At 72.4% G+C, this 43,956-nt stretch carries 38 protein-coding genes; 34 read left to right on the top strand and 4 right to left on the bottom strand.

Annotated features, from left to right (window positions below; translation table 11 throughout):
* From AC1DQC_RS16355 to AC1DQC_RS16285, 15 genes are all read left to right on the top strand, one after another.
* On the top strand, positions 1-1,231 hold a 1,231-nt coding region (locus AC1DQC_RS16355), incomplete at its 5' end, for a type IV pilus twitching motility protein PilT (RefSeq protein WP_477052293.1).
* Positions 1,231-2,463 carry a type II secretion system F family protein gene (locus AC1DQC_RS16350; protein ID WP_477052292.1) on the top strand — a complete coding sequence of 411 codons (1,233 nt, stop codon included), beginning with the start codon at positions 1,231-1,233 and terminating at the stop codon, positions 2,461-2,463. The genes AC1DQC_RS16355 and AC1DQC_RS16350, both read left to right, overlap by 1 nt.
* A gap of 215 nt (positions 2,464-2,678) precedes the next feature.
* On the top strand, positions 2,679-3,146 hold the full coding sequence (locus AC1DQC_RS16345) for a type II secretion system protein (RefSeq protein WP_477052291.1): 468 nt from the start codon (positions 2,679-2,681) through the stop codon (positions 3,144-3,146).
* 114 nt (positions 3,147-3,260) lie between these two features.
* Positions 3,261-5,162, top strand: a complete 1,902-nt coding sequence (locus tag AC1DQC_RS16340; RefSeq protein ID WP_477052290.1) for a prepilin-type N-terminal cleavage/methylation domain-containing protein — start codon at positions 3,261-3,263, stop codon at positions 5,160-5,162.
* A complete protein-coding gene (locus tag AC1DQC_RS16335) occupies positions 5,159-5,899 on the top strand; it encodes a PilW family protein (protein ID WP_477052289.1) in 741 nt (246 codons plus the stop codon). The genes AC1DQC_RS16340 and AC1DQC_RS16335 overlap by 4 nt, the downstream gene beginning before the upstream one ends.
* Positions 5,896-7,812 carry a hypothetical protein gene (locus AC1DQC_RS16330; RefSeq protein ID WP_477052288.1) on the top strand — a complete coding sequence of 639 codons (1,917 nt, stop codon included), beginning with the start codon at positions 5,896-5,898 and terminating at the stop codon, positions 7,810-7,812. The genes AC1DQC_RS16335 and AC1DQC_RS16330 overlap by 4 nt, the downstream gene beginning before the upstream one ends.
* Positions 7,813-8,101: 289 nt before the next feature.
* Complete coding sequence (locus AC1DQC_RS16325) at positions 8,102-8,887, top strand: prepilin peptidase (RefSeq protein WP_477052287.1); 786 nt, start codon at positions 8,102-8,104, stop codon at positions 8,885-8,887.
* Between the two features lie 105 nt (positions 8,888-8,992).
* A complete protein-coding gene (pilM, locus tag AC1DQC_RS16320) occupies positions 8,993-10,057 on the top strand; it encodes a type IV pilus assembly protein PilM (RefSeq protein ID WP_477052286.1) in 1,065 nt (354 codons plus the stop codon).
* Positions 10,054-10,752 (top strand): PilN domain-containing protein, encoded by a 699-nt coding sequence (locus AC1DQC_RS16315; RefSeq protein WP_477052285.1) that lies wholly within the window; start codon positions 10,054-10,056, stop codon positions 10,750-10,752. Before pilM ends, AC1DQC_RS16315 begins: the two co-directional genes overlap by 4 nt.
* A 1-nt stretch (position 10,753) precedes the next feature.
* Positions 10,754-11,548 carry a hypothetical protein gene (locus tag AC1DQC_RS16310; protein WP_477052284.1) on the top strand — a complete coding sequence of 265 codons (795 nt, stop codon included), beginning with the start codon at positions 10,754-10,756 and terminating at the stop codon, positions 11,546-11,548.
* 71 nt (positions 11,549-11,619) lie between these two features.
* A complete protein-coding gene (gene aroC, locus AC1DQC_RS16305) occupies positions 11,620-12,810 on the top strand; it encodes a chorismate synthase (RefSeq protein ID WP_477052283.1) in 1,191 nt (396 codons plus the stop codon).
* 298 nt (positions 12,811-13,108) lie between these two features.
* The gene (locus AC1DQC_RS16300) at positions 13,109-14,182 is read left to right on the top strand and encodes a glycosyltransferase 87 family protein (RefSeq protein WP_477052282.1); all 1,074 of its coding nucleotides are present in this window, start codon (positions 13,109-13,111) and stop codon (positions 14,180-14,182) included.
* Complete coding sequence (locus AC1DQC_RS16295; RefSeq protein ID WP_477052281.1) at positions 14,137-14,712, top strand: shikimate kinase; 576 nt, start codon at positions 14,137-14,139, stop codon at positions 14,710-14,712. The genes AC1DQC_RS16300 and AC1DQC_RS16295 overlap by 46 nt, the downstream gene beginning before the upstream one ends.
* Positions 14,709-15,836, top strand: a complete 1,128-nt coding sequence (aroB, locus tag AC1DQC_RS16290) for a 3-dehydroquinate synthase (RefSeq protein ID WP_477052280.1) — start codon at positions 14,709-14,711, stop codon at positions 15,834-15,836. The genes AC1DQC_RS16295 and aroB overlap by 4 nt, the downstream gene beginning before the upstream one ends.
* 29 nt (positions 15,837-15,865) lie before the next feature.
* Positions 15,866-16,318, top strand: coding sequence for a type II 3-dehydroquinate dehydratase (locus tag AC1DQC_RS16285; RefSeq protein WP_477052279.1), 453 nt, complete (start codon positions 15,866-15,868; stop codon positions 16,316-16,318).
* Here the strand turns inward: AC1DQC_RS16285 and AC1DQC_RS16280 are convergent.
* Positions 16,302-18,146 (bottom strand): DUF6541 family protein, encoded by a 1,845-nt coding sequence (locus AC1DQC_RS16280; RefSeq protein ID WP_477052296.1) that lies wholly within the window; start codon positions 18,144-18,146, stop codon positions 16,302-16,304. The genes AC1DQC_RS16285 and AC1DQC_RS16280 overlap by 17 nt on opposite strands.
* A 237-nt stretch (positions 18,147-18,383) precedes the next feature.
* Here AC1DQC_RS16280 and efp point away from each other — a divergent pair, with 237 nt between their 5' ends.
* Together efp and nusB are read left to right on the top strand one after the other, a co-directional pair.
* Complete coding sequence (efp, locus tag AC1DQC_RS16275; RefSeq protein WP_456824659.1) at positions 18,384-18,947, top strand: elongation factor P; 564 nt, start codon at positions 18,384-18,386, stop codon at positions 18,945-18,947.
* A 1-nt stretch (position 18,948) separates the two neighbouring features.
* On the top strand, positions 18,949-19,365 hold the full coding sequence (gene nusB, locus AC1DQC_RS16270; protein ID WP_477052278.1) for a transcription antitermination factor NusB: 417 nt from the start codon (positions 18,949-18,951) through the stop codon (positions 19,363-19,365).
* A gap of 23 nt (positions 19,366-19,388) precedes the next feature.
* Here the strand turns inward: nusB and AC1DQC_RS16265 are convergent, their stop codons facing one another.
* Positions 19,389-21,650, bottom strand: coding sequence for a putative bifunctional diguanylate cyclase/phosphodiesterase (locus tag AC1DQC_RS16265; RefSeq protein WP_477052277.1), 2,262 nt, complete (start codon positions 21,648-21,650; stop codon positions 19,389-19,391).
* A 121-nt stretch (positions 21,651-21,771) separates the two neighbouring features.
* Here AC1DQC_RS16265 and AC1DQC_RS16260 point away from each other — a divergent pair, with 121 nt between their 5' ends.
* From AC1DQC_RS16260 to pyrF, 9 genes are all read left to right on the top strand, one after another.
* Positions 21,772-23,154, top strand: a complete 1,383-nt coding sequence (locus AC1DQC_RS16260; RefSeq protein ID WP_477052295.1) for an MFS transporter — start codon at positions 21,772-21,774, stop codon at positions 23,152-23,154.
* Positions 23,151-24,566 (top strand): pyridoxal phosphate-dependent decarboxylase family protein, encoded by a 1,416-nt coding sequence (locus AC1DQC_RS16255; RefSeq protein WP_477052276.1) that lies wholly within the window; start codon positions 23,151-23,153, stop codon positions 24,564-24,566. The genes AC1DQC_RS16260 and AC1DQC_RS16255 overlap by 4 nt, the downstream gene beginning before the upstream one ends.
* Positions 24,567-24,663: 97 nt before the next feature.
* Positions 24,664-25,254 carry a bifunctional pyr operon transcriptional regulator/uracil phosphoribosyltransferase PyrR gene (gene pyrR, locus AC1DQC_RS16250; RefSeq protein WP_477052275.1) on the top strand — a complete coding sequence of 197 codons (591 nt, stop codon included), beginning with the start codon at positions 24,664-24,666 and terminating at the stop codon, positions 25,252-25,254.
* Positions 25,251-26,270, top strand: a complete 1,020-nt coding sequence (locus AC1DQC_RS16245; RefSeq protein ID WP_477052274.1) for an aspartate carbamoyltransferase catalytic subunit — start codon at positions 25,251-25,253, stop codon at positions 26,268-26,270. The genes pyrR and AC1DQC_RS16245 overlap by 4 nt, the downstream gene beginning before the upstream one ends.
* Positions 26,267-27,586 (top strand): dihydroorotase, encoded by a 1,320-nt coding sequence (locus AC1DQC_RS16240; protein WP_477052273.1) that lies wholly within the window; start codon positions 26,267-26,269, stop codon positions 27,584-27,586. The genes AC1DQC_RS16245 and AC1DQC_RS16240 overlap by 4 nt, the downstream gene beginning before the upstream one ends.
* Complete coding sequence (locus tag AC1DQC_RS16235; protein WP_477052272.1) at positions 27,583-28,116, top strand: PH-like domain-containing protein; 534 nt, start codon at positions 27,583-27,585, stop codon at positions 28,114-28,116. The genes AC1DQC_RS16240 and AC1DQC_RS16235 overlap by 4 nt, the downstream gene beginning before the upstream one ends.
* Positions 28,113-29,270 (top strand): glutamine-hydrolyzing carbamoyl-phosphate synthase small subunit, encoded by a 1,158-nt coding sequence (carA, locus tag AC1DQC_RS16230; RefSeq protein ID WP_477052271.1) that lies wholly within the window; start codon positions 28,113-28,115, stop codon positions 29,268-29,270. Before AC1DQC_RS16235 ends, carA begins: the two co-directional genes overlap by 4 nt.
* On the top strand, positions 29,270-32,608 hold the full coding sequence (gene carB, locus AC1DQC_RS16225) for a carbamoyl-phosphate synthase large subunit (protein WP_477052270.1): 3,339 nt from the start codon (positions 29,270-29,272) through the stop codon (positions 32,606-32,608). The genes carA and carB overlap by 1 nt, the downstream gene beginning before the upstream one ends.
* A complete protein-coding gene (gene pyrF, locus AC1DQC_RS16220; protein WP_477052269.1) occupies positions 32,605-33,456 on the top strand; it encodes an orotidine-5'-phosphate decarboxylase in 852 nt (283 codons plus the stop codon). The genes carB and pyrF overlap by 4 nt, the downstream gene beginning before the upstream one ends.
* Before the next feature lie 10 nt (positions 33,457-33,466).
* Here pyrF and AC1DQC_RS16215 read toward each other — a convergent pair whose 3' ends face one another.
* Together AC1DQC_RS16215 and AC1DQC_RS16210 are read right to left on the bottom strand one after the other, a co-directional pair.
* Complete coding sequence (locus AC1DQC_RS16215; RefSeq protein WP_477052268.1) at positions 33,467-34,555, bottom strand: flavin-containing monooxygenase; 1,089 nt, start codon at positions 34,553-34,555, stop codon at positions 33,467-33,469.
* A 105-nt stretch (positions 34,556-34,660) separates the two neighbouring features.
* A complete protein-coding gene (locus tag AC1DQC_RS16210) occupies positions 34,661-36,289 on the bottom strand; it encodes a LuxR C-terminal-related transcriptional regulator (RefSeq protein WP_477052267.1) in 1,629 nt (542 codons plus the stop codon).
* 183 nt (positions 36,290-36,472) lie between these two features.
* On the opposite strand from AC1DQC_RS16210, the gene mihF reads away from it, so the two are divergent.
* The 8 genes from mihF to fmt all read left to right on the top strand — a co-directional run bounded on the left by mihF (position 36,473) and on the right by fmt (position 43,875).
* Entirely contained in the window at positions 36,473-36,784 is a 312-nt protein-coding gene (mihF, locus tag AC1DQC_RS16205; protein WP_370505526.1) for an integration host factor, actinobacterial type, read from the top strand.
* Between the two features lie 55 nt (positions 36,785-36,839).
* On the top strand, positions 36,840-37,409 hold the full coding sequence (gene gmk / locus AC1DQC_RS16200) for a guanylate kinase (protein ID WP_477052266.1): 570 nt from the start codon (positions 36,840-36,842) through the stop codon (positions 37,407-37,409).
* 41 nt (positions 37,410-37,450) lie between these two features.
* Complete coding sequence (gene rpoZ, locus AC1DQC_RS16195) at positions 37,451-37,714, top strand: DNA-directed RNA polymerase subunit omega (RefSeq protein WP_028046344.1); 264 nt, start codon at positions 37,451-37,453, stop codon at positions 37,712-37,714.
* A 10-nt stretch (positions 37,715-37,724) separates the two neighbouring features.
* On the top strand, positions 37,725-38,921 hold the full coding sequence (coaBC, locus tag AC1DQC_RS16190) for a bifunctional phosphopantothenoylcysteine decarboxylase/phosphopantothenate--cysteine ligase CoaBC (RefSeq protein WP_477052265.1): 1,197 nt from the start codon (positions 37,725-37,727) through the stop codon (positions 38,919-38,921).
* 43 nt (positions 38,922-38,964) lie between these two features.
* On the top strand, positions 38,965-40,167 hold the full coding sequence (gene metK / locus AC1DQC_RS16185; protein WP_477052264.1) for a methionine adenosyltransferase: 1,203 nt from the start codon (positions 38,965-38,967) through the stop codon (positions 40,165-40,167).
* Positions 40,168-40,252: 85 nt separating this feature from the next.
* Positions 40,253-42,307, top strand: coding sequence for a primosomal protein N' family DNA-binding protein (locus tag AC1DQC_RS16180; RefSeq protein WP_477052294.1), 2,055 nt, complete (start codon positions 40,253-40,255; stop codon positions 42,305-42,307).
* A 7-nt stretch (positions 42,308-42,314) separates the two neighbouring features.
* On the top strand, positions 42,315-42,926 hold the full coding sequence (locus AC1DQC_RS16175; RefSeq protein ID WP_477052263.1) for an HAD-IA family hydrolase: 612 nt from the start codon (positions 42,315-42,317) through the stop codon (positions 42,924-42,926).
* Between the two features lie 10 nt (positions 42,927-42,936).
* Positions 42,937-43,875: a methionyl-tRNA formyltransferase gene (fmt, locus tag AC1DQC_RS16170; RefSeq protein ID WP_477052262.1), complete on the top strand. Its 939-nt coding sequence runs from the start codon at positions 42,937-42,939 to the stop codon at positions 43,873-43,875.
* Positions 43,876-43,956: the final 81 nt, after the last annotated feature.

Raw genomic sequence — 43,956 nt, 5'->3', positions numbered from 1 at the left:
TCCCGAGCCGCCCACGCAGCGCGCCGCCGCGGCTCCCGGCCGTGACCGCGGCCCGCGCCGCGGGATGGGCCAGGAGCAGCAGGAGGGCGACCTCCCGATCGACGAGATCCTCACCGAGATGGTGCGCCTGGGCGCGTCCGACGTGCACCTCACCACCGGGACGACGCCGATGGTGCGCATCAACGGCTCGCTCAAGGCGCTCGAGGGCTTCGGCCAGGTGCTGCCCGACGGCCTGCGCCGCTCGCTCTACGCGTTCCTGACCCAGAAGCAGCGCGAGAAGTTCGAGGCGAACCTCGAGCTCGACCTGTCGTACGCCGTCCGCGGCTTGGCCCGGTTCCGTGTGAACATCTACCAGCAGCGCGAGTCCATCGGGGCGGCCTTCCGCGTCATCCCGTACGAAATCAAGCCGCTCGAGGCCCTGGGCGTCCCGGCGGTCGTCGGCACGTTCGCCGGCCTCCCGCGCGGCCTGGTCCTCGTCACGGGCCCGACCGGCTMCGGCAAGTCCACGACGCTGGCCTCGATCGTCGACCTCGCGAACCGGACGCGCGAGGACCACATCATGACCGTCGAGGACCCGATCGAGTTCCTGCACCGCCACAAGAAGTGCGTGGTGAACCAGCGCGAGGTGGGGCAGGACACCCACTCGTTCGCCAACGCGCTCAAGCACGTGCTGCGCCAGGACCCCGACATCATCCTCGTCGGCGAGATGCGCGACCTGGAGACCATCTCCGTCGCGCTCACCGCCGCCGAGACCGGTCACCTCGTCTTCGCCACCCTGCACACACAGGACGCTGCGCAGACCATCGACCGCGTCATCGACGTGTTCCCCGCCCACCAGCAGGCGCAGGTCCGCACGCAGCTGGCCGGCGCCATCCAGGGCGTCGTCTGCCAGACGCTGGCCAAGCGGTCCGACTCGCCCGGCCGCGCCGTCGCCACCGAGGTGCTCGTCGCGACGCCGGCCATCCGCAACCTGATCCGCGAGGGCAAGACCCACCAGATCTACTCGGCGATGCAGGCCGGCGCGAAGCAGGGCATGCACACGATGGACCAGCACCTGAGCGAGCTGGTGAAGACCGGCAAGATCAGCTACGAGACCGGACTGGAGAAGTGCCACCACGTGGAGGACTTCAACCGTCTGACCGGCCGGTTCTCCGGTGGGTCGCAGGGCGCCGCCGGCCTGGGTGACCAGGCGAGCATGGGTGGCTCCTCCTTCGGAAACCAGGCGCTCTGATGGCCGCGGGGACGAAGACCTACGAGTACGCGGTCCGGGACAAGGCCGGCAAGATCGTCAAGGGTCGCGTCGAGGCGACCAACCAGGCGGCCGTCGCCAACCGGCTCCGGGAGATGGGCCTCGCGGCTGTCTCGATCTCCGAGGTCAGCACGGGCGGGTTCAACGCCGAGATCAACATCCCCGGCTTCGGCGGGAACAAGATCACGCTCAAGGACCTGGCCATCATGTCGCGCCAGCTCGCGACGATGATCGACTCGGGCCTGTCGCTGCTGCGCGCGCTCACCATCCTCGCGGAGCAGACGGAGTCCAAGCCGCTCGCCAAGACCATCGCGCAGGTCCGCAACGACGTCGAGGTCGGCACCGCCTTCTCGACCGCCCTGACGAAGCACGCGGACGTCTTCCCGCCCCTCATGATCAACATGGTGAAGGCGGGCGAGGTCGGCGGCTTCCTCGACCAGGTGCTCGTGTCGATCGCGAACAACTTCGAGGCCGAGGTCAAGCTCCGGGGCAAGATCAAGTCGGCGATGACCTACCCCGTCGTCGTCTTCGTCGTCGCGATCCTGGCCACCACCGGAATGCTGCTGTTCATCGTGCCGGTGTTCGCCGGAATGTTCTCGACGCTCGGCGGAAAGCTTCCGCTGCCGACGCAGATCCTCATGTGGCTGTCGCAGGTCGTCAAGATCACCATCATCCCGGCAGTCGTCGGGCTCGGCATATTCTCCTTCTGGTGGGGCAAGCACAAGAACGACAAGGGAATTCGCGAGCGCGTCGATCCCTGGAAGCTGAAGGTGCCCGTCTTCGGGCAGCTCTTCCGCAAGATCGCGGTGTCGCGGTTCACCCGGAACTTCGGCACGATGCTGCATGCTGGCGTGCCGCTGCTCCAGGCGCTCGACATCGTCGGCGAGACCAGTGGCAACCTCGTGATCGAGAAGGCGGCGAAAGCGGTCCAGGAGTCCGTGCGACGCGGCGAGTCGCTCGCCGGCCCCCTCGCGCAGCACCCAGTCTTCCCGCCGATGGTCGTCCAGATGATGGCGGTCGGTGAGGACACCGGAGCGCTCGACACCATGCTTGCGAAGGTCGCCGACTTCTACGACCAGGAGGTCGAGTCGACCACCGAGCAGCTCACGAGCCTCATCGAGCCGCTCATGATCGTCGTGATCGGTGCCATCGTAGGGTCCATGGTCATCGCGATGTACATGCCGATCTTCGGCATCTTCAACCTCATCAACTGACCGCCACCCACGCCCGAAGGCCCGCGCCAGCACCGCTGCGCGGGCCTTCGTCGCTGCTGGCACTTTCGCTGCGCCGGTCGAGTGAATCTGACGCCGCGGGGAACTTCGACTCAAGGTCAGGGCGTCGCCAGTCGAAATACGGGACGCAGCACTGAACCGGCTTGTGCCGGGTTGAACGTGACATCGACCGCCGTACTGACCCAAGGGAGCTGACAATGATCGCTCGCATTCGCAAGTCCATGGACGAGAAGGACAAGGGCTTCACCCTTATCGAGCTCCTCGTCGTCATGATCATCATCGGGATCCTCGCGGCCATCGCGATCCCCGTGTTCCTGAACCAGCGCAAGAAGGCGAACGACACCGCCGCCAAGTCGGACGTCTCGGTCCTCGGCAAGGAGCTGGCGACGTACTACGTCGACAACACCACGGCCGCTACGGCGATCGCCATCACGGGCACCGCGCCGTCCAAGAAGTACACCTTCCTGGGCGCCGACCTGGGTCCGGCAAGCCGCAACATCACGGCCGTCCAGCAGGGCTTCGCCGCTGCCTCGGGTACCACGACCGCCAAGTGGTGCGTCGCGGTGACGTACGACTCCGGCACCAACACCACCATCGCGTTCGGCTCGGAGACGGGGCTCGGCGCGCTGGGCACCACCTGCTCGGCCGCCGGCGTGGTCAGCTGATCTGAGTAGCACCCCGGCCGGATCCAGTTGAGCGACTTGTCCTGCCGGGGCGTAGCACCGAGCGGCCGGTCCGGTCCGCATGCAGGCAGGTTTTCCGGCCGAAAGGGTCCACGGATGTTCAGGGTGTCCAGCCGGTCGACGACCGGTGACGAGCAGGGCTTCTCGCTCATCGAGCTCGTCGTGGCGATGATCATTCTCGGCGCGATGTCGGTGGCGATCATCGGTGTGATCCTCTCGGCGCAGACGCAGAGCGTCAGCAACCGCAACCGCGTCGCAGCGTCGAACCTGGCGGCCCGCGAGCTCGACCTCGTCCGTGAGCAGTTCGCCGCGACGAGCACCGGACCGGTCGACATCGCCAACGCCGGTGCCGTGACCAACCCGCACCCGCTCGCCGGGGGGACCGTCGGCCAGCCCCTCGTCATCGACGGCACGCCGTACACGGTGCAGCGCTTCGCTCAGTGGAACGCCGCCGGCAACGGGGTGTCCGCGTGCGACGGCGGATCGATCGTCTCGTACCCCACCCTCGGGGTCACGGTCCGGGTCACCTGGCCGAAGATGGGCTCCGTCAGCGCCGTGGTGACCACCGGCTCGCTTGCGCCGCCCAAAAAGGTCGGCATCGCCACCGACGACTCCTTCCTCGCCGTCAAGCTCGTCGACCAGGACGCCAAGCCCTTGACCGGCATCGAGGTCCGGGCGACCGGAGGGGCCGTGACCTCCGCCTTCTCCGACGCCACCGGTTGCGCCGTGATCCCTGTGTCCCCCGATCCCGGCGGGACCGCCTACAGCGTCAAGGTCGTCGACCCGACGTACGTCGACATCGCCAACACCGTGAACCCCACGAAGAGCACCGGCACGGTGATGCCGGGAACGATCTACTCCGGGGTCAGCTTCTCCGTCGCGAAGGCCGGCAGCGTCAGCGTGCGGCTCGTCCGCAGCGACGGTGTGCCGCTCACCGCCGCCCAGGTGGCCGGCTCGACCATCACCCTCGTCGCGTCCCAGTACTCCGGCGCCACGGGCAGCACCCCCAAGGTCGTCACCGGCGTGACCACCACCTTCGCCGGCATGTGGCCCACCACCTACGGTGCCTACTTCGGCACCGCGCTTCCCGCCGGCGGCTTCTCGGTCAAGGTGCTTCCCGCCGGCGGTGCGGTGACGGTTGACGCGACGTTCGCCATGGCCACCATCGATCTCTCGTCGCTGCCGAACGGCACCAGCGCCGTCTGGGCGTACCCGTCCGCCGCTCCGCAGAAGGACTGCATCCAGACGACGGGCACGAAGCTCGCGACGTCAGGGTCGGGGACGACGTTCACGCTGATGCCCGGCTCGTACGACTTCTTCGCTGTGGGAGCCACCTTCGGGTGCTCGCCCGGGCCTGCGTCGCAGCCGCTCGTCGGAGGCGACAACGACGACCTGGCGTGGGCCCCCTCCGCCGTGTGGCTCAACAGCGTCCCGGCCGGCAACAAGCTCTGGGCGGTGGAGCAGAAGATCTCCGGTCTCTCCTCGCCGACGAGCTGCCCGGCGACGTTCGGCGGGAGCCCCGTGTCCATCGACGGTGCCCGGGGAGCCTTCTTCCCGCTGCCGGCGGGGAACTGGTACGTCTGGCAGACGAGCGGAGCGGTGACGGACGCGTGCCTCAGCTGGCCCGACATGATCGAACCGCTCAACGTGCCGTACGGCGCGAACGTCACCAAGACGTGGGGCTCGACGCCGCTCTACGCGACGCTCCAGATGGACAACATCAAGGCCACCAAGTACCTGGTCGTGAGCACGGCGACGTCCATGACGTGCAACACGTCGACGGCGACACCGTCGCCGGCAGGGACCCCGATCCTGACGGCCGGTCCCACCGGTCTGTCCGGGGGATCGCTTCCGGTCAGTGCGCTTCGTCCCACCTCCGGCACGACGACGTACAACGCCTGGATCTGGACGAAGTCGGGAACCGGCAATACCTGCACGGCCGCGGGTTCCTTCACCGTCACCCCCACCACCACCTCCCAGACGAAGGCGGCACCGTGACGCACGAGGACCGACCTGCGGGCGACGAGGGCCTGTCGCTCACCGAGCTGCTCGTCTCGATGCTGATCCTCGGGATCCTCGTCGCCGCCACCGCCACCGTGTCGATCGGCTTCATGCGCTCGAACGCGCAGACCATCAGCCGCCAGGACCAGGTCGACGCAGCGCGGACGGCGGTGGAGTCGATCGGCCGATCCTTGCGGACGGCCGTGATGCCGAACCAGCTGGCCGAGGCGTGCACGCCCGCGTGCAACCAGGACGCGTTCATCGCGGGGCAGGACTTCTCCGTGCAGTTCTACGCGAACATCGACAACCCTGACAACTCGGTCGGTCCCAGCCAAGTGACGTACACCGTCTCCGCCACGGGGACCCTCGTTCAGAGGGTCCAGGTCCCGGACCCGCACGCCGGTTCGGACACCAACTACGTGTATTGCGACGCGACGCTGGCGACGGCGACAGTGGATTGCAAGTCCCGGGTCACGACCAGGACGCTGGCGCGAGGGGTCCAGGTCGTCACCGGCAAGCCGGTCTTCGCCTACTACGACGGCGGCGGCGTACAGCTCGTCCCGCCGGCGGCCGGGTCGCTCCCGCTGGCCGACCTCGCTCGAGTTCTCTCGGTCGATGTCGTGGTCAGCGTCCAGGCACCGAACGCGACGCGAGCCAAGCCCACGACGTACATCGCGCACATCACGCTGCCGAACGCCCAGTCCGTGCCGGAGAAGGTGGAGCCGACCCCATGACCCCACGTCGTGTGCGTGACCTGTCCAAAGACGGGGAGGAGGGCTTCGCGCTCGTGTTCGTGGTGGGCACCATGCTGGTCCTCGCCATGCTGGCGCTCACCGCCCTGGCCTACACCATGTCCAGCACGAAGTTCGCGCGGTTCGACCAGGACTACAGCGGCGCCATGGCTGCGGCGCAGTCCGGTGTCGAGGACTTCGTCTCCCACCTCAACCGGGACGACTCGTACTACGAGCTCATCGACTGCTCGAACGTCGCGCTGCGCGGACCTTCGGTCCCCGGCAACACATGCTCGTGGGGCGCGGGTACCCCTCTGGGCTGGCAGCCGGTGAAGCCGGGGAGCACCGGACCCAAGGACGCCTTCTTCCACTACTCGTTTGACGGGTCCGGGGCAGTCTCCGACGGCTTCATCACGCTCACCGTCACCGGGAAGGTCAACGGCAGATACCGCACCGTCGAGACCGCCCTCACCAAGGGCGGGTCCACGGACTACGTGTACTACACCGACTTCGAGTCGGCCGACCCGTCGAACGTGCAGGCGTACACGGCCGCGAAGATCGCGACCCTGGATGCGGGGGAGAAGGTCCGCTGCGGCTTCTCCGGGTACCTGGCGGCGAAGCACTGGTGGAGCGGGCGCGAGGGCGCCGGCTGCGTCGAGATCCAATTCGCCTCCGCCGACACGCTGTGGGGGTCCGTGTTCTCCAACGACTCCGTCCTGGCGAGCGGACCGACGTTCAAGGACCAGTTCACGTCGGCCAACCCGGAGTGCGCCACGGTCACCGCGAGCGCCGGGACGTGGAACAAGTGCCTCCGCAAGGACGGCGGTACCTATAGCAACGCGAACTTCAGCGGATACAAGCCGAAGTTGTCGGAGAACGGCAGCCTGCTGCGGCTCGATGACAACTCCGCGGCCTTCGCCTCGAACCCTGGCTGCCACTACTTCGGCTCCACCCGGATCGTGTTCGGCCCGAGCGCGGGGTGGATGACGGTCTGGAACAAGATCGTGAACAACGGCTCGCGGCAGCCCGTCTCCATCCCGGCAACTGGTGGACCGAGCCCCGACTGCGGCACGCTGACCGCCCTCAACTCGGCGGCCGGAGCCACCATCCGGGTGCCGAACAAGATGGTCATCTACGCGGCCGGCGAGCCGACGGGCATCGCTCGCTCCCAGTGCAGCGCGGGGCAGCTCGGCGGCGACGCGACGAACGGGAGCCTGCCGCTCGGCACGTTCACCACGGCGATCGCCTCGGCGAAGCCGGCCAGCTCGACTGCGAAGTACACCTTCGACACGACGATGGCCGAGTCCACGAAGTACTGCCAGGAGGGCAACCTGTACGTCGAGGGCACCGTGGGCGGGCGCGTGACGCTGGCGGCCGAGCAGTCCGTCGTACTGACGGGCGACCTGGTCCTCGCCTCCGGGCTGCACGGCTCCGACATGGTGGGGCTCGTCGCCACGAACTCCGTCGAGGTGTTCCACCCGTGGATGAAGCAGGTGTCCGCGACGGGCAGCGGCTGCCCGAGCAGCTCCTCGTGCAAGTGGGATGCCGCGAACCCTTCCACGCTCGGCGGCGACGCTGCGTGGCCCGCCGACCACCTGGACCCCACGGGTGCCGTGGTGGTCGACGGCATCGACATCATGGCGTCGATCCAGACGCTCCAGCACTCGTTCTACGTCCAGCAGTACAACGTGGGCGTCCCGCAGGGCAAGCTCCAGGTCGACGGGTCGATCGCTCAGCGCTGGCGCGGGATCGTGGGCGTCGGCGGCGGTGCGCCGACGCAGGGTTACGCGAAGAACTACGTCTATGACCAGCGGCTCAAGCATTCGTCGCCGCCGTACTTCCCCCGGTGGCTCGACGCGCAGTGGACCCAGCGCTACTTCGGAGAGACCACGACACCACCGGCGCTCAAGGGCTGAGCGCATCGCACGGGCACGCCGACCCTGACATCCCTCGCGGCGACGACGGTACGTCGTCGCCGCGAGGGATGTCTCGTCGTTCGTGGAGGGCCGGAGGGGAAGTGCGCCGGAACACGTCGTGGACGCTCATGTCACGTGGCGCGCCTGCCGTTAAGACTTCGAGCCGGACGTCCCGCACGGGCAGACGCCCCGGGCGGCTCGGCGGAACTCGGAGGCATTCGGTCATGGCGTGGTCTGGTAGCAGCATCCGGCGCTCGGACGTCGGCGGCCGAGGTGGGGTCGAAAAGTCGTGACCGTCGCCCTCATCCTGATCGCCGGCCTCTTCGGTCTCGCCATCGGCTCGTTCCTCAACGTCGTCGTCTGGAGGGTGCCGAGAGGGGAGTCGATCGTGCACCCGCCGAGCGCGTGCCCGCGGTGCGGCCACGCCATCCGGCCGCGTGACAACGTCCCTGTCCTCTCCTGGCTCCTGCTGCGGGGGAGGTGCCGCGACTGCGGAAACCCGATCTCAGCCCGGTATCCGCTCGTCGAGCTGGGCACGGGCGTGCTGTTCGCCCTGACCGCCTGGTTCACCGGCGCGTCCTGGGTCCTCCCCGCCCTGCTGTACCTGGCGGCCATCAGCGTCGCGCTGGCGCTCATCGACATCGACACGAAGCGTCTGCCGGACGCCATCGTGCTGCCGTCGTACCCGGTCGCCCTCGCACTCCTCGCGCTGGCCTCCTGGAACCCCGGGGGGGCGAGCGACTGGCCGGCGTTGCTCCGGGCGGTCATCGGCGGTGCCATCCTTTACGGCGTCTACCTGGTCACCATGCTGGCGTATCCGCCGGGCATGGGATTCGGGGACGTGAAGCTTGCCGGCGTGCTCGGGCTGTACCTCGGCTGGTTCGGTTGGGGCACCCTCGTCATCGGGTGGTTCGCTGCCTTCGTCGTGGGCGGACTCTTCTCGATCGCACTCCTCGTCGCGGGACGCGCGGGCCGCAAGTCCGGTATCCCGTTCGGCCCCTGGATGCTCCTGGGCGCGGTAGTCGGCATCGTCGTCGGCGAGTCGCTCTGGTCCTGGTACCTCGGCGTCCTGTAGCGGAGCCGCCCGACTGCGACCGAATCGCGCAAGCCGCTCAAGTCGCGCCGCCCTGCGCCCGATAGGACGAATGAACCCACTCACTCGCTCGTCGGAAGGACCCTCGTGGCCACCACACGCGTCATCGGGCTGGACATCGGCTCGTCCTGCGTCCGGGCTGCCGAGCTCGAGTTCGGGAGTGGCGGCCCCAACGGCAAGACGCCCCCCACGCTCGTGCGTTTCGGCCAGGTCGCTCTGCCCATCGGTGCGGTCCGCGACGGCGAGGTCGTGCAGCCGGAGACCGTGTCCACCGCGCTGCGACAGCTCTGGGCACAGGCCAAGTTCGACTCCAAGGACGTCGTCATCGGGGTCGGCAACCAGCGCGTCATCGTGCGCGAGCTGGACCTCCCGTGGATGCCGCTCGCCCAGCTGCGCGACTCCCTTCCGTACCAGGTCAGCGAGCTGCTACCCATGTCCACGGACGACGCGCTGCTCGATTACTTCCCGACCTCGGAGTACGACGGCCCGCAGGGTCGGACGGTCCACGGGATGCTGGTCGCTGCTCAGCGCGACACGGTCAACGCCAACGTCATCGCGGTCGAGGGCGCCGGTCTGCGGCCCACGATGGTCGACCTCAACGCCTTCGCCCTGCATCGCGCGCTCGCGCGCGGCCCGCTGGCGCAGAGCACGGCGGCCTTCGTCGACATCGGCGCCTCGATCACCACGGTCGTCATCTCGGCGAACGGTTCCCCGCGTCTGGTGCGGTCCTTGCCCACGGGTGGACAGAATGTGACCAACGCCGTCGCCAGCACCGCAGGCCTGGCCGGCCCTGAGGCCGAGCTCCTCAAGCGGGAGATCGGCATCGGCTACGCCGTGGCGCCAGAGCGTGCCGACGTCGCGGAGGCGATCAGCACGGTCGTCCGCGCGCTGGTGGAGTCCGTCCGCAACACGTTCGTGTACTACTCGAGCAACAACCCCGGGGCCGGGATCGACGTCGTCGTCCTCACCGGCGGCGGTTCGCACCTGCCGGGCCTGGGTCAGTACCTCTCGAGCGCGAGCCGGCTCCAGGTCACCCTCGGCGACCCCTTGTCGGGTCTGCGTTCCGCGAAGACCGTGCAGCGCGACGCGCTCAACGGTCACGAGTCCTTCATCGCCCTTCCCGTCGGTCTGGCCTACGGAGTTGCTGCATGAGCACCCTTGTCGAACGCCCCAAGGCCCGGTCGGGCGCGGGTACGGCGATCAGCGGCACGCTGCCGCAGGTCAACCTGTTGCCGCCGGAGGTCCGAGCAGCCCGCGGGCTGCGTACCACTAAGCGGTGGCTCCTCATCGGCCTCGGCGTCACGGCCGTCGTCGCGGTCGGCATCTACGGGCTCGCCCTGCTTGACCGGGGCGCGGCCAGCTCGGAGCTGACGCAGGCGCAGGACCGGACCTCGACGCTCCAGGCCGAGCAGTCGAAGTACGCCGAGGTGCCGATGGTGCTCGGCGCGCTGGGGACGGCACAGTCTGCACGCCAGCTCGGCATGGCGACCGACATCGACATCAAGGCGTACACGGACGGCATCACCGCCGTCCTGCCGGCGAACGTGAGCATCGAGGACCTGTCCTTCACGGTGGCGACGGCGACGACGCCTCCAGCCGGGACCGTGCCCGTCGGGCAGGGCCCGAGCGTCGGCCAGGTCTCGTTCACCGGCCGCTCGTCGACCGTCCCCGACACCGCGGCGTGGGTCGACGCGCTCAACTCGGTCCCCGGGTTCGCCAACGCCTGGGTCTCCGCCGTCACGATCGGCGAGGACGAGACGGGCATCTTCTACCAGGTGATGTCGAGCGTGCAGCTGACGGCCGGCGCGCTCTCGCACAGCTACGACCCGAAGGACGGTGAGGGCTGACATGGACGGCGCCAAGAAGAGCACGTGGGTGGGCGGGACGGTCTTCGTCGCGATCCTCATCCTCGCGGCAGCGTGGTTCCTCGCGGTGTCGCCGACCGTGTCGGCCGCGGCTGACCTCCGGTCGCAGGCCGAGCAGGCGAGCCAGCAGAACGAGCTGCTCGAGATGCAGGTCGCCCAGCTGAAGGCCGACTTCGCCAACCTGCCCCAGTACAAGGAGCAGCTGGCGGCGATCCAGACGCAGATCCCGACCGACGCGAAGCTGGCCGACTACCTGCGCCAGCTCGACCAGATCGCCGTCGCGCACTCCGTGACGCTCACCTCGATCTCGCCGTCGACGCCTGCGCCGGTGGTGGTCGAGGCGGCCCCCGTCGCGCCGGCCCCCCCAGCCGACGCCACCGGTGCCGCTCCGACGGACGGGGCGACGACCGCCCCGGCTGCGGTTCCGGCAGCTGCCGCCCCCGCCGGTGCGCCCGCCGGTTTCATGTCGATCGGCTTCTCGATCACCGCTCTGGGCACCTACGACAACACGGAGGCGTTCCTCTACGACATGCAGCGCTCGACGCCGCGCCTGTTCCTCGTGACGACCGTGGTCGGCACCGCGCAGGTCGAGCAGCCGGCGTCCGGCGGACGGCCGGCGACGCAGGTCGGCGACCAGGAGCTGGTCATCAGCGGCGTCACCTACATGCTGCCGGACATGCTGGCCGTTCCTCCGGTCGTCGACCCGAACGCTCCTACCGCCGTGCCGCCCGCGGCGGTCCCGGGCAAGAACCCGTTGGTGCCGATCAGCGGACACTGAGCCAGAGCCGAATTGGTCCACCCTCCGGGCACCCGCTCGGGGGGTGGACCTCGTCATGGGAGGATCCGACCATGCTGCGTTGGTTGACGTCCGGTGAGTCCCACGGCCCGGCGCTCGTCGGGATACTCGAGGGCCTGCCTGCCGACGTCGAGGTGCAGACGTCCGACATCCAGGACGCGCTCGCGCGCCGTCGCCTCGGGTACGGGCGCGGGGCTCGGATGAAGTTCGAGCGCGACGAGGTGCGGATGCTCGGGGGTGTCCGGCACGGTCGGACGCAGGGCGGCCCGGTCGCTATCGAGATCGGCAACACCGAGTGGCCCAAGTGGGTGGACGTCATGTCTGCCGACCCGGTCGACGACCCGGACGTCTTGCTGCGCGCGCGCAACGCGCCCCTCACCCGGCCGCGGCCGGGGCACGCGGACCTCGTGGGGATGCGGAAGTACGGGTTCGACGACGCTCGACCTGTACTCGAGCGCGCCAGCGCGCGAGAGACGGCTACCCGTGTTGCGCTCGGCACGGTCGCGGCTCGCTTTCTCGAGCAGGCCGCCGGGGTGCGGCTGGTATCGCATGTCGTCAGCATCGGGCCGATCGCCGCACCGGAGGACGCCGCGGTACCGACTCCGGAGGACACCGCTGCCCTCGACGCGGACCCCGTGCGCTGCTTTGACGCCGCGACGTCTGGGGCCATGGTCGCGGAGATCGACGCGTGCCATAAAGACGGTGACACGCTCGGCGGCGTCGTCGAGGTCCTCGTCTACGGACTGCCGTCCGGGCTTGGCTCGTACGTGCATTCCGACCGCCGGCTCGACGGGCTGCTGGCCGCCGCGCTCATGGGCATCCAGGCGATCAAGGGCGTTGAGGTCGGCGACGGGTTCCGCACCGCGGCACGCCGCGGCTCCCAGGCGCACGACGAGATCCAGCGGGACGCGTCAGGGCGGATCGTGCGGCGCACCAATCGTGCTGGGGGGCTCGAGGGTGGCATGACGAACGGCGAAGTCCTGCGTGTGCGTGCCGCGATGAAGCCCATCTCGACCGTCCCGCGCGCGCTCGACACCGTCGACACGGCGACAGGTGAGGCCGCCAAGGCGCAGCACCAGCGCTCGGACGTCTGCGCCGTGCCGCCCGCGGCGGTCGTCGCTGAGGCGATGGTAGCCCTCGTACTCGCCGATGCGCTGCTGGCGAAGACTGGCGGAGACTCAGTGACCGAGGTGCGTCGTAACTTGGCGGCCTACGTCGAGGCGATCCCCGACCTCCTGGCCTGATCCGGACGGCTCAACTGCGAACGGAGTCCTGCCGATAGGCAGGTGAAGCCGTCGTCAGAGAGTTGGGCCCGTCGTCATGTTCTCGACCCCGTCCTTCCCGCGCGAACGCGCAGCAGCCTGGCTGCAGGACGAGCTGGTACGGCTGGAGGCTCGCCGACCACGCCTCCACGCAAGTCTCCTGGGGGTCTGGCGGCGGCCGGTGCTCGTCGTCGTCCTGCTGACGACCATCATCGCGGGATCGATGGGTGCGGCCATCCCCACCGGGGATGCAGCGTGGTTCCGACGGGCGGGCACCGGCATGCTCGGCACCGGCTTCTTGGACGTGTTGTCCGACCAAGGGTTGCAGATCGGCCCGGTCTACCTCGTGACGCTGGGCGTCGCGACCCGCGTCGTGACGTTCCTGCACCTGCCGCTGCTCTTCACGCTCGCAGCGGCGCAGGCTGCGGGGTTGGCATGGTTCGCGATGTGGACCGTGCGACGCGTCGCGGTCACGACGGGTGCACCCGTGCTGGCAGGCCAATGGGCCGTCGGGCTGACGCTCTCGCTCGGGGGTTTCCTGACCGAGAGCATCGGCAACGGACATCCGGAAGAGCTGCTCCTCGGACTGTTGCTGGCCAACGCCGCGGTGAGCGCAGCCGCGGGTCGCTACGCGGTCGCGGGCGTCCTCATCGGCCTCGCGGCCGGCGTCAAGCAGTGGGGCGTGATCGGCGCCGGCATCCTGCTGTCCGGACGGCGACTGCGTGGCGTCGTCGTCGGGGGAGCGGTCCTCGCGGTCACGGTGCTCGCGATCTACCTGCCCTTCATGCTCGGCGGTGACGTCCGCACCTTCGACATGCGTTGGGGATTCAGGCAGGAGACGCTGCTCGGTCGGATCGGCATCTGGACCGGGCTGTCCGACTGGGCCCTGCGGTGCCTCCAGGGCGCGGTGGCGGGCGCGGTCGGTGCGATCTTCGCGTGGCAGCGCAGGACGTCTCCGCTCGTCGCGGTGATCGGCGTCGTCGCAGCGCGGCTCTTGCTGGACCCCATGCGGCTGACGTATTACTCCGGCCCGTTGGTGGCGGTGGTGCTCGTCTGGATGTGGGCGTCGACCGCGGACGTGGTCCGGCGATGGCGCCTGGTTGTGACGGCCGTCTTGCCGCTGGTCGTGCTGGCGCCCTACCTCGCCCCTGAGGCCGTGGTCTGGATCGGTGGCGACATCCTCTTGGCTCTCGTGCCGGTGGTGTGCTTCGTGATCGATCGGCGCGCCCCGCGACCCATGTCGCCATCCGTGTCCCGCGACGTGGCGCGGACCTCCGAGCATCAGCCGCCTGCGGATACCCTGCCTGGGTGCCCGACAAACCCGTCCCGCCCCCTGGCCCCCGCGTCGTCCTGATCGGCCCGCCCGGTTCCGGCAAGTCCACCGTGGCGCTCGCGCTGGCTGCGCGTTGGCAGCTGGTCGCGCGGGACACGGACACAGACGTCGAGCGGCGGGCCGGCAAGTCCATCGCAGAGATCTTCGTGGAGGACGGCGAGCCGCACTTCCGTGTGCTGGAACGCGAGGCGGTCGCGCGAGCACTCGCCGAGCACGACGGCGTCCTCGCCCTCGGCGGCGGGGCTGTGCTGGACGCCGGGACGGAGGCGGCGCTGACGGATTATGCCGCGGGCGGCGGGCTAATCGTCTTCCTCGACGTGTCGCTCGCCCAGGCCGCACCACGGGTGGGATTCAACCAGTCTCGGCCACTGCTGCTCGGCAATCCGCGCGCGCAGTGGCAGGCGCTCATGGACGCCCGCCGGCCGGTGTACGAGCGCCTCGCACACGTGCACGTGGTCACGGATGGGCACCGCCCCGTCGACGTGGCTGAGCTCATCGAGCTCGAGCTGGCTGCGCGACGCGTCCCGACGACCGACGGGACGGAAGCATGAGCGCGTCAGAGACTCGCACCGTCACGGTGTCGGGGGACTGGCCTTACGACGTCGTGATCGGGCAGCATCTGCTCGGTGCGCTGCCCGACCTTCTCGGTGGCGGCGTCCGCCGGGTCCTGGTGGTCCACCCCGCTGCGTTGTCGACCACGGCAGACGGCATCCGCGCCGACCTGCTGGAGCACGGCTACGAGGCGTTCTTGGCCGAGGTGCCGAACGCCGAAGAGGCCAAGACAGCGCAGGTGGCGGCCTTCCTGTGGCAGGTGCTCGGCCAGGCGGACTTCACGCGGACCGACGCTGTCGTTGCCGTCGGCGGGGGAGCGACGACCGACCTCGGCGGCTTCGTCGCCGCCACCTGGTTGCGGGGCATCCGCGTCGTGCAGGTGCCCACAACCCTGTTAGCCATGGTCGACGCCGCGGTCGGTGGCAAGACTGGCATCAACACCGCCGAGGGCAAGAACCTGGTCGGCGCCTTCCACCCACCCGCCGGCGTGCTCTGCGACCTCGCGGCGCTCGCGTCTCTGCCCCGGCACGACTTCGTCGCCGGCCTGGCCGAGGTGGTCAAGTGCGGCTTCATTGCGGACCCGCGGATCCTCGATCTCGTCGAGGCGAATGTGGAGCTGCTGCAGGACCCGGTCGCGGCGTCGTCGTCGGAGGTCCTGCTGGAGCTCGTCGAGCGCGCGGTCGCCGTCAAGGCGCGCGTCGTCGGCGAAGATCTGCGGGAGGCCGGCCTGCGCGAGATCCTCAACTACGGGCACACCTTCGGCCACGCCGTCGAGCTGATCGAGCGGTTCCAGTGGCGGCACGGCGCCGCCGTCTCCGTCGGCATGGTCTTCGCCGCCGAGCTGGCCCGGCTGGCGGGACGGCTGTCCGACGAGGTCGTCGGGCGGCACCGGTCGATCCTGTCGTCTCTCGGCCTGCCCGTGTCGTACCGCGGCGACCGGTGGACACAGCTGCAGGCGGCCATGCGGCGCGACAAGAAGACGCGAGGTGATCTCCTGCGGTTCGTCGTGCTCGAGGACATCGGCCGACCTGCGCGCCTCGAGGGGCCGGATCCCGCCCTGTTGGCCGCTGCGTACGCCGAGGTGAGCGAAGGCGCGACGACGCCGCGGACTGTCGCCCTCTGACGCTGCGCGCGTCGCCTAGGCTGCGCACCATGACGCGCTTGCTGGTGCTGAACGGTCCCAACCTTGGCCGCCTCGGCGCGCGCGAGCCCGACGTCTACGGTTCAGCGCCCCTCGGGGAGCTCGTGACGGCCGTTACCGGTTGGGCCGGTGAGCTCGACCTCGACGCCGACGTGCGACAGACCGACGACGAGTCCGAGCTGGTGGGCTGGCTCCATATGGCGGTGGATGCCGGGATCCATGTGGTGCTCAACCCGGCCGCCTTCACGCACTACTCGTACGCTCTGCGCGACGCCGCGGCCCAGGTAACTCGGGCCGGCCTTGTCCTCGTCGAGGTCCACCTGACCAATCCCTACGCGCGTGAGGCGTTCCGGCACGTCTCCGTCATCGGTCCTGTCGCGACCGGCACGATCGCCGGCTTCGGGTTCGACTCCTATCGGCTCGCGCTGTCCGCCGTCGCGGCCCGCGTCACCCGCACGCAGTGATCTCGTAAACGGACGCACTCCCGCTCGTGTCGACCAAGCGGACGCCCGATGGTGGCGGGACCGGGACGTCGATGACGGAGTCGCGGTGGTTCCAGGCGTCAGGGTCCACGTAGAGGTAGTTCACGTCGAGGGCGTCGAGGGCGTCGCAGAGCTTCGGATCGCTGCCGAGCCGTGCCAGCGATGAGCTGACGTAACGCATCTCTGGTGTCGTGACCGTGTGCCACGAGCGTGGAACCACCGGCAAGCCGTCGAGGGCATAGAGGTGGGCGGCGCCCGAGAAGGGTGAACCGAATATCGCGCCGCGTCGCCCCAGCTCGTCGGGTAGCCGATGCATCATGGCCAGCTCGTCGTCGTCGGCGACGAGGCCGCGGCCGTCCGAGTTGCGGTACGCGTGCCGGACGAGCTGGTTCGTGCCCACGGCAGCCTCGGCGCACGAGACCCCGACGAGAGCGACGGACAGGGCCAACGCGAGGGCCGGCCTCTGGCCCGCCCGTGCGACCAGCAATCGCAGCTGACGCCAGGCGGAGTCGAGTGCGAGCGCGGCGGGCGGCACCATCGTCGCGGCTACGACGGGCGCGAAGCGGTGCGGTTCGCCGTACCACGCGGCATCGATGTTCTCGAGCGCGGCGACAGACGACGTCGACAGGAGGTACCAGACAACGGCGACGCCGCAGCCCCACAACGCCCACCGTGCCCTTGGCAGCCGCCGGGCCAGGACGGCACCCGCGACGGCGCCGGCTGCGACCACGAATCCCGCTGCGAGGCCCTCGCCCGTGCCGTTGCCTCCGGCTACCTGCAGGAGCGCCACGCCGAGGGGCAGCGGCGCGTCGGCCTCCGTACTCGAGACCCCCGAGACGCGCGCGTAGCTGCCGGTCCGCATCATCAACCAAGCGCTCACCGGCACGGCCAGCCCCACGACGCAGGCGGCGATGAGCTCCGCACGGTGGCCGGGCAACCAGCCGCGCCGCACGCCGTTGGCCAGTCGCCCCACGACCCACGGCGCGAGCACCAGGGCCGCGCCCAGGACAGCATTCGGGTGGCAGAGCCCCACACCCACGACCGCGAGCAGCAGGAGCGGCACCCGCAGACCGACGGCCAGCCGATCGGTGGCTGGCACGAGGGCGACCATCGCGGGAACCAGGGCGACACCGACCGCGTTGGCGACCAGACCCTGTGCGGACAGACCTAGATACAGGGGCAGCCCTAGGCCGGCGACGGACAGTGCCGCCGACCAGACCCACGCCCGCGGGCGCGCGGGGAATACAGTTCGTGTGAGGTACACGATGCCTGTCGTCCAGGCGAGAAGCGCAGGAACGACCAGCGCGAGCGTGAAAGTCGTCGAGGCGTCGCTCAACCGGGGGAGCAAGGCGGCGACGTCGTGCCAGGCCGCTCCGTAGAAGGCGTGGTCGGGCGTGTTCGTCAACGAGTACAACGCGGTGAGGTCGAAGCTCGAGCCCGAGCCCGTCTCGCGGATGTACTCGACGCCGTTGAGGTGGAACGTGACGTCGAACGCCGTGAGCAGGCGTCCGGGACGTCCAAGACCGGTCGCGACTGCGAGCAGCTGCGTCAGCAACGCCGCGGCGACGACCACTCCCAACACCCGAGGGGCGCCGACGCGCGCGGCGCTCGGCTCTGGACGAGGCCGGCGACGCCGTACGAGCGCAGCCGGGAGAGTGACGAGCGCGAGCACTCCGAGAGCGGTCCACACGTCCCACCGAACGCGCCCCTCGAGCACGATCGCCGCTCCTCCGAAGAGGCCAAGGGTGAGGAGCGGAGCCACGGCCCATCGGCTGGTCCAGCCCTCGCGCCAGCCCCAGGCCCACAGCATCGCCATCCCCGGAGCCCAGTAGGCACCGACGACGAGGACCGCCGTCGCGCATGCTGCGAGCCACTCCACAGCGCTACTACGGTCCCGCGGCCCCCGAACTTGAGACGTGGACGGCGCGCGACGGGGCTGCGCCGGTCGCACGGTACGATGGTCGGCGGTCTGCGGCCGTCGATGCGGTGCTCGCTGTGAGCGCTCCGGCGGACCGCGCGGAATCTCACTCGACAGGAAGCGACGATCGTGGCGACCACCAACGACCTGAAGAACGGCACCGTGCTCAAGATCGACGGCCAGCTGTGGACCGTCATCGAGTTCCAGCACGTCAAGCCCGGCAAGGGTGGCGCGTTCGTCCGCACCAAGCTGAAGAACGTCCTGTCCGGGAAGGTCGTCGACCGCACCTTCAACGCCGGCCTGAAGGTCGAGACGGCGAACGTCGACAAGCGCGACATGCAGTACCTGTACAAGGACGGCACGGACTTCGTGTTCATGGACACGGACAACTACGACCAGATCCACATCTCCGAGGTGACGGTGGGCGACGTCGCCAACTTCCTCCTGGAGAACCAGAACGCGATGGTCGCGACGAACGAGGGCGTGCCGCTCTACGTCGAGCTGCCGCCGTCGGTGATCCTCGAGGTCACGTACACCGAGCCGGGCCTGCAGGGCGACCGCTCGTCGGCGGGGACCAAGCCGGCGACGCTGGAGACCGGCTACGAGATCCAGGTGCCGCTGTTCCTCGAGTCGAACACGAAGGTCAAGGTGGACACCCGTGACGGCAGCTACCTGGGCCGTGTGAACGACTGAGGTGGGTGCTCGCACCAAGGCCCGCAAGCGGGCCCTCGACGTCCTGTTCGAGGCCGACCAGCGCGGCATCGACCCGGTGACCCTGCTCTCCGACCGCATCGCGCACCCCGGCACGGAGTCGTCGTTGCCGCAGTACTCCGTGGACCTGGTCGAGGGCGTCATCGAGCGCCAGGACCGGATCGACGAGCTGCTGGCCACGCACGCGCACGGCTGGACCATCGACCGGATGCCGGCCGTGGACCGGGCGCTGCTGCGCATCGGCACGTGGGAGATCCTCTTCAACGACGACGTGCCAGACGCCGTCGCGGTGGACGAGGCCGTCGAGCTCGCTCGGTCCCTCTCCACGGACGAGTCGCCGCAGTTCGTGAACGGCCTGCTGGGTCGGATCGTCGACCTGAAGCCGACGCTGCTCGCCTGACCTAGGTCGCGTACGCACCGCGCTCAGACGCGGCGAGGCACCGAGCTCAGCCGCGCGCCGTCGTGGCCCGAGATCGGCGTCGGCACGGACCGCAGCGCGCGTCCGGCCTCGGCGACGACGGCGGTCGCACCGGTGGTGGGCCGCGGGCCGCGGACGGGCAGGTTGGGCGCCGCACGGCCGAGGAAGTTCCCCTGCACGCGGGTCACGCCCATCTCGGCCAGCGCGGTGAGCTGGGAGGGCGTCTCGACGCCCTCGGCGACGACCGAGAGGCCGTGCGTGTACGCGAGCGCGACGATGGCGCGCACGACACCGCGGCCGCGCTCGGTGCCCATGTCGCGCACGAACGACCGGTCGATCTTCAGTTCGTCGACGGGCAGGCGGGCGATGCGGGCCAGGGAGCTGTACCCGGTGCCGAAGTCGTCGACGGCGACCTTGGCGCCCCGCGCCCGCAGCTCGGAGAGCACGGGCACGGCCGACGACGTCCGCACGAGGGCGCTCTCAGTGATCTCGAGGGTCAGGTGCTCCCAGAACGCGTCGCCCCAGGCCGTCTCGATCTGCTCGAGGGCGTCGGGCTCGGCGAGCTGGCGGGCGGCGATGTTGACCGAGACCGGCATCTGGAAGCGTTCGAGCGCGCGGCGGGCCTGGCGCATGACCTCGAGACCGATCGGCACGATGAGGCCCGACTCCTCGGCGAGCTCGAGCCAGTCGGCGGGGAGGATGAGGTGCCCGTGGTGGTCCCACCGCGCGAGGGCCTCGACCTGCACGATCTCGAGGGTCTCGGCGTCGACGATGGGCTGGAAGTACGCGGTGAAGTGCCCGGCGGTGACGGCGGCCTCGAGGGCGGCGCGCTGGTGGCGCTCGGCCTCGACGCGTCGGCGCAGCGCCCGGTCGAAGACGCGGAAGCCCGACCGCGAGCGCTTGGCCTCGAGCATCGCCGTGTCGGCGTGCCGGACGAGCGCGTCGGCGTCGACAACGTCGCCCGGCACCCAGGTGGCGACGCCCACGGTGAGGCGTGCGGGCCGGCTGCCCCCGGTGCGGTCGATGAAGCCCTCGCGCATGGCCCGGGCGATCGCGACGAGATCGACGTCCTGCGGGGCGCGCGCGAGGACGATGACGAACTCGTCGCCGCCCACGCGCCCGACGAACGCCTCGCGGTCCGGCAGCGCGGAGCGCAGGTAGTCGGCGACGCGCACGAGCAGCGCATCGCCGTGCGCGTGGCCGTAGGAGTCGTTGACGCGCTTGAAGCCGTCGAGGTCGCAGTAGATGAGCGAGACCCGGGTGCGCTCGACGTTCGCCCGGTCGAGCATGGCGAGCAGGTGCTCCTCGACGGCCCGACGGTTGGGCAGCCGGGTCAGCGGGTCGGCGAAGGCGGTGGTGTGGAGCCGGTCGCTCAGCTGGTACCGCTCGGCGGCCGCGGACACGATCTGCGCGAGGTCGATGAGGAAGGTGCGGGCCTGCGGGGTGTGGTCGACCTTGTCGCCGGAGAACAGCTCGGTGACGAAGCGGTCGCGGGCGATCGGGCGCAGGGAGCCCTCGAGGCTCGGGTCGCCCAGGATCGTGCGGGCCTCGTCCCGGGCCGTGACCAGCAGGCCGTCGGCGTCCTTGACGAACCACGCGGAGTTGGCCAGCCGGGCGAGGGCGTCGCGCATCTGGTTCTGCCGGGCGGCGGCGTCCTGCGCGTCGCGGAGCCGGTTGAGGGCCAGGACCTCGATCCCGAGCGCGAGGGGGATCGCCCAGAGCGCCGCGCACATCGCGCCGATCGCGTTGTCCCGGACGAGCACGCCCGTCGTGAAGATGGCGAGCGACTCCGCGCCGGCGAACACCAGGAGGGACCCGAAGGCCGTGAGCCGGGTGCGGCCGACGGCCACCACCACGTACGACACGACGACGGCGGTCGGCAGGAGGAGCAGGGCGGCCTCGACGGCGTCGGCGCGCAGGACGAACCGTTCGAGCGGGACCCACCACAGCACGGCGCGGGCGGCGAACAGCGCGCAGGCCGCCCACATCCAGTAGCGGACCTTCGGGCCGCCGGCGATCGCGCGCGTGGCCGGGATGGCGATCACCAGGAAGCCGGCGACCAGCTGGGCGTGCACGTAGACCAGGGCGTCGCGCAGACTGCCGGGCGTGGTCAGGGCGAACAGCCCGCCGGCGAGCAGCACCAGCGCCATGTCGATCGACCAGGCGAGCGACCAGGCGGCGCTGGCGGGCCGCAGCTCCCCGCGCCACCACACCCACTGGAGGACGCAGAAGCCGCCCACCAGGCCTGCAGCCAGCAGCTGCAGCACGGTGACCCACGTAGGAACGGTTCCGAGCACGAATGGGACATCGTCATGCGGGTCGCCTGGGATGACGTGGCATCCGGGTGACGGGAACCGTGGTGCTGGCATCATTCACGCCGTGACCTCGATGCCCGCCGCCGCGCCGCTCTCCCGCCGCACGGTCGCCACCTACGCGCTCGGGTCGGTCGGCACGGGCGGCTTCGGCACCCTTCCCGGCCTCGTCCTGGCGTACTACCTGACGGACACGCTCGGGGTCGCCGCGGGCCTGGCGGGCCTCGTCGTCACCGTCCCGAAACTCTGGGACGTCGTGATCGACCCGTTCATCGGCGCCGCGTCGGACCGCTCGGCCGCCCGGCACGGCAACCGTCGGCGGTTCCTGCTCACCGGCGCGGTGACCATCCCGGTGCTCTTCGCGGCCCTCTTCGCCACGCCGCGTGCGCTCACGGGCTCGTCGGCGGCCGCCTGGGTGGTGGTGGCGTTCGTCGGGGCGGCGACGGCGTTCAGCGTCTTCCAGGTGCCCTACATCGCGCTCCCGGCGGAGATCGCCCCGGACTACCGCTCCCGGACCCGCCTGCTGGCGCCCCGCATCGCCGTCCTCGCCGTCGCCATCCTCGCGTTCGGCGCGGGTGGGCCGCTCATCCGCGACGCCGCGGGTGGCGGGCGCGCGGGATATGCGGTCATGGGCGTGGTCGGCGGCCTGGTGATCGGGCTGGGCATGCTCGCCGCGTGGTGGGGTGCGCCGCGCCGGGCGGTGGCCGGCGGCCAGCCCGTCGAGCCGCGACCGGAGCGTCGGGGGCACGCCCTGCGCCTGGGCATGGCAGCGCTGCGCGAGATCCCCGCGTTCCGCCGGCTGCTCTCGACGTTCGTGCTGCAGGCGCTGGCGACCGGGGCGATGCTCGCCGGCGCGCAGTACGTCGCGACGTACACGCTGGGGTCCGAGAGTGCCGTGACGTTCCTCTTCGTCGCGCTCGTGGCGCCGGCCCTCCTGGTCATGCCCGTGGCGACGCGGCTCGCCCGACGGTTCGGCAAGCGCGCGTCGCTCGTCGGCGCCTCCACGCTGTTCGCGGTCGCGGCGCTCTCGCTCCTGCCCATGCGCTGGGCGCCGGGCGGCTGGGTCTACGTCTCGGTGGCCCTCGCGGGCGTCGCGTACGCGGGGATGCAGCTCTACCCCCTCGCGATGCTGCCCGACGTGGTCGCGGTCGACGCCCGCGAGCGCGGCGAGGACCGCGCCGGCGTGCTCGGCGGCGTCTGGACGGCGGGGGAGACCGCCGGCCTGGCGGTCGGTCCGACCCTCGTCCTCGGCATGCTCGCCGTCACGGGCTTCGCCTCGCGGACGGGCGACGAGGTGCTCGCGCAGCCGTCGTCCGCGCTGACCGGGATCGCGGTCGCCTTCTCGGTCCTGCCCGCCCTGCTCGCCTTCGCCAGTCTCGTGCCGCTGTCCCGCTACCCCCTGTCGGAGGCGGTCGTCGACGCCGCCACCGCCGGCTCGATCGAGGAGCACCGCCCGTGAGCACCGCCCGCACCCCCGAGGACGTCCTGCGCGACCTGGCCGGCCTGCGCGCCGCCGACCCGCCCACCCACGGGGGTCGCGTCCTGTCCTACGTCTACGACCCGGGTCGCCCCGACCTCGACGCCGTCGCGGCCGAGGCCGTCCGGCTGTTCCTGCCGGTCAACGGGCTGGACCCGACGACGTTCACGTCCGTCGCCGCGCTGGAGAGCCGCCTGGTCGCGTTCGCGCGGGACGTCCTGCACGGCGACGCCGACACGGTCGGGTCGATCACGTCGGGCGGCACCGAGTCCTGCATGCTCGCGGTGAAGTCCGCCCGGGACCTGTGGCGGGCGGCCGACCCGTCGCGCGCGCACGCCCGCCCGACCCTCGTCCTGCCGACGACGGCCCACCCGGCGTTCCACAAGGCCGCGCACTACCTCGACCTCGACGTGCTCGCGGTGCCCGTCGACCCGGCGACCGGGACGCCGACGGCGGCGGACGTCCTCGCCCGGGTCGACGACCGGACGGCGCTCGTCGTCGTCAGCGCACCCAGCTACCCGTTCGGCGCGATCGACCCGGTCGCCGAGGTCGCCGCCGGCGCCGCGGAGCGCGGGGTCGCGTGCCACGTCGACGCCTGCGTGGGTGGCTGGGTGCTGCCCTGGTGGGGCGGGATCACGGAGCCGTGGGACCTCGCCGTCCCCGGCGTGACCAGCATCTCGGCCGACCTGCACAAGTTCGGCTACGCCCCCAAGGGCGCCTCCGTCGTGCTGTACCGCGCGCGGGAGCGCCACCGGGCGCAGTACTTCGCGACAACTGCGTGGCCCGGCTACCCGGTGGTGAACCCGACCATGCTCGGCTCGCGCGGAGCGGGCTCCATGGCCGCCGCGTGGGCAGTGCTCTCGGTGCTGGGCACCGACGGCCTGGCGGAGCTCGTCGCGGCGACGCGACGCGCCACCGAGCGGCTGGTGGAGGCGGCCCACGGGATCCGCGGCCTGCGGGTGGTCGGCACGCCGACCGGTCCGCTCGTCGCGCTCGCCACGGACGAGTCGGTGCCGCCGGGGGAGCGGGTCGACCCGTTCACGTTCATCGACGAGGTGCGCCGGCGCGGGTGGCTCCTGCAGGCGCAGCCGGCGATGGACCAGCCGGGCGGCGCGCCGTTGCCGCGCACGGCCCACCTCACCGTCACGGCCGTCACGGAGGTCGTCGTGGACGAGCTGATCGAGGCTCTGGAGACGGCCGCCGACGCCGTGCGCGGCCGGCCCGCCGCGACCCCCGATCCGTCGCTGGCGGGACGGGTGCTCACCGAGGGGCTGCCCGACGAGCTGGCCGGCGTCATGGCCACGCTGGAGGCGCTGCCGGCCGAGGTCGTCCACCCGCTGCTCATCCAGGTGCTGGCGGCTGCCATCGACCCGTCGCGTGCCGGCGGCGAGTGACGGACGTCGCGTCGGGAGGGACGTTCCCGCACGCTAGAGTGCTGGACGAGACATTCCTTTAAGACCCGTCCCGTGAGGCGGGGAAGGAGTTTGCTTGATGAGCACCGGCACGCCCGCACCCGCCCACGAGACCGTTGACGACGACGCCAACGTGGTCCTCGGCGCCCCGGAGATCGGCCGAGCGCTCACGCGCATCGCGCACGAGATCCTCGAACGGAACAAGGGCGGCGCCGACGTCGTCCTGCTGGGCATCCCCACGCGCGGCCTCCCGCTCGCCCGCCGGCTCGCGGACCGCCTCGTCGCGGTCGAGCCGGGGCTGGACCTCGCGCTCCTCGTCGGCAGCCTCGACGTGACGATGTACCGCGACGACCTGGCGCAGCACCCCACCCGGACGATCGGCGCCACGGACATCCCCGGCGGCGGCCTGGACGGCAAGGTCGTGGTGCTGGTGGACGACGTCCTCTACTCCGGCCGCACCATCCGCGCGGCGCTGGACGCCATCAACGACCTGGGCCGCCCGCGCGCCGTCCAGCTGGCCGCCCTGGTGGACCGGGGGCACCGGGAGCTGCCGATCCGCGCCGACTACGTCGGGAAGAACCTGCCCACGTCGACGAGCGAGCGTGTGCGCGTGCTGCTCGAGGAGAGCGACGGGCGCGACGCCGTCCTCATCGAGGGCGGTGCGCGATGAAGCACCTGCTCTCCACGGCCGACCTGGACGTCGTCGACGCCCTCCGCATCCTCGACACCGCCGGCTCGATGGCGGCGACCCAGGCCCGCGAGATCAAGAAGCTGCCCACTCTGCGCGGCCGGACCGTGGTCAACCTCTTCTTCGAGGACTCGACGCGCACCCGGATCTCGTTCGAGACGGCCGCCAAGCGGCTGTCGGCCGACGTCATCAACTTCTCGGCGAAGGGCTCGAGCGTCTCCAAGGGGGAGTCCCTCAAGGACACCGCGCTGACGCTGCAGGCGATGGGCGCCGACGCGGTCGTCATCCGGCACCACGCCTCGGGCGCGCCGCACACGCTGGCCACGGCCGGCTGGACCGACGGCGCCGTCATCAACGCGGGCGACGGGATGCACCAGCACCCCACGCAGGCGCTGCTCGACGCCTACACGCTGCGTCGGCACCTGGTCGGACCGGGGGACGTCACCGGGCGTGACCTGGCCGGCCTGCGGGTCGCGATCGTCGGGGACGTGCTGCACAGCCGGGTCGCCCGGTCCAACGTGCAGCTCCTGCACACGCTCGGCGCCGAGGTGGTGCTCGTCGCCCCGCCCACGCTGCTGCCGGTCGGGGTCGGTGCGTGGCCCGCCCGGGTGTCGTACCACCTGGACGAGGTGATCGCCGACGAGAAGCCGGACGCGATCATGATGCTGCGGGTCCAGCGCGAGCGGATGTCGAGCGCGGGCGGCGGGTTCTTCCCGAGCCCGCTCGAGTACACCCGTCGGTACGGGCTCGACGCGCGACGCCTGAGCCACCTGCCGGAGCACGCGATCGTGCTGCACCCCGGCCCGATGAACCGGGGACTCGAGATCTCGGCGGACGCGGCGGACTCGACGCGCGCCGTGATCGTCGAGCAGGTGGCCAACGGCGTGGCGGTCCGCATGGCCGTCCTGTACCTGCTGCTCGCGGGCGGCGACGCCCCCGCTCGAGCGGGCGCCGGGGGCGCCGAGAAGAACACCGACGAGAAGGGCACCGACGCGTGACGAGGAACTACCTGCTGCGGGACGTGAGCCCGCTGGGCGACGGCACCACCGACGTCCTGCTGGCCGACGGCGTCATCGCGGCGATCGGCCCGGACGCCGAGGCGAGGGCGGACGACCCCATCGTCATCAACGGGCACGGGCTGATCCTGCTGCCCGGGCTGGTGGACCTGCACACGCACCTGCGCGAGCCGGGGCGCGAGGACGCCGAGACGGTCCGCTCCGGCACCCGGGCCGCCGCGATGGGCGGGTTCACCGCGGTGCACGCCATGGCCAACACGACGCCGACGCAGGACACCGCGGGCGTGGTCGAGCAGGTGTGGCGGCTCGGCCGCGACGCGGGCTGGGCGGACGTGCGGCCCGTCGGCGCCGTCACGGTCGGCCTCGAGGGCGAGCGCCTGGCGGAGCTGGGTGCCATGGCCGAGTCCGCGGCGCAGGTGCGCGTGTTCTCTGACGACGGGAAGTGCGTGCACGACCCGGTCGTCATGCGGCGCGCGCTCGAGTACGTCAAGGCCTTCGACGGCGTCATCGCCCAGCACGCGCAGGAGCCGCGCCTCACCGAGGGCGCCCAGATGCACGAGGGCGTCGTCTCCGCGGAGCTGGGGCTCGCCGGCTGGCCCGCGGTCGCGGAGGAGGCGATCATCGCCCGCGACGTGCTGCTGGCCGAGCACGTCGGCTCGCGCCTGCACGTCTGCCACCTGTCCACGGCCGGGTCGGTGGAGATCATCCGCTGGGCCAAGTCCCGGGGCATCGACGTCACCGCCGAGGTCACGCCGCACCACCTCATGCTGACCGACGAGCTGGCGCGCGGGTACGACCCGGTGTTCAAGGTCAACCCGCCGCTGCGCACGCAGCGCGACGTCGAGGCGGTCCGCGAGGGCCTGGCCGACGGCACGATCGACATCGTCGCCACCGACCACGCGCCGCACACGCGCGAGGACAAGGACTGCGAGTGGGGCGCGGCGGCCTTCGGCATGACCGGGCTGGAGACGGCGCTGTCCGTCGTGCAGGAGACGATGGTCGACACCGGCCGGATGACCTGGGCGGACGTCGCGCGGGTGCTGTCCACGGCACCCGCCCGGATCGGCCGCGTGAGCGACCACGGCCGCCCGATCGCGGTCGGGGAGCCCGCGAACCTCACCCTCGTCGACCCCGGCATCCGCCGCACCGTCGTGCCCGAGGAGCAGGCGACGCACAGCGTCAACTCGCCGTTCCGCGGTCGGGAGCTGTCGGGCTGCGTCATCGCGACGTTCCTGCGCGGGCGGGCCACGGTCATGGACGGCTCGGCGTGCGACGAGAGCATCGTGGTCTCCTCGTGAGCCGCCAGGCGGTCTCGACGATCGTCCTGGTCGTGGTGGTCCTGCTCGTCTACCGGGCCATGCGCTCGGGCTGGCAGGCGCGCACCCGACGGTCCTCCGCGCTGCTGCCGGCTCTGCCGGTCCCGCCCGCGGGGCTCGGTGCCGAGCGGCTGGCCCCGGTGGACGCGGTGTACGTGTCGACCACACGGTCGGGAGACTGGCTCGACCGGGTCACCGCCTACGGCCTGGGGGTCCGCAGCCCCGCGCAGGTCGGCGTGTTCGACGCCGGCGTGCGGATCAGCCGGCAGGGAGCGACCGACCTGTTCGTGCCCGCCGCGGCGGTCCGGTCCGCCACGTCCGCGCCGGGCATGGCCGGGAAGGTCGTCGGGGGAGAGGGGCTCGTCGTCGTCACCTGGCAGGGCGACCCCGCCGATCCCCGCGGCCTCGACACCGGCCTGCGACCCAAGCACGCCGCGGACCACGCGCGGCTCATCGACGCGATCACGACGCTGACCGCGGGCCAGGCGCCCGCGCAGGAGGGGAACTCATGACCGACGCAGTGCTCGTTCTCGAGGACGGCCGCACCTTCACCGGCCGCCCGTACGGCGCCGAGGGGTCCACGCTGGGCGAGATCGTCTTCAACACCGGCATGACGGGGTACCAGGAGACGCTGACCGACCCGTCGTACCACCGCCAGATCGTCGTCATGACTGCCCCGCACATCGGCAACACGGGCGTGAACGACGAGGACGACGAGTCGGCGCAGATCTGGGTGGCCGGCTACGTGGTGCGCGACCCCGCGCGTCGTGCCTCGAACTGGCGCTCCCGGCGCACGCTCGACGACGACCTGGTCGCGCAGGGCATCGTCGGCATCAGCGAGATCGACACCCGGGCCCTGACCCGCCACCTGCGCGAGCGCGGCGTGATGCGGGCCGGCATCTTCTCCGGCGCCGCCCTCCTGGGCGACGACGGCGAGCGCCGCGCCGACGACGAGCTGCTGGATGACGTTCTGGCCGCTCCCGCGATGGCGGGTGCCGACCTCGCCGGCGAGGTGTCCACCGACGAGGCGTACGTGGTCGAGCCGGTGGGCGAGCACGTCGCCACGGTCGCGGCGGTCGACCTCGGCATCAAGGCCATGACGCCGCAGCGGCTCGCGGAGCGCGGCGTGCGCGTGCACGTGCTGCCGTCGCACGCGACGATCGACGACGTCCTGGCCACCTCGCCCGACGGCGTCTTCTTCTCCAACGGCCCGGGCGACCCCGCGGCTGCGACGCACGAGATCGAGCTCCTGCGCGACGTGCTGGACCGCCGGATCCCGTTCTTCGGCATCTGCTACGGCAACCAGCTGCTCGGCCGCGCGCTCGGGTACGGCACCTACAAGCTGGGCTACGGCCACCGCGGCGTGAACCAGCCGGTGATGGACCGGGCCACGGGCAAGGTGGAGATCACCGCCCACAACCACGGCTTCGCGGTCGACGCCCCGCTCGACGGCGAGTCCGTCGCGCCGCACGACGGCGGTCGCTACGGCCGGGTCGTCGTCAGCCACGTCGACCTCAATGACGACGTCGTCGAGGGCCTGCGGGCGCTCGACCTGCCGGCGTTCTCGGTGCAGTACCACCCCGAGGCCGCGGCCGGCCCGCACGACGCCGCGTACCTCTTCGACCGCTTCGTCGATCTCATGAACACAGAGAAGGGTGCCGCCTGATGCCCCGGCGCACAGACATCCAGAGCGTCCTCGTCATCGGGTCCGGCCCGATCGTCATCGGCCAGGCGTGCGAGTTCGACTACTCGGGCACGCAGGCCTGCCGCGTGCTCAAGGAGGAGGGCCTGCGGGTCATCCTGGTCAACTCCAACCCGGCGACGATCATGACCGACCCGGAGTTCGCCGACGCCACCTACGTCGAGCCGATCACCACCGAGGTCCTCACCACGATCATCGCCAAGGAGCGCCCCGACGCGATCCTGCCGACCCTGGGTGGTCAGACGGCGCTCAACGCAGCGATCGCGCTGGACGAGGCGGGCGTCCTGGAGAAGTACGACGTCGAGCTCATCGGCGCGAACATCGCCTCGATCCAGAAGGGCGAGGACCGCGAGCAGTTCAAGGAGGTCGTGGCGGTCTGCGGCGCCGAGAGCGCGCGCTCCGCGATCGTGCACACCATCGAGGACGCGCTCGCCGCGGTCGACGACCTCAGGTACCCGGTGGTCGTGCGGCCCTCGTTCACCATGGGCGGCCTCGGCTCGGGCATCGCGTACGACGAGACCGACCTGCGCCGCATCGTCGGCCAGGGCCTGCACTACTCGCCGACCACCGAGGTGCTCCTGGAGGAGTCGATCCTCGGCTGGAAGGAGTACGAGCTCGAGCTGATGCGCGACAAGCACGACAACGTCGTGGTCGTCTGCTCGATCGAGAACGTCGACCCGGTCGGCGTGCACACCGGCGACTCCGTCACGGTCGCCCCGGCGCTCACCCTGACCGACCGCGAGTACCAGCGGCTGCGCGACATCGGCATCGCGGTCATCCGCGAGGTCGGGGTCGACACGGGCGGCTGCAACATCCAGTTCGCCATCGAGCCGTCGACCGGACGCGTCGTCGTCATCGAGATGAACCCGCGCGTGTCCCGCAGCTCCGCGCTGGCCTCCAAGGCCACCGGCTTCCCGATCGCCAAGATCGCCGCCAAGCTCGCGGTGGGCTACACGCTCGACGAGATCCCCAACGACATCACGGGCGGCTCGACCCCGGCGAGCTTCGAGCCCACGCTCGACTACGTCGTCGTCAAGGTCCCGCGGTTCGCGTTCGAGAAGTTCCCGGCCGCCGACGACACGCTCACCACCACCATGAAGTCGGTCGGCGAGGCGATGGCCCTGGGCCGCAACTTCACCGAGGCGCTCGGCAAGGCGATGCGCTCGATCGACAAGAAGGGCTCGGTGTTCCACTGGGCCGGCGACGCGCTGACCGGCGACGCGCTCGACGCGCTCGTCGCGACGATCTCCCGGCCCACCGAGCACCGCCTCGTCGACGTCCAGCAGGTGCTGCGGTTCGGCGTCAGCCTCGAGAAGGTCTACGAGCTCACGGGCATCGACCCGTGGTTCCTCGACCAGATCCAGCTCATCAACGAGGTGGCCGAGCAGACCCGCACGGCCGATGCCCTGACCCGCGACGTGCTCCTGCACGCCAAGCGCCACGGTCTGTCGGACGGCCAGATCGCCACCCTGCGCCGCACGTCCGAGGACGCGGTCCGCCGCTCCCGCCACGCGGTCGGCCTGCGCCCGGTGTTCAAGACCGTCGACACCTGCGCGGCCGAGTTCGCCGCGAGCACGCCGTACCACTACTCGTCCTACGACGAGGAGTCGGAGGTCGCGCCGCGCACCCGCCCGGCGATCCTCATCCTCGGCTCGGGCCCGAACCGCATCGGCCAGGGCATCGAGTTCGACTACTCCTGCGTGCACGCGGCGCTGGCGCTCAAGGGCGAGTTCGAGACCGTCATGGTCAACTGCAACCCCGAGACGGTCTCCACGGACTACGACACGTCCGACCGCCTGTACTTCGAGCCGCTGACGTTCGAGGACGTGCTCGAGGTCTACACCGCCGAGCTGGCGGCCGGCCCGGTCGAGGGGCTCATCGTCACGCTCGGCGGGCAGACGCCGCTGTCGTTGGCCCAACGCCTGGCCGACGCCGGCCTGCCGATCCTCGGCACCTCGCCGGCCGCCATCGACGCCGCCGAGGACCGCGGGGAGTTCGGCAAGGTGCTCGAGGCCGCCGGGCTGCCCGCGCCGGCCTTCGGCACCGCCACCACGCAGGCCGGTGCCCGGGACACCGCGCGCCGCATCGGGTTCCCGGTGCTCGTGCGCCCGTCCTACGTGCTCGGTGGCCGGGGGATGGAGATCGTCTACGACGAGACCCAGCTGAACGAGTACGTGCAGCGCGCGCTGGACAACGCCGCCGACGGCGGGCGCGCGGGCACGCTGCCCCCGCTGCTCATCGACCGGTTCCTCGACGACGCCATCGAGATCGACGTCGACGCGCTCTTCGACGGCACCGAGCTGTTCCTCGGCGGCGTCATGGAGCACATCGAGGAGGCCGGCATCCACTCCGGCGACTCGGCGTGCACCCTGCCGCCGGTCACGCTCTCGACCAGCGAGCTCGAGCGCATCCGGCTGTCCACCGAGGCGATCGCGCGCGGGGTCGGGGTGCACGGGCTGCTCAACATCCAGTTCGCGCTGGTCTCCGACGTCCTCTACGTGCTCGAGGCCAACCCGCGGGCGTCGCGGACGGTCCCGTTCGTGTCCAAGGCCACCGGCGTGTCCCTGGCCAAGGCGGCGGCCCTCATCATGGCGGGTCGGTCGATCGCCGACCTGCGCGCGCTGGGCATCCTGCCGGTCGACGACGCCAGCGTCCTGGACCTCGGCTCGCCGATCGCCGTCAAGGAGGCCGTGCTGCCGTTCAAGCGGTTCCGCACGAAGGAGGGTGTCGTCGTCGACACCGTGCTCGGCCCGGAGATGCGCTCGACGGGTGAGGTCATGGGCTTCGACGTCGACTTCCCGACGGCATTCGCCAAGTCGCAGGACGCGGCGTTCGGCGGCCTGCCCACCGGCGGCCGGGCGTTCATCTCGGTCGCCGACCGGGACAAGCGCTCGATCGTCTTCCCGGTCAAGCGGCTGGCGGAGCTCGGCTTCGAGATCCTCGCCACCGAGGGCACCGCGGCCGTCCTGCACCGCAGCGGCATCGCGTCGACGGTCGTCCGCAAGTACTCGTCGGGCCGCGGCGAGGCGGGGGAGCCGACCATCGTCGACCTCATCACCGCCGGCTCGGTCGACATGGTGGTGAACACGCCCTCCGGCCAGGGCGCGCGCGCCGACGGCTACGAGATCCGCGCGGCGACGACGGCGGCCGACAAGGCCATGGTCACCACCGTCCAGCAGCTCGGGGCGGCGGTGCAGGCCATCGAGGCGCGCCAGGCGGGACCGTTCCGCGTGACCAGCCTGCAGGAGCACGACGCCGCCGCCCTGGTGCGCCGCGAGGCCCGCCTGGCGGCCCGCGCATGACGACGGCGCCGTTCGGGGCGCGCCTGGCCACCGCCATGGACGCCCACGGGCCGCTCTGCGTCGGCATCGACCCGCACACGAGCCTGCTGGAGGCGTGGGGGCTGCCCGACGACGCCGCGGGCCTGCGCCGGTTCGCGCTGACCGTGCTCGAGGCGGTCGGCGGCCGCGTCGCGGCGGTCAAGCCGCAGGCCGCGTTCTTCGAGCGGCACGGCTCCGCGGGGGTCGCCGTGCTGGAGGAGGTGATCGCGGCGGGCCGGGACACCGGCACGCTCGTGATCGTGGACGCCAAGCGCGGGGACATCGGCTCCACCATGGGCGCCTACGCCGAGGCGTTCCTGCGCGACGGCTCGCCGCTGGCCGGCGACGCGCTGACCGTGTCGCCCTACCTCGGCTTCGGGTCGCTCGACCCGGCCGTCGACCTCGCGCTGTCGTCGGGACGCGGGCTGTTCGTCCTGTGCCTGACGTCCAACAAGGAGGGGCACGAGGTGCAGCACGCCCGCACCGCCGACGGCGTGACCGTCGCGGCCCTCATGGCGTCCCGCGCCGCGGCGCTCAACGCCTCGGCCGACCMCATGGGCTCCATCGGTCTCGTGGTGGGCGCGACGGTCGGCGATGCGGCGTCGCGGACCGGCACCGACCTCACGCGCGTCAACGGCCCCCTGCTCGCTCCGGGAGTGGGCGCCCAGGGCGCCGGCGCACGGGAGCTCGCCACCGTGTTCGGCGCGGCGCGGCACCAGGTGCTCGCGTCGTCGTCGCGCGCCGTCCTGGCGGCGGGCCCGGACGTGGCGGCGTTACGGGCAGCAGCGCGGGCGGGGGCCGACGAGGCCGCCGCCGCGCTGCGGGACTGACGACCCGGGGCTACGCCGCGGCCGCCGCGGGTCGCCTGGCCGGGAGGTGCGCCGCGAGGTGGCGCGCGACGTGCTCGGCGTCCCGGCCGACCCCGTGCACCATCGCGGACGAGAACGCGTACTGGAACGGCAGGCCGACGAAGTAGAGCCCGGGCACGGACGGCACGACCCCGCGTTCCGTCATGGGGTAGCCGTCCTCGCCGAGGGGTGCCGGCTCGACCCAGCCGAAGTCGTCGCGGAACCCCGTCGCCCACACGATCGAGCGGGCCTCCACGACCGTGCCGTCGTCGAGGACCGGTCGCCCGTCGCGCACGTCGACCACGCGCGCCTCGAGGTGCCGCACGCCCGCCGCCGCCAGGTCCGCCGGCTTCACGCGCAGCAGCGGCGCCCCGCCCGCGCGCACCATCGGCTGCATCCGTCGTCCGACGGGCGTGCGGACCGTCAGCACGTGGCTGGCGACCGTGGGCAGGAGCAGCGCCGAGATCCGGCCGCGCACGCCGCCGTACGGCAGCTGGCCGTGCACCCGCCCGGCGAGGACCACCGGGTGGCCGGCGAGCGCGAGCTCGAGGGCGAGGTCCGAGCCGGAGTGGGACGCGCCGACCACGAGGACCGGGCCGTCGGGGAGCTGCGCGGGGTGCCGGTACGCGGTCGAGTGGAGCTGCACGACCGCGGGGTCGACGCGCGCGGCGAGAGCGGGCGTCCAGGGGTCGCGATGTCCACCCGCTGCGACGACGAGCGTCGCGCACGACAGGTCGCCGTCGGTCGTCTCCACCCGGAAACCTCCGACCGCCGCACGGACGCGCCGGACGCCGACGCCGGTGCGGACCGGCAGGTGAAGCTCGGCGGCGTACTGCTCGAGGTAGTCCGCCATCTGCCCGGCGGTCGGGTACGACCAGGCGGGTGCCGGGAACGGCAGGCCGGGCAGCGCGTCCAGCCGTGCGGGCGTGAACAGGCGCAGCGACTCGTACCGCTCGCGCCAGCTGTCGCCGACCCGGTCGTGCGCGTCCAGCGCGAGGCACGGGAGCCCGCGCCGCGTGAGGTGGTAGGCCGTCGCCAGCCCGGCCTGCCCGGCACCGATGATGATCGTCCGCTCGTCCATGGTCCTGACCTCCGTCGTCGTCGATGATTCGACGCTACGAAGGCCCGGAGCCGCCGACATCGGGCGTCCTGCCCACGCGGCCGGCGCTGGCATGGGCAGTTCTGCTCACTCGGAGGAGCGCGCCACGATCCCGTGGTCGTACGCCCAGGCGGTCGCCGCGGACCGGGACGGCACGCCGAGCTTGGTGAAGATGTTCGAGACGTGCCGCGCCACCGTGCGCTCCGAGAGCGTGAGCTGCGCCGCGACCGCGCGGTTGGTCCGGCCCGTCGCGACGAGCCGGAGGACCTCGACCTCGCGCGGGCTGAGCGCGCCGGGCGACGCCCCGGGCGCCGGCTCCAGGGCCGCGAGCTCTGTCGCGGCACCGAGCCGGCGGAACGTCGTGCGCGCAGCGTCCTCGTCGAGCGCGGCATCGACGTCGTCGCCGAGCGACCGGCGCGCCCGGGCGAGCGCGACGCGCGCGCGGGCGACCTCGTACGGCACGTCGAGCTCGAACCAGCCGTCCATCGCGAGGCGCAGCGGTCCCAGTGCCGCGTGCGCGTCGCCCTCGGCGAGCAGGACGGCACCCTCGGCCGCCGCCGCGAGCGTGTCGACGCACAAGCTGCCCGTCGGCCCGTCCGCCAGGTCCGCGAGCCGGGCCGCGGCGAGCCGGGCGGCAGCGACGTCGCCGGCCGCGAGCGCCGCCTCGACGGAAGCGGCCAGCAGAGCGGCGGACGGGGCCGGCGACCCGAGCCGCGCCGCGAGCGCGTCGTGCGCCTCCTGCGTCCGCCCGAGCGCGACCCAGACGAGCGCGAGCCCGGGCATCGGGTCGGCGCCGGCCTCGTGCGCCGCGCGGTACGCGTCCTGCGCCGCGGTGTGCTGGCCGCGGAGCCGGTGCACCTCGGCCTTCTGGTACCAGGCGCGTCCGAGGTCCGCCTGGCGGGGGTGGGAGAGCGCCTCCACGGCGCCCTCGGCCTCGGTCAGCGCGCCGTCCCAGTCGTCCGACTCGAGCAGCACCTGCGAGCGGTGGATGCGGCACGCGCCCCGGAACGGGACCAGCTCGGGCTGCCGCTCGCACCAGACGTCGAGCGCGTACGTCCACTCGCGCGCCCGCCGCAGGTCGAGCGCCTCGCGGCACAGCTGGATCACCGCGCAGTAGACGATGCCGGCGACGAGCGCCGACGCGCTGCCGGTCGTGACGGCGAGCATGACGTCGTCCAGGGCGGCCAGGCCCGCGGTCGTCTCGCCGACCAGGACGAGGACGTGGCCCTCGCCGAGCCGGGCGAGCGCGCCGAGGTCGCGGTCCCCGACCTCCGCGGCGACGGCCGACGCGAGCCGGGAGCACCGGAGCGCCTCTGTCATGTTCCCCTCGAGCATCGCCCGACGCGCCTGCGGCACCGCGAGGTAGCCGGGGACGACCGACCCGGGGTTCGCGGCGGCGAGCCGGGCACCGCGCTCCATCCAGCCGCCGATGGCGGCGACCCGACCCCGGTTGCCGAGGTTGAGGCACGCCCACAGCGCGCACCGGGCCGCCCGCGCGAGCTCGCCGTCCTGCACCAGCGCGTCGAACGCCGACGCGAGGACGTCGCACCCCTCGTCGTCGCGACCGCACAGCAGGGCCGTCGATCCCCAGTCGGCGAGGTCGCGCGAGCTCAGGCCGTCGGCGGCCGCGGCGAGCGCGTACGCCTCGTACGCGGACGCCCAGCGCCCGTTCGCCGACGCCTCTCGCGCGGTGTCCAGCGCGGTGCCGTTCCCCATCGCAGCTCCTCGACCAACGACCGAGTCACCGTAGCGCGTGCGCAGGTCAGGCGCGGGGTGCGCGCTTCGGGGACTGATCGTCCGCCCACGTTGCCGTTCACCAGGGGGGTCGCTAGTTTCATTCCAACGGTCCCGCGTAGATGCGTGCTGGATCGCCGGCCCAACGACGAGAAGGTGACGCGCGTGGCTCTCCCTCCGCTGACTCCCGAACAACGAGCGGCAGCGCTCCAGAAGGCCGCCGCAGCCCGGCAGGCCCGCGCAGAGGTCAAGAATCGCCTCAAGTACTCGCAGGGGACGCTCTCCGAGGTGATCGCGCAGGGGCAGCAGGACGAGACCATCGGCAAGCTCAAGGTCCTCGCGCTGCTCGAGTCGCTCCCTGGCGTCGGCAAGGTCAAGGCGCGTGCGATCATCTCCGAGATCGGAATCTCCGAGACGCGCCGCGTGCGCGGTCTCGGACCGCACCAGGTGAAGGCTCTCGTCGACCGATTCGGGTGACCGGCTCGAGGCGCAGGCGGCCGCACCGCGCAGCTCGAGGAGTACCGCACCACCCATGACGACGACGCCTGCCCGGCTGACCGTTCTCGCCGGACCGACCGCAGTCGGCAAGGGCACGGTGTCCGCCGACGTCCGCGCCCGCTACCCCGAGGTCTGGCTCTCCGTGTCGGCGACGACGCGCTCGCCGCGACCCGGCGAGGTGGACGGGGTGCACTACCTGTTCGTCTCGGGCGACGAGTTCGACCGGATGGTCGCGCGCGGCGACCTGCTCGAGTGGGCCGTCGTGCACGGCCGCAACCGGTACGGCACGCCCCGCAAGCCGGTCGAGGAGCGGCTCGCGGCCGGCGAGCCCGCGCTCCTCGAGATCGATCTGCAGGGCGCCCGGCAGGTGCGGGAGTCCATGCCGGACGCGCACTTCGTGTTCCTGGCCCCGCCGTCGTTCGCCGAGCTCGAGCGGCGCTTGGTCGGGCGCGGGACCGAGGATGCCGAGGAACGGGAGCGCCGGCTGTCCACGGCCCGCGTGGAGCTCGCCGCCGAGGCGGAGTTCGACCAGGTGATCGTGAACGACGACGTGCACCGGGCGACGGACGAGCTGGTCCGCGGGATGGGGATCGCGACCAGGTAGGATGGGGCTAGCCCAACCCCTTTTACGTACGGGAGATCACCGTGTCCGGAACCGTCGCCGCCCCCACCGGCATCACCGACCCGCCCATCGACCGTCTGCTCGAGCGCGCCGACTCCAAGTACGCGCTGGTCCTGTACTCGGCCAAGCGCGCGCGTCAGATCAACGCCTACTACTCGCAGCTCAACGAGGGCCTGCTCGAGTACGTCGGCCCGCTCGTGGACACCCGTCCGCAGGAGAAGCCGCTGTCGATCGCGATGCGCGAGATCGACGCCGGCCTGCTGACGTCCGAGGCCACGGAGGGCTGACCGCCCCACCATGCGCATCGTCCTCGGCGTCGCGGGCGGGATCGCCGCGTACAAGGCCGTCCTCCTGCTGCGCCTGCTGCGCGAGGACGGCCACGCCGTCCGGGTGGTCCCCACGCGCGCGGCGCTCGAGTTCGTCGGGCGCGCGACGTGGGAGGCCCTGTCCGGCCAGCCGGTGACCACGGACGTGTTCGAGGACGTCGACCAGGTCGCGCACGTCGCCGTCGGCAAGCAGGCCGAGCTCGTGATCGTCGCCCCGGCCACGGCCGACCTCCTGGCGCGTGCGGCCACCGGCCAGGCGGACGACCTGCTCACCGCCACCCTCCTCGTCGCCCGCTGCCCGGTGCTGCTCGCCCCGGCCATGCACACCGAGATGTGGGAGCACCCGGCCACCGTCGCGAACGTGGCGACCCTGCGCTCGCGCGGCGTGCACGTGCTCGACCCCGCCGCCGGGCGGCTGACCGGCTCGGACACCGGTCCGGGGCGGCTGCCCGAGCCCGAGGAGATCGCCGCGGCGGCCCTGGCCATGGTCACCGACCGGCCTCGCGACCTCGAGGGGCGCCACGTCGTCGTGTCGGCCGGCGGCACCCGGGAGCCCCTGGACCCGGTTCGGTTCCTCGGCAACCGCTCGTCGGGCCGGCAAGGCGTCGCGCTCGCTCGCGCGGCGCACGCCCGCGGCGCGCGCGTCACCCTTGTGGCCGCGAACATCGACGTGCCCGCCCCGCCCGGCGTCGACGTGGTGCGCGCCGAGACCGGCGCGGAGCTGCGGGACGCCGTCCGCGCCGCCGCCAAGGACGCCGACGTCGTGGTCATGGCGGCGGCTGTCGCCGACTACCGGCCGCGCACCAGCGCGGACGCCAAGATCAAGAAGCACCGCGACGGCGCACCCACGGTGCTCGAGCTGGTGGAGACGGTCGACATCCTGGCCGAGCTGTCCGCCGACCGGCTCCGGCCCGGTCAGGTGGTCGTCGGCTTCGCCGCCGAGACGGGCGACGCGACGGGCAGCGTGCTCGAGCACGGCCGCGCCAAGGCGCTCCGCAAGGGCGCGGACCTCCTGGTGGTCAACGCCGTGGGCGGTGGCCGCGGCTTCGGCACCGACGCGAACGAGGTGACCATCCTCGACGGCGCGGGTGCGGTCGTCGCCGAGGCGAGCGGCAGCAAGGACGAGGTCGCGCACGCGGTGTGGGACGCCGTCGTCGCGCGAGCCTGAGATCTGACACCTCGCGCCGAGCGCGCCCATTACGCTGTCGGCCATGACTCAGCCCGACCTGCGCCTCTTCACGTCCGAGTCCGTGACCGAGGGGCACCCGGACAAGATCTGCGACCAGATCTCCGACGCCATCCTCGACGCGATCCTCGAGCAGGACCCGCAGGCGCGCGTGGCGGTCGAGACGATGGTGACGACGGGCCTCGTGCACGTGGCCGGCGAGGTCACCACCAGCGCGTACGTCGAGATCCCCCAGATCGTGCGGCAGGTCGTCCGGGGGATCGGCTACACGTCGTCGGCCATCGGGTTCGACGGGGACTCGTGCGGGATCTCGGTGTCGATCGGGCAGCAGTCGCCGGACATCGCGGCGGGCGTCGACAAGGCGCTCGAGGTGCGCGAGGACACGTCCGACCTCGACCCGCTGGACGCGCAGGGTGCCGGGGACCAGGGCCTGATGTTCGGCTACGCCAGCGACGACACGCCGACGCTCCTGCCGCTGCCCATCTGGCTCGCGCACCGCCTGGCCGAGCGGCTCACGCTCGTCCGCAAGGAGGGCGTCGTCCCCGGGCTGCGGCCCGACGGCAAGACCCAGGTGACGATCGGCTACGACGGCGACCGTGCCGTCCGGCTCGACACCGTGGTGCTGTCCACGCAGCACGACCCCGACGTGCAGCTCGAGACGGCGCTGCGGCCCGCGATCGCCGAGCACGTCATCGCGCCGGTGCTCGCCCAGCTCGACCTCGACACGACCGACTACCGCCTGCTGGTCAACCCGACGGGCACGTTCGTCGTCGGCGGTCCCCAGGGCGACGCAGGGCTGACCGGCCGCAAGATCATCGTCGACTCCTACGGCGGCATCGCGCGGCACGGCGGCGGCGCCTTCTCCGGCAAGGACCCGTCGAAGGTGGACCGCTCGGCCGCGTACGCGATGCGCTGGGTGGCCAAGAACATCGTCGCCGCGGGTCTGGCACGCCGCTGCGAGGTGCAGGTCGCCTACGCCATCGGCAAGGCCAACCCGGTGGGCCTCTACGTCGAGACGTTCGGCACCGAGACCGTGCCGGTCGCGCGGCTGACCGCCGCGATCCGCGAGGTCTTCGACCTGCGCCCGGCCGCGATCGTGCGCGACCTCGACCTGCTGCGGCCGATCTACCGCAAGACCGCGGCGTACGGGCACTTCGGCCGCGAGCTGCCCGAGTTCACCTGGGAGCGCACCGACCGCGTGGCGGACCTGCAGTCCGCGGTGGGCTGACCACGACCCGTTCCGCGAGCCGTCACGCGTCGGCGGCGGATGGTGAGATGACCCCGTGGACGTGAGCGGGAGCGGCGAGCAGCTCATGCTCGAGGGCCTGCCGCAGCCCCGGCGGCGCGCGCGAGCGCTGCCCGCCGGCGTCGCCCTCGCCGAGCACCAGCCGGTCGCGCGGGTGTGCGTCGACCTGCTGCCGGCGCACCTCGACCGGGTCTTCGAGTACCTCGTGCCCGCGTCGCTGGCGGACACGGCGGTGCCCGGCGCGCGGGTCAAGGTGCGGTTCGGCGCGCAGGGGGACGTCAACGGCTACGTCCTCGAGCGGGTGGACGAGGCGGAGCACGACGGCGCGCTCGTGCCGGTGCGCAAGGTGGTCTCGGCCGAGCCGGTGCTCACCCCGCAGGTCGCGCGACTCGCCCGTGCCGTCGCGGACCGGTGGGCGGGCACCCTCAACGATGTCCTCCGCCTCGCCATCCCCGCGCGGCACGCTCGGGTCGAGGCCGAGGTCCCCGCGACCGCGGCCGAGCCCCCGGCACCGTCGCCGTCGGCCACCGCGTGGGCGCCGTACCGCGGCRGGTCGGCGTTCCTCCAGCACCTCACCGCCGGCGGCGCACCCCGGGCCGTCTGGTCCGCGCTGCCGGCGGCGGCGGGGGAGCGGTGGCCCGACGCCATCGCGCAGGCCGTCGCGGCGTGCGTGCTCGGCGGCCGCGGAGCGCTCATCGTGGTGCCGKACGCCCGGGACATCGACCGCGTCCTCGCCGCGCTCGACGCGGCCGGCATCCCGCGCTGGCTGCCCGGGTCGGTGGGCGGTGCCGTCCGGCTGGCCGCGGACGACGGCCCGGCGGCGCGGTACCGGTCCTTCCTGGCGGCCCTGCGGGGGCACGCGTCGGTGGTGGTCGGGACGCGGGCGTCGGCGTTCGCCCCKGTGCAGAACCTCGGGCTCGCGGTCGTGTGGGACGACGGCGACCCGCTGCACGCCGAGCCGCGAACGCCCTACCCGCACGTGCGCGAGGTGCTGGCGCTGCGCTCCGAGCTCGAGGGCTGCGCGCTGCTCGTCGCGGCGCACGGGCGCAGCGTCGAGGCGCAGTCGCTGGTCGAGTCCGGCTGGGCGCGACAGATCACGGCCGACCGGACGACGACGCGCGCGCGGGCGGCCCGGGTGGTCGCGCTCACGTCCGTCGAGCTCGCCCGGGAGGGGCCGGCGGCGGCCGCCCGGCTGCCCGCGCCCGCGTGGAAGACGCTCCGGGACCGTCTCGCGGACGGCCCCGTGCTGGTCCAGGTGCCGCGGGCCGGGTACGTGCCGGTCGTGGCGTGCGGTCGCTGCCGGTMCGCCGCCCTCTGCGGCGTCTGCCACGGCCCGCTCGGGCTGACCAGCGCCGGCGGCGTGCCCACGTGCGGGTGGTGCGGCCGGCTGGCCACCGACTGGCGGTGCACCGAGTGCGGCGCGGGCGCGCTGCGCTCCGTGCGGGTCGGGTCGGAACGGACCGCCGAGGAGCTCGGTCGCGCGTTCCCGGGTGTGCCGGTTCGCGTGTCGGGTGCGCGCGCCTCGGCCGGCGTGCTGGCGACCGTCCCGGACGTCCCGGCCGTCGTCGTCAGCACGCCTGGCGCCGAACCGGTGGCGCCAGGCGGGTACGCGGCGGCCCTCCTGCTCGACGCCGCCGTGAGCACCGCCGGTGTCTCCCTGCGCACCGGGGAGGACGCGCTGCGTCGCTGGCTCGCGGCCGCGGCCCTGGTGCGGCCGTCGTCCGAGGGTGGGGTCGTCGTGCTGGTCGGCGACGCCGAGGAGCGCGCGACGCAGGCCCTCGTGCGGTGGGACCCGACGGGGTACGCGTCGCGGGAGCTCGCGGAGCGGGCCGAGCTCGCGCTGCCGCCCGCGGTCCGCATGGCGGCCGTCACCGGGCCCCGAGACGCCGTGGACATCCTCCTCACGCGGCTGGACCTGCCGGACGCCGAGGTCCTGGGCCCGGTGCCGGTCGGCGAGGCCGAGGCCGGAGCGCTGGAGCCGGACGTCCGGGCGATCGTCCGCGTGCCGCGGCCCCGGGGCGCCGCCCTCGCGCGCGCCCTGTCGGCGTCGTTGGCCGTGCGCAGCGCCCGCCGCGAAGGCGGGTCGGTCCGCGTGGTCCTGGACCCGACGGAGCTGGGGTGAGCCGCGCGTGATCGACGCCGTGGTCTTCGACCTGGGCAACGTGCTCGTGGGCTGGGACCCGCACCGCCCGTTCGTCGGTCGCCTGCCCGCGCGCGAGGTCGACGCCTTCTTCACGGACCTCGACTTCGCGGCGTTCAACCACGAGCAGGACGCGGGGCGCTCGTGGGCCGATGCGCGTCGCGCGCTGGCGGGTACCGCGCCCGAGCACCTGCCCGCGCTGGACCTGTACGTCGCGCACTTCGCCGACACGCTGGTCGGTCCGGTCGCGGGCACCGAGCGGCTGGTCCGGGACCTGGCGACGCTCGGGGTGCGGCTCCTCGGCCTGACCAACTGGTCCGCCGAGACGTTCCACCTGGCCGAACCCGCCGCACCGGCGATCGGTCTGCTCGAGGGCGTGCTGGTGTCCGGCGAGGTGGGTGTCGCGAAGCCCGACCCACGCGTGTTCGCCCTGCTCACCCAGCGGTTCGGCCTGGACCCGGGCCGGACGCTCTTCACCGACGACTCGGCCACCAACGTCGCCGCGGCGGCCGCGGCTGGCTTCCAGGCGGTGCTCTTCACGTCGGCGGACGCCCTGCGGGCGGACCTGGCCGCGCGCGGGCTCGCGCTGCCGCGCACCTAGGATCGACGCCATGCGACTGCTCTTCGCCGGAACTCCCGCGGCCGCGGTGCCGTCGCTCGAGGCGCTCCTCGCCTCCCGTCACGAGGTGGTCGCCGTCCTCACGCGCCCCGACGCCCGCTCCGGGCGCGGCCGCGCGTCGGCGCAGAGCGAGATCAAGACGCGCGCGCTGGAGGCCGGGCTCGAGGTGCTCACGCCGCAGCGCCCGCGCGACGAGGAGTTCCAGGCCCGGTTGGCCGAGCTGGCCGTCGACGCGGCACCGGTGGTCGCGTACGGCGCGCTGATCCCGCCCGCCCTGCTCGACGTGCCCGTGCACGGCTGGGTCAACCTGCACTTCTCCGTCCTGCCCGCCTGGCGCGGGGCCGCACCGGTGCAGCACGCGATCATCGCCGGCGACGAGGTCACCGGTGCGTCGACGTTCCGGCTCGAGGCGGGCCTCGACACCGGGCCGGTCTTCGGGTTCCTCACCGAGACGATCCGGCCGCGCGACACGTCGGGGGACCTGCTCGGACGCCTCGCGGTGGCCGGGGCCGACCTGCTCGTGCGCACCCTCGACGCCCTCGAGGACGGCATCCTCAGCCCGGTCGAGCAGTCGACCGAGGGGGTCAGCCTCGCGCCGAAGATCGAGGTCGAGGACGCGCGGGTGCGCTGGTCGCACCCCGCGCACGCCGTCGACCGGAGGATCCGCGGCTGCACCCCCGCGCCGGGCGCCTGGACGACGCTGCCGGACGGCTCGCGGCTCGGCCTCGCGCCCGTGCGGCTCGCGCCGGACGTCACGGACCTGGCGCCCGGTCGGTTGCAGGTCGGCAAGAAGGAGGTGCTCGTCGGGACCGGCGGGCACGCGGTGCGGCTGACCGAGGTGACCCCGCAGGGCAAGCGCGCGATGGCGGCGGCGGACTGGGCCCGCGGCGCGCGGCTCGACGCCGACACCGTGCTGGGTAGTGCGGCATGAGCCCCGTGGACGACCGGCGCGACCCGCAGGGCCGGCAGCGCGGCGCGGCCCGGTCGCAGGGCCGGACGCAGCGCTCGGCCG

Source organism: Cellulomonas sp. P4_H12 (assembly GCF_056400905.1).
The sequence above is the reverse complement of the archived record's forward strand: the minus strand, read 5'-3'. Positions and strand labels throughout refer to the sequence as shown.

Excerpts from the sequence above, each read along its gene's own strand:
- aroC (WP_477052283.1), top strand. The coding sequence starts at position 11,620 with ATGCTGCGTTGGTTGACGTCCGGTGAGTCCCACGGCCCGGCGCTCGTC.
- metK (WP_477052264.1), top strand. The coding sequence starts at position 38,965 with ATGACTCAGCCCGACCTGCGCCTCTTCACGTCCGAGTCCGTGACCGAG.
- carB (WP_477052270.1), top strand. The coding sequence starts at position 29,270 with ATGCCCCGGCGCACAGACATCCAGAGCGTCCTCGTCATCGGGTCCGGC.
- AC1DQC_RS16330 (WP_477052288.1), top strand. The coding sequence starts at position 5,896 with ATGACCCCACGTCGTGTGCGTGACCTGTCCAAAGACGGGGAGGAGGGC.
- AC1DQC_RS16285 (WP_477052279.1), top strand. The coding sequence starts at position 15,866 with ATGACGCGCTTGCTGGTGCTGAACGGTCCCAACCTTGGCCGCCTCGGC.
- AC1DQC_RS16310 (WP_477052284.1), top strand. The coding sequence starts at position 10,754 with ATGGACGGCGCCAAGAAGAGCACGTGGGTGGGCGGGACGGTCTTCGTC.
- AC1DQC_RS16350 (WP_477052292.1), top strand. The coding sequence starts at position 1,231 with ATGGCCGCGGGGACGAAGACCTACGAGTACGCGGTCCGGGACAAGGCC.
- AC1DQC_RS16340 (WP_477052290.1), top strand. The coding sequence starts at position 3,261 with ATGTTCAGGGTGTCCAGCCGGTCGACGACCGGTGACGAGCAGGGCTTC.
- fmt (WP_477052262.1), top strand. The coding sequence starts at position 42,937 with ATGCGACTGCTCTTCGCCGGAACTCCCGCGGCCGCGGTGCCGTCGCTC.
- pyrR (WP_477052275.1), top strand. The coding sequence starts at position 24,664 with ATGAGCACCGGCACGCCCGCACCCGCCCACGAGACCGTTGACGACGAC.
- AC1DQC_RS16280 (WP_477052296.1), bottom strand. The coding sequence starts at position 18,146 with ATGCTGTGGGCCTGGGGCTGGCGCGAGGGCTGGACCAGCCGATGGGCC.
- carA (WP_477052271.1), top strand. The coding sequence starts at position 28,113 with ATGACCGACGCAGTGCTCGTTCTCGAGGACGGCCGCACCTTCACCGGC.
- AC1DQC_RS16260 (WP_477052295.1), top strand. The coding sequence starts at position 21,772 with ATGCCCGCCGCCGCGCCGCTCTCCCGCCGCACGGTCGCCACCTACGCG.
- AC1DQC_RS16210 (WP_477052267.1), bottom strand. The coding sequence starts at position 36,289 with ATGGGGAACGGCACCGCGCTGGACACCGCGCGAGAGGCGTCGGCGAAC.
- AC1DQC_RS16245 (WP_477052274.1), top strand. The coding sequence starts at position 25,251 with ATGAAGCACCTGCTCTCCACGGCCGACCTGGACGTCGTCGACGCCCTC.
- AC1DQC_RS16345 (WP_477052291.1), top strand. The coding sequence starts at position 2,679 with ATGATCGCTCGCATTCGCAAGTCCATGGACGAGAAGGACAAGGGCTTC.
- gmk (WP_477052266.1), top strand. The coding sequence starts at position 36,840 with ATGACGACGACGCCTGCCCGGCTGACCGTTCTCGCCGGACCGACCGCA.
- coaBC (WP_477052265.1), top strand. The coding sequence starts at position 37,725 with ATGCGCATCGTCCTCGGCGTCGCGGGCGGGATCGCCGCGTACAAGGCC.
- AC1DQC_RS16215 (WP_477052268.1), bottom strand. The coding sequence starts at position 34,555 with ATGGACGAGCGGACGATCATCATCGGTGCCGGGCAGGCCGGGCTGGCG.
- AC1DQC_RS16315 (WP_477052285.1), top strand. The coding sequence starts at position 10,054 with ATGAGCACCCTTGTCGAACGCCCCAAGGCCCGGTCGGGCGCGGGTACG.
- AC1DQC_RS16300 (WP_477052282.1), top strand. The coding sequence starts at position 13,109 with ATGCTCGGCACCGGCTTCTTGGACGTGTTGTCCGACCAAGGGTTGCAG.
- aroB (WP_477052280.1), top strand. The coding sequence starts at position 14,709 with ATGAGCGCGTCAGAGACTCGCACCGTCACGGTGTCGGGGGACTGGCCT.